58 protein-coding genes and 2 tRNA genes (2 of these 60 only partly in view) are annotated in these 56655 nt (G+C 60.0%); 45 read left to right on the top strand and 15 right to left on the bottom strand.

The features are described from left to right. From VOY09_RS15500 to VOY09_RS15415, 18 genes are all read left to right on the top strand, one after another. A protein-coding gene (locus tag VOY09_RS15500; RefSeq protein WP_322895182.1) for a Mu-like prophage major head subunit gpT family protein crosses the window boundary here: on the top strand, positions 1-358 show its 3' portion. 536 nt of this gene lie to the left of the window's left edge; the window shows 358 of its 894 coding nt (coding positions 537-894); the start codon falls outside the window, past its left edge; the stop codon is at positions 356-358. A gap of 86 nt (positions 359-444) precedes the next feature. Beyond that, positions 445-1092, top strand: a complete 648-nt coding sequence (locus VOY09_RS15495; protein WP_322895181.1) for a hypothetical protein — start codon at positions 445-447, stop codon at positions 1090-1092. Positions 1093-1152: 60 nt separating this feature from the next. Then, the gene (locus VOY09_RS15490) at positions 1153-1581 is read left to right on the top strand and encodes a DUF1320 domain-containing protein (protein WP_322895180.1); all 429 of its coding nucleotides are present in this window, start codon (positions 1153-1155) and stop codon (positions 1579-1581) included. Beyond that, positions 1581-2012: a hypothetical protein gene (locus VOY09_RS15485; RefSeq protein ID WP_322895179.1), complete on the top strand. Its 432-nt coding sequence runs from the start codon at positions 1581-1583 to the stop codon at positions 2010-2012. The genes VOY09_RS15490 and VOY09_RS15485 overlap by 1 nt, the downstream gene beginning before the upstream one ends. Then, positions 2009-2176 (top strand): hypothetical protein, encoded by a 168-nt coding sequence (locus VOY09_RS15480; protein ID WP_322895178.1) that lies wholly within the window; start codon positions 2009-2011, stop codon positions 2174-2176. The genes VOY09_RS15485 and VOY09_RS15480 overlap by 4 nt, the downstream gene beginning before the upstream one ends. After that, the gene (locus tag VOY09_RS15475) at positions 2177-3109 is read left to right on the top strand and encodes a hypothetical protein (RefSeq protein ID WP_322895177.1); all 933 of its coding nucleotides are present in this window, start codon (positions 2177-2179) and stop codon (positions 3107-3109) included. A 180-nt stretch (positions 3110-3289) separates the two neighbouring features. Further along, the gene (locus VOY09_RS15470) at positions 3290-3619 is read left to right on the top strand and encodes a hypothetical protein (RefSeq protein WP_322895176.1); all 330 of its coding nucleotides are present in this window, start codon (positions 3290-3292) and stop codon (positions 3617-3619) included. Next, positions 3616-3966, top strand: a complete 351-nt coding sequence (locus VOY09_RS15465) for a DUF1799 domain-containing protein (RefSeq protein ID WP_322895238.1) — start codon at positions 3616-3618, stop codon at positions 3964-3966. Before VOY09_RS15470 ends, VOY09_RS15465 begins: the two co-directional genes overlap by 4 nt. Continuing rightward, the gene (locus tag VOY09_RS15460; RefSeq protein ID WP_322895175.1) at positions 3963-6539 is read left to right on the top strand and encodes a phage tail length tape measure family protein; all 2577 of its coding nucleotides are present in this window, start codon (positions 3963-3965) and stop codon (positions 6537-6539) included. The genes VOY09_RS15465 and VOY09_RS15460 overlap by 4 nt, the downstream gene beginning before the upstream one ends. Then, entirely contained in the window at positions 6539-7195 is a 657-nt protein-coding gene (locus tag VOY09_RS15455; protein WP_322895174.1) for a hypothetical protein, read from the top strand. The genes VOY09_RS15460 and VOY09_RS15455 overlap by 1 nt, the downstream gene beginning before the upstream one ends. Further along, a complete protein-coding gene (locus VOY09_RS15450) occupies positions 7192-7779 on the top strand; it encodes a hypothetical protein (RefSeq protein WP_322895173.1) in 588 nt (195 codons plus the stop codon). The genes VOY09_RS15455 and VOY09_RS15450 overlap by 4 nt, the downstream gene beginning before the upstream one ends. Continuing rightward, positions 7776-8183, top strand: coding sequence for a DUF6950 family protein (locus VOY09_RS15445; RefSeq protein ID WP_416236763.1), 408 nt, complete (start codon positions 7776-7778; stop codon positions 8181-8183). The genes VOY09_RS15450 and VOY09_RS15445 overlap by 4 nt, the downstream gene beginning before the upstream one ends. Next, entirely contained in the window at positions 8173-10344 is a 2172-nt protein-coding gene (locus tag VOY09_RS15440) for a hypothetical protein (protein WP_322895171.1), read from the top strand. Before VOY09_RS15445 ends, VOY09_RS15440 begins: the two co-directional genes overlap by 11 nt. Before the next feature lie 9 nt (positions 10345-10353). Then, positions 10354-13146: a hypothetical protein gene (locus VOY09_RS15435; protein WP_322895170.1), complete on the top strand. Its 2793-nt coding sequence runs from the start codon at positions 10354-10356 to the stop codon at positions 13144-13146. 646 nt (positions 13147-13792) lie between these two features. Then, positions 13793-14296, top strand: coding sequence for a YbjN domain-containing protein (locus VOY09_RS15430; RefSeq protein WP_322895169.1), 504 nt, complete (start codon positions 13793-13795; stop codon positions 14294-14296). A gap of 75 nt (positions 14297-14371) precedes the next feature. Further along, positions 14372-15187 carry a pyrroline-5-carboxylate reductase gene (gene proC / locus VOY09_RS15425; protein ID WP_322895168.1) on the top strand — a complete coding sequence of 272 codons (816 nt, stop codon included), beginning with the start codon at positions 14372-14374 and terminating at the stop codon, positions 15185-15187. Beyond that, positions 15180-15518, top strand: a complete 339-nt coding sequence (locus VOY09_RS15420) for a tRNA-binding protein (RefSeq protein WP_322895167.1) — start codon at positions 15180-15182, stop codon at positions 15516-15518. Before proC ends, VOY09_RS15420 begins: the two co-directional genes overlap by 8 nt. After that, on the top strand, positions 15515-16468 hold the full coding sequence (locus VOY09_RS15415) for a D-glycerate dehydrogenase (protein WP_322895166.1): 954 nt from the start codon (positions 15515-15517) through the stop codon (positions 16466-16468). Before VOY09_RS15420 ends, VOY09_RS15415 begins: the two co-directional genes overlap by 4 nt. 132 nt (positions 16469-16600) lie before the next feature. On the opposite strand, the gene VOY09_RS15410 is transcribed toward VOY09_RS15415, so the two are convergent. Next, the gene (locus tag VOY09_RS15410) at positions 16601-17803 is read right to left on the bottom strand and encodes a pyridoxal phosphate-dependent aminotransferase (RefSeq protein ID WP_322895165.1); all 1203 of its coding nucleotides are present in this window, start codon (positions 17801-17803) and stop codon (positions 16601-16603) included. A gap of 80 nt (positions 17804-17883) precedes the next feature. Between VOY09_RS15410 and VOY09_RS15405 the strand changes: the two genes are divergently transcribed. From VOY09_RS15405 to VOY09_RS15395, 3 genes are all read left to right on the top strand, one after another. Further along, positions 17884-18279, top strand: a complete 396-nt coding sequence (locus VOY09_RS15405; protein ID WP_322895164.1) for a helix-turn-helix transcriptional regulator — start codon at positions 17884-17886, stop codon at positions 18277-18279. Further along, complete coding sequence (locus tag VOY09_RS15400) at positions 18276-18548, top strand: succinate dehydrogenase assembly factor 2 (RefSeq protein WP_322895163.1); 273 nt, start codon at positions 18276-18278, stop codon at positions 18546-18548. Before VOY09_RS15405 ends, VOY09_RS15400 begins: the two co-directional genes overlap by 4 nt. A gap of 67 nt (positions 18549-18615) precedes the next feature. Beyond that, positions 18616-19137 carry a MarR family winged helix-turn-helix transcriptional regulator gene (locus VOY09_RS15395; RefSeq protein ID WP_416236762.1) on the top strand — a complete coding sequence of 174 codons (522 nt, stop codon included), beginning with the start codon at positions 18616-18618 and terminating at the stop codon, positions 19135-19137. A gap of 18 nt (positions 19138-19155) precedes the next feature. On the opposite strand, the gene VOY09_RS15390 is transcribed toward VOY09_RS15395, so the two are convergent. The 4 genes from VOY09_RS15390 to glpX all read right to left on the bottom strand — a co-directional run bounded on the left by VOY09_RS15390 (position 19156) and on the right by glpX (position 22652). Next, positions 19156-19584 carry a VOC family protein gene (locus VOY09_RS15390; protein WP_322895162.1) on the bottom strand — a complete coding sequence of 143 codons (429 nt, stop codon included), beginning with the start codon at positions 19582-19584 and terminating at the stop codon, positions 19156-19158. Positions 19585-19684: 100 nt separating this feature from the next. Next, positions 19685-19759, bottom strand: a tRNA-Glu gene (locus VOY09_RS15385). A 75-nt stretch (positions 19760-19834) separates the two neighbouring features. Next, the gene (gene recJ / locus VOY09_RS15380) at positions 19835-21595 is read right to left on the bottom strand and encodes a single-stranded-DNA-specific exonuclease RecJ (RefSeq protein ID WP_322895161.1); all 1761 of its coding nucleotides are present in this window, start codon (positions 21593-21595) and stop codon (positions 19835-19837) included. 91 nt (positions 21596-21686) lie between these two features. Then, on the bottom strand, positions 21687-22652 hold the full coding sequence (glpX, locus tag VOY09_RS15375) for a class II fructose-bisphosphatase (RefSeq protein WP_322895160.1): 966 nt from the start codon (positions 22650-22652) through the stop codon (positions 21687-21689). 230 nt (positions 22653-22882) lie between these two features. On the opposite strand from glpX, the gene VOY09_RS15370 reads away from it, so the two are divergent. Next, on the top strand, positions 22883-23161 hold the full coding sequence (locus VOY09_RS15370) for an excalibur calcium-binding domain-containing protein (RefSeq protein WP_322895159.1): 279 nt from the start codon (positions 22883-22885) through the stop codon (positions 23159-23161). Between the two features lie 6 nt (positions 23162-23167). Here VOY09_RS15370 and VOY09_RS15365 read toward each other — a convergent pair whose 3' ends face one another. Further along, positions 23168-24454, bottom strand: coding sequence for a homoserine dehydrogenase (locus VOY09_RS15365; protein ID WP_322895158.1), 1287 nt, complete (start codon positions 24452-24454; stop codon positions 23168-23170). 54 nt (positions 24455-24508) lie between these two features. Further along, positions 24509-24790 carry a hypothetical protein gene (locus tag VOY09_RS15360; protein ID WP_322895157.1) on the bottom strand — a complete coding sequence of 94 codons (282 nt, stop codon included), beginning with the start codon at positions 24788-24790 and terminating at the stop codon, positions 24509-24511. A gap of 28 nt (positions 24791-24818) precedes the next feature. Here VOY09_RS15360 and VOY09_RS15355 point away from each other — a divergent pair, with 28 nt between their 5' ends. From VOY09_RS15355 to ribD, 12 genes are all read left to right on the top strand, one after another. Continuing rightward, complete coding sequence (locus VOY09_RS15355; RefSeq protein ID WP_322895156.1) at positions 24819-25406, top strand: TetR/AcrR family transcriptional regulator; 588 nt, start codon at positions 24819-24821, stop codon at positions 25404-25406. Between the two features lie 15 nt (positions 25407-25421). After that, complete coding sequence (locus tag VOY09_RS15350; RefSeq protein WP_322895155.1) at positions 25422-25907, top strand: hypothetical protein; 486 nt, start codon at positions 25422-25424, stop codon at positions 25905-25907. A gap of 163 nt (positions 25908-26070) precedes the next feature. Then, a complete protein-coding gene (locus VOY09_RS15345) occupies positions 26071-27510 on the top strand; it encodes a Glu/Leu/Phe/Val dehydrogenase (protein WP_322895154.1) in 1440 nt (479 codons plus the stop codon). Between the two features lie 67 nt (positions 27511-27577). Next, positions 27578-28831: a sarcosine oxidase subunit beta family protein gene (locus VOY09_RS15340; RefSeq protein ID WP_322895153.1), complete on the top strand. Its 1254-nt coding sequence runs from the start codon at positions 27578-27580 to the stop codon at positions 28829-28831. A gap of 45 nt (positions 28832-28876) precedes the next feature. Continuing rightward, on the top strand, positions 28877-29140 hold the full coding sequence (locus VOY09_RS15335; protein ID WP_322895152.1) for a sarcosine oxidase subunit delta: 264 nt from the start codon (positions 28877-28879) through the stop codon (positions 29138-29140). Next, positions 29137-32043 carry a sarcosine oxidase subunit alpha family protein gene (locus VOY09_RS15330; protein WP_322895151.1) on the top strand — a complete coding sequence of 969 codons (2907 nt, stop codon included), beginning with the start codon at positions 29137-29139 and terminating at the stop codon, positions 32041-32043. The genes VOY09_RS15335 and VOY09_RS15330 overlap by 4 nt, the downstream gene beginning before the upstream one ends. Further along, entirely contained in the window at positions 32036-32578 is a 543-nt protein-coding gene (locus VOY09_RS15325; RefSeq protein WP_322895150.1) for a sarcosine oxidase subunit gamma, read from the top strand. The genes VOY09_RS15330 and VOY09_RS15325 overlap by 8 nt, the downstream gene beginning before the upstream one ends. A 114-nt stretch (positions 32579-32692) precedes the next feature. Then, a complete protein-coding gene (gene dnaG / locus VOY09_RS15320) occupies positions 32693-34648 on the top strand; it encodes a DNA primase (RefSeq protein WP_322895149.1) in 1956 nt (651 codons plus the stop codon). 142 nt (positions 34649-34790) lie between these two features. After that, on the top strand, positions 34791-36770 hold the full coding sequence (gene rpoD / locus VOY09_RS15315; protein ID WP_322895148.1) for an RNA polymerase sigma factor RpoD: 1980 nt from the start codon (positions 34791-34793) through the stop codon (positions 36768-36770). After that, positions 36770-37273, top strand: coding sequence for a hypothetical protein (locus VOY09_RS15310; RefSeq protein WP_322895147.1), 504 nt, complete (start codon positions 36770-36772; stop codon positions 37271-37273). Before rpoD ends, VOY09_RS15310 begins: the two co-directional genes overlap by 1 nt. Before the next feature lie 108 nt (positions 37274-37381). Beyond that, on the top strand, positions 37382-37852 hold the full coding sequence (nrdR, locus tag VOY09_RS15305) for a transcriptional regulator NrdR (protein ID WP_322895146.1): 471 nt from the start codon (positions 37382-37384) through the stop codon (positions 37850-37852). After that, positions 37849-38931, top strand: coding sequence for a bifunctional diaminohydroxyphosphoribosylaminopyrimidine deaminase/5-amino-6-(5-phosphoribosylamino)uracil reductase RibD (gene ribD / locus VOY09_RS15300; protein WP_322895145.1), 1083 nt, complete (start codon positions 37849-37851; stop codon positions 38929-38931). The genes nrdR and ribD overlap by 4 nt, the downstream gene beginning before the upstream one ends. A gap of 125 nt (positions 38932-39056) precedes the next feature. On the opposite strand, the gene VOY09_RS15295 is transcribed toward ribD, so the two are convergent. Both VOY09_RS15295 and VOY09_RS15290 read right to left on the bottom strand, forming a co-directional pair. Further along, the gene (locus tag VOY09_RS15295; RefSeq protein WP_322895144.1) at positions 39057-41051 is read right to left on the bottom strand and encodes a capsular polysaccharide biosynthesis protein; all 1995 of its coding nucleotides are present in this window, start codon (positions 41049-41051) and stop codon (positions 39057-39059) included. 40 nt (positions 41052-41091) lie between these two features. After that, positions 41092-42366, bottom strand: a complete 1275-nt coding sequence (locus VOY09_RS15290) for a capsular biosynthesis protein (protein ID WP_322895143.1) — start codon at positions 42364-42366, stop codon at positions 41092-41094. Positions 42367-42515: 149 nt separating this feature from the next. Here VOY09_RS15290 and VOY09_RS15285 point away from each other — a divergent pair, with 149 nt between their 5' ends. The 7 genes from VOY09_RS15285 (at position 42516) to VOY09_RS15255 (ending at position 47054) form a co-directional block, all read left to right on the top strand. Next, the gene (locus tag VOY09_RS15285) at positions 42516-43112 is read left to right on the top strand and encodes a riboflavin synthase (protein ID WP_322895142.1); all 597 of its coding nucleotides are present in this window, start codon (positions 42516-42518) and stop codon (positions 43110-43112) included. Continuing rightward, the gene (locus VOY09_RS15280; protein WP_322895141.1) at positions 43112-43666 is read left to right on the top strand and encodes a hypothetical protein; all 555 of its coding nucleotides are present in this window, start codon (positions 43112-43114) and stop codon (positions 43664-43666) included. Before VOY09_RS15285 ends, VOY09_RS15280 begins: the two co-directional genes overlap by 1 nt. Positions 43667-43756: 90 nt before the next feature. Continuing rightward, positions 43757-44887, top strand: a complete 1131-nt coding sequence (gene ribB, locus VOY09_RS15275; protein WP_322895140.1) for a 3,4-dihydroxy-2-butanone-4-phosphate synthase — start codon at positions 43757-43759, stop codon at positions 44885-44887. After that, on the top strand, positions 44887-45414 hold the full coding sequence (locus VOY09_RS15270) for a 6,7-dimethyl-8-ribityllumazine synthase (RefSeq protein ID WP_322895139.1): 528 nt from the start codon (positions 44887-44889) through the stop codon (positions 45412-45414). The genes ribB and VOY09_RS15270 overlap by 1 nt, the downstream gene beginning before the upstream one ends. Beyond that, positions 45411-45878, top strand: coding sequence for a transcription antitermination factor NusB (gene nusB / locus VOY09_RS15265; protein ID WP_322895138.1), 468 nt, complete (start codon positions 45411-45413; stop codon positions 45876-45878). Before VOY09_RS15270 ends, nusB begins: the two co-directional genes overlap by 4 nt. 146 nt (positions 45879-46024) lie before the next feature. After that, positions 46025-46333: a hypothetical protein gene (locus tag VOY09_RS15260; protein ID WP_322895137.1), complete on the top strand. Its 309-nt coding sequence runs from the start codon at positions 46025-46027 to the stop codon at positions 46331-46333. Positions 46334-46601: 268 nt separating this feature from the next. After that, positions 46602-47054, top strand: a complete 453-nt coding sequence (locus VOY09_RS15255; protein WP_322895136.1) for an MmcB family DNA repair protein — start codon at positions 46602-46604, stop codon at positions 47052-47054. Here the strand turns inward: VOY09_RS15255 and VOY09_RS15250 are convergent. Then, on the bottom strand, positions 47041-47232 hold the full coding sequence (locus VOY09_RS15250) for a DUF6324 family protein (protein WP_322895135.1): 192 nt from the start codon (positions 47230-47232) through the stop codon (positions 47041-47043). The two genes, VOY09_RS15255 and VOY09_RS15250, sit on opposite strands and share 14 nt — an antisense overlap. A gap of 125 nt (positions 47233-47357) precedes the next feature. Between VOY09_RS15250 and VOY09_RS15245 the strand changes: the two genes are divergently transcribed. From VOY09_RS15245 to VOY09_RS15230, 4 genes are all read left to right on the top strand, one after another. Continuing rightward, positions 47358-47434 (top strand) — tRNA-His (locus tag VOY09_RS15245). A gap of 37 nt (positions 47435-47471) precedes the next feature. Further along, on the top strand, positions 47472-48503 hold the full coding sequence (locus tag VOY09_RS15240; protein WP_322895134.1) for an RluA family pseudouridine synthase: 1032 nt from the start codon (positions 47472-47474) through the stop codon (positions 48501-48503). Positions 48504-48663: 160 nt separating this feature from the next. After that, the gene (rpoH, locus tag VOY09_RS15235) at positions 48664-49560 is read left to right on the top strand and encodes an RNA polymerase sigma factor RpoH (RefSeq protein ID WP_322895133.1); all 897 of its coding nucleotides are present in this window, start codon (positions 48664-48666) and stop codon (positions 49558-49560) included. A 137-nt stretch (positions 49561-49697) separates the two neighbouring features. Beyond that, positions 49698-50669, top strand: coding sequence for a Gfo/Idh/MocA family oxidoreductase (locus VOY09_RS15230; RefSeq protein ID WP_322895132.1), 972 nt, complete (start codon positions 49698-49700; stop codon positions 50667-50669). An 82-nt stretch (positions 50670-50751) separates the two neighbouring features. On the opposite strand, the gene VOY09_RS15225 is transcribed toward VOY09_RS15230, so the two are convergent. The 5 genes from VOY09_RS15225 to VOY09_RS15205 all read right to left on the bottom strand — a co-directional run. Then, on the bottom strand, positions 50752-51225 hold the full coding sequence (locus VOY09_RS15225; protein WP_322895131.1) for a GNAT family N-acetyltransferase: 474 nt from the start codon (positions 51223-51225) through the stop codon (positions 50752-50754). Continuing rightward, entirely contained in the window at positions 51222-53033 is a 1812-nt protein-coding gene (locus VOY09_RS15220; protein ID WP_322895130.1) for a M3 family oligoendopeptidase, read from the bottom strand. Before VOY09_RS15220 ends, VOY09_RS15225 begins: the two co-directional genes overlap by 4 nt. A 63-nt stretch (positions 53034-53096) precedes the next feature. Beyond that, entirely contained in the window at positions 53097-54680 is a 1584-nt protein-coding gene (locus tag VOY09_RS15215) for an ATP-dependent DNA ligase (RefSeq protein ID WP_322895129.1), read from the bottom strand. Further along, a complete protein-coding gene (locus tag VOY09_RS15210) occupies positions 54677-55687 on the bottom strand; it encodes a ligase-associated DNA damage response exonuclease (RefSeq protein WP_322895128.1) in 1011 nt (336 codons plus the stop codon). Before VOY09_RS15210 ends, VOY09_RS15215 begins: the two co-directional genes overlap by 4 nt. Positions 55688-55788: 101 nt before the next feature. Beyond that, positions 55789-56655: the 3' portion of an alpha/beta hydrolase gene (locus VOY09_RS15205; RefSeq protein ID WP_322895127.1), read on the bottom strand. 72 nt of this gene lie beyond the right edge of the window; the window shows 867 of its 939 coding nt (coding positions 73-939); the start codon falls outside the window, past its right edge; the stop codon is at positions 55789-55791.

The following is a 56655-nucleotide window of genomic DNA, read 5'->3' as shown; positions in this document are numbered from 1 at the left end:
GCGGATGAAGACGACCTTCGTCTACAAGGACAAACCGGACGACGACAATGTCTTTAATAACAAAGAATATGTCTATGGCGCTGAATCCCGCCATGCTGTCGGTTACGCTTTCTGGCAGATGGCATATGGCTCCAAGCAAACGCTGAACGCTGCCAATTATGCCACGGCTCGCTCTGCACTCATGAGCATGAAGGCCGACTACGGCCGTGCCCTCGGCTTGATGCCAAACCTGTTGGTTGTGGGTCCGACGCAGGAAAGTGCTGCGCGCAAAATCCTGAACTCTGAATACGCCGCCGGTGGCGAGACCAACGAGTGGAAAGGCACTGCAGAACTGCTTGTCGTGCCGTGGCTGGCCTGACGCTGACCTGCCGTGAATGGCAAGGCTAATCGAGCGGTCCGGGGCGACCGGACCGCTTTCATCAGCCGATCCAGAGGAGACTGACCATGTCCAAACGTGAGACCCTGATTGCCCGCGCCAATGAACTCGAGCTGACGTTCGCCAAGAACATCAACAACAAAAACCTCGAAGCCCTGATTGCCACGGCCGAGGCCGACAAGAATACCAGTGCCGGTCCCTCCGGGGGCGAAGACAACGGTGGGGAGATCGGCGACCCTACCGGCGATGCCAATGATGGTGGGCCAGAAGGGCTGACACCGGCGTCGTTCGATGCTGCAGGCGAGACAACGGCCGTGCAGCAAGGCGCAGCACCTGACACCACGCAAGAGGCCGGTGCTGCGCCAGCAGATACCGCGGCAATGGAGACTGGGGTGCAGGATCCAACACCGACAGTGGCTGATATGGCAGGCGAAGCCCTACCGGCGGCGAACGGCGAAACGTTCACTATCCCTGCGACAGTCGTCGAAGTGCCGAAACCTGACATTGCCCAAGTTGAACTGACAGTGGTTGTGACCGGTCCCAAGAAGGGACGCCGTCGGGCTGGCTATCAGTTCGGGGCAGAGCCGGTGCGGATCCCGGCCGGGGAGCTGAGTTTGGAACAGGCCCAGGCGCTGGAAACTGATCCGACGCTCACCGTCGCCTATTACCTCGGCGACGAAAAGGTCGACGTTCCGCCCGTTCTGTCCACGCCTTGAAGTCGCCTGCAACCTGCCCATTCAAACCCCGTTTAATGCCCCTTTGAAAGTGACCCTGCCGTGAGCTACGCCACCCTCGATCAACTCTCCGAACGCTATGGCGCGCAGCTGCTGATCCAGTTGACTGACCGCGCGGCCGTGCCGACAGGCGTGGTCGACGTCAGCGTTGTTGAGCAGGCGCTCACCGACACGGATGCAGTGATCGATGGGTATCTGGAAGGTCGCTATGCACTGCCGGTCGTGGCTGTGCCGCAGCTGCTGTCGGATCTGGCCAAGGCGATCGCGTTTTACAAGCTCCATGTCTACGAGCCGAACCAGAAGATCACGGACGAATACAAAGAGGCGATGCGCATGTTGCGCGAAATCGCTGATGGCCGGATCACGCTGACGATCGCGGGCAAGGCTGCGTCTGGCACCGGTGGCAGCGGCGCGCGTATCACCGACCGCGAACGTCCGCTGACAGAAGCCAATATGAAAGGCTTCATCTGATGATCGAAGCCGTCATCACCCGCCTGAAAGCCGAAGTGCCATTCCTGCAGCAACGCGTCGATGGTGCGGCACAGTTCACCGAACTGGTTGCCAGCGGCAAGCTCGCACCGGTGACACCGGCCGCCCATGTCATCCCCGTGGGTCTGCGCGGTGGCAATCCTGATGTCGCCTCGGGTCTGTTTCGGCAGCTGTTCACCCAGACGGTCGCCGTCGCTTTGACCCTGCGCGGGCAGGATCCAAACGGCCGGCGCGCACTGCAGGGGCTTGATGCGCATCTGATGGAAATCATCACGGCGCTGGCGGGCTGGGCTCCGGATGACGAGGTCGGCGTGTTCCGGTTTGTCAGCGGCCGCGTGGCGCTGATCAGTCGTGGTGATTTTGTCTATGAGCTCACTTTCTCGATCGAAGACCAGCTGAGGATCCCGACATGACGACGCAACCCAATTCCAAGCTGCCCACCAAGGGCGGCAGCTTCATCCGTGAGGACGACGGCAGCCTGCGCAAGATCGCCGGTACCGCGCCTGCGGAACGCAAGAAACCCGCGCCGGCACGTGCCAAGCCCGCCAGCGCCAAATCCAAATCGGAGGAGAGCTAAATGGCTCAGAAGTGGCGCAACAAGATCGTTCTGGCGAAAATCGAAGCAGCCTATGGCGTCGATCCGGATCCGACAGGGGCGCTCAATGGCGTTCTGGCGACCGAAGTCGTGCTCAGCCCCATGGAAGGCTCTGATGTCAGCCGTGAGCTGGAAACCCCATATTTGGGCGCGCAAGGCACAATCGTGGCAGAGCTGCACCGCAAGTTGACCCTGAAAGTCGAACTGGTCGGGTCCGGTACTGCTGGTACGGCCCCCGCGTGGGGGCCTTTGTTGCGGGCCTGCGGTGTTGCAGAAACTATCGTGGCTGCGACGTCCGTAACCTACAACCCGGTCAGCGATGATCATGAAAGCATCACCATTTACGTTTGGATGGACAGCACGGTCTATATGCTCACCGGCACGCGCGGCACTGCCCGGTTGACGTTCACAGCCCAGGGTATTCCTTATCTGGAATTCGAATTCACCGGCCTGTTCAGCCCCGCAGCGGAAGAGGCGCGCGATACCCCGACCCTGACGGCGTTCCAAAAGCCCCAGCTGGTCACCGATCGCAACACGCCGACCTTCACCATGGCTGGCGAGGACTTCGTGATGCGCAGCTGCATGCTCGATCTGGCCAACCAAGTGGAAGCGCGGTTCCTGGTCAATTCTGAAGGCATCCTGATCACCGATCGGGCCGACATGATCCAGACCACCGTCGAGGCTGTGCCGCTGACCACCTTCGATCCCTACACTCTGGCCGAAAACCAAGGCACGGTTCCACTGGTACTAGGGCATGGCACATTGGCCGGCAAGATCGTGACGCTGAATGTGCCCAACGCCCAGATGCAGCGGACCCAAGGTCTCGAAAACGCGCAGAACATCATCGAATGGCCGCTGCGGTTGGTCCCTTTGCCGACGGCTGGTGATGATCAATGGACGTTGGTGCTGACGTAGCATGCCGCGCAAGAACCCCCGGCCGGCTGCGAAACAGCAGCTTGCAATCGCCAAGCACCGCCTTGCTGCAAAGCGCGCCGGCAATGGCAGGCAGAGAAAGACCAAGCCCACGACGGGCTTGGGTTTGCAGCTGGCACTGGCCGCGCTGCTGAAATTTGGATCACCCCGTTAGGAGCCACGATGTTCAAAGTCACACACAACCCTGAATTCACCCACGATGTGCCGGTCCAGGTGCCAGTCGATGGCGGCCATCTTGAGCAGAAGTTGCGCACGCGTTTCCGCATGATGGATCTGGATCAAATCGATGCGTTCGATCTGTCGACCAAAGAGGGCAACACCACGTTCCTGCAGCGCGTTGTTATCGGCTTCGAGGATCTGGTCGATGAAGACAATAACCGTTTGGAATGCACTGATGCCCTGCGCGACCGGATGTTGATGCAGCCGCATATCCGCATGGGGCTGACACAGGCCTATAACCGGGCCGTCTACAAGGCGCGGGTGGGAAACTGAAGGCCGTCGGGCGCGCTTGGGCAACCGGCAAGCTCGGCGGATCACGCAAGGATGACGAGGCCGCCTCGGATGCAAAACGCTGGAACATCGATCTCTCAGAGCAGGACATCAGCCCAGACCTTGAAATCTGGGCCACGCATCTTGACGCGCTCGATGCATTTCTGGCGGTCGCGTCGCAATGGCAACGGGTGTCCACGATGAGCGGTCTGGTAATCACAGGTCTCGATTATGCCGGTGCCGAGGCTGGTTTGCGCATGGCAGGCCTGACCATGTCACCTGAGACCTGGGCGGATGTGCGTCTGATTGAGGCCGGTGCGGTCGCCGCTGCGATGGAGGTTGGCCGGTGAGCGATTTTGTCGTCAGTGGTCGCATTACGGCGGATAGTACTGACGCGGAGCGTGCGCTCAAGGGTACTGGCGATGCCATGCGCCAGGCAGGGACTGAGACCAGCAAGCTTGGTCAGGAGGGGCGCAAGGCCGCAACCCAGACCGATACGCTTACCAGGGCAGAGCGACAGGCGTCACAGGCCGCCAATGCGCTGGCTGCCTCCAATACCAAGGCAGCGCTGACAGCCAGACAAGTCGGTGCGGCAAACGGCGTTGCCGCTGGATCGCTGTCAAACTTGACTGCGCAGTTTAACGATATCGGCGTAATGTTGGCAGCAGGCCAAAACCCCCTGCAGCTGGCTCTGCAGCAAGGTACGCAGATCAGCCAGGTAATCGGTCCAATGGGCGCGGCAGGTGCCGTCAAATCGTTGGGTGCTGCATTTCTGGGGATGCTCAACCCCGTCTCACTTGTGACGATCGGGACAATTGCCGGGGGTGCCGCGCTGTTCCAATACGCTCAGGGTGCTCTTGCGGCCGGACGTGACAGCCGGACTTTTGAAGAGATCCTCGACAGCCTCAGTGAAAGTGTCAGCACCTATACCGAATTGGTCGATCTGGCCGATACATCTACCGATGATTTAACCGAGCGGTTTGGTGCGGCGAGTGCCGCCGCGCGTGTCACGGCTGAATTTCTCGCAGAGTTGGCTCGGGTCGAAGCTATTCGCGATGTCGATGCTGCGGTCCAGGCCCTGACCGAGACGTTTGGTGGTTTGTCTCGCACGGATTTGGTGTCGACACGCGGCGGTGTGATGGCAGAAATCGGGCGCACGATGTTCGCGCTGCGCGATGAACTCGATCTTACCGATGATCAGGCTGCTGCGGTTGTCGTGTCACTCGAGCAGCTGGCAAATGCTGGATCAATGACTGAGAAGATCGAAGCTGCCAACGATTTGCAGGAGGCATTCCAGCGCGTTTTTGGCTCGGTCGAAAATATCCCCCCGGCATTAGCCAACGTTGCTCGCGAGGCCGGTCTTGTGGCGCTGCAGGCTGGTGAAATCGAAGGGGCTATCGCACCCGCGATCGACACGACGCAACGTCTGATTTCAACCTACCAGCAGTACGCCCGCACCCGTCAGATGGGTGCTAACGCAGAGCGCCAGGACGCGCTCGAGCTTTTGGCCACGATGCAGGCCCAGAATGATCTGCAGGCCGTGATCAACGATTTTGGCGCTGACAGTCTCGAAGTGGCCAAGCAGCGCGCCGAGGCTGAGCGTGACGCGTTTGAGGAGACACTGGCCGGCCGCGACATCTCCGAAGAGCTGAAGGACGAATTGCGCAATGCTTTCGACGCTGCTGTCAGTCTGTCTCAGGTCGATCTGACAAGCGGTCTGAGCGGCGCGGCAGGCGAGGCACGACAGATCGCGCGTGAACTGGGCATCTCTCTGGAGGCTGCACAACGGTTGCAGGGCTTCAACTCAGAGATCGACCGGCTTCAGTTTGAGACCAGTATTCAGGGGCTGTCTGAAGTTGATCGCCGGATCGCTACTGCGCAGCGGCAGATGGAGATCGACCCTGACAGTGACCAAGGTGGCCAACTGGCTGAACAGATCCGCGCGAATTATGCTGCTGAGCAGGCACGTCGTGACCGCGAAGCCGGATCACGCGGGAGATCGAGGACCAGGCGTCCAGAAGTCGATCCAACCGAAAAGCTGATCACAAACCTCGAGCAGGAACTCGCGATCCTGCGCGAACTGGATCCAGTGCAGCAGGAGATGCTGCGTCAGCGCGAAGCGCTTAACGGCGCGTCTGCGGCTCAGCGCGAGCAGATCGAAGGTCTGATCACCACGCGACTGCGCGAGGCCGACGCGATGGAGCTGGCCGAGGCCAACATTCAGACGCTGCGCGATGTTTCATATTCGGTGTTCGATGACTTAATTGACAGCGGCGGCGATCTTGAGAGCGTTTTGAACAACCTCTCAAATGCCCTTATTAAGATGATCCAGCAGGCGCTTTTGCTCGGTGAGGGGCCACTGGCAAGCATTCTCTCTCCCGGTGGGGGCGGTGGATTGATCGGAAGTGTGATCAATGCGGTTCTTCCTGGGCGCGGCGGCATTCCGGGCCGTGCCGATGGCGGTATGATCCCGGGCTATGCCGATGGCGGCGATCTGCAGGTTGGCGGCCGCGCGGCCGGGACCTTGTCAGGTGTCGGTGGGCCGCGCGAGGACAACATCCTTTTCTGGGGCTCTGACGGTGAGTTCATGGTCAACGCCCGGTCCACGGCCAAGTATCGCCACATCCTTGAGGCCATCAACCAGGACCGGATGCCCGCCTTTGCTGACGGTGGCAGGCTGGGTAGCACCAATTCCTCTCCGGCCGTTCTGACGCCTTTCGGCAGCGCCGACATGACCGCGCAGCGCGGCGACGGATCAGTGCCGCGTATCGAGCTTGTTGTGACGGCCGCTGACGGCGTCACGGTCGAGCAGGCGGGTGAGATCGCCGCCAGTGTCGCACTGACCATCCAGCAGGGCTCCGCCCGCGCGCAGCAAAAGGCCATGCCCGGTCAGCTCACCGCCAGCCAGTTGCGGAGAGGCTGATGGAGCGGCGCATCATCACCCTGCCGCCTCTGCTGGCCTCCGAGGTCGATTGGGACATCGACTGGCGTGAGCAATCGTCCGGCACCAATCTGGCCGGCCGCACAAATATCGAGATCACATCGATGCCGCGCTGGATCGGGACGCCAAAGCTCCAGATGCTTCGCGGTGAAATCAACGTCTGGCGCGCCCATCGCTGGGCCGCACGCGGGCAGACCGGGATTTTCCGGTTGCAGATGACCGACAGCGGCTCATTGTCTCAGCAGCCGACAGGGCAGGTGCCCTGGGATGGCGATGTGCTTTTCGAGGATGGCGCGGGCTTTGCCGATTTGCCTTTCGTGCGTTGCGTGGGCGGCGCGCCTGCTGGCGCAGAGGAGATCGTCATCGATGAGGTCACAGCACCGCACCCAGTGCGCGCGGGTGGCATGATGAGCTACGAGGAGCTGCCCTTTGGCATTGTATGGCGCTTGCCAGAAGGTGGCACGCTGGTGCGCCTGGGCATCGAGATGCCACTGCGCCGGCCGATCCCGGCCGACGGGCTGATCGACATGGCCGCATTTGGTCTGTTCGAGATGGTCGATCCGCGCACCGGCAACGCCGCCTATCGCTCCAGTCGGTTCTCGGAAACCGAATTCCAGCTGCGCGAGGTGCTGCGATGAGCGTCTTTGGTGCAGGCTTTGACCCACGCGATCAGATCCTTGGCTTTCTGGGCCTGATCGAGATCGACACGCCCGATGGGCCTGCCCGCTACATGGTCGCGGCAGAAGGCATCTTTCGGGATATCGACGGCCGCGCGTGGGTTGGATCGCAGTTGCTGCAGGGCACGGAACTGGAATGGTCGCGCGGCGGCGATGCCCCCGAGGGCGAACTCTCCATGTCCTACTTTCAGGATCCTGACGCTGCCGATCTGATCAGCAAGGTGCGCGCCCTTGGTGCGGGCTATCTGGAGGGTCGCAAGGTGCGCTATTACGTCCAGCCGATCCGCACGATGTCGGATTTCTACGCGCCGGGCCTGCCGATGATCCTCTATGCCACCCGCACTGCCGGCGTCGTGAAATACACATTCAATGGCGACATCTCGCGCCGCATCTCCCTGTCAGTTGAAAGCATTTTCGCCGGGCGTCGTGCGGCACGCTCGCGCTTCTACACTGTCGAGGACCACAGCCGCCTTGTGGGCAGCCCGAACCCCAGCCTCCAGTTCATGCCGCTCGAAAGCCGAGAAGAGGAGGCATTGTTCGGATGAGCCCGCTTTACGCCCGCCTTCACCTCTGGGCTATAACCCCCCATGAATGGGGCTTTAACGACTGTTTTATGACCCTCGCAGATTGGGTGCGCGATCAATCGGGGCGTGACCCCGGCGCTGATCTGCGCGGCACCTACGGCGATCCGGGTGTCTGTGCGATCGCACGGCCGTTGTTCCGTGATCCGGAGCCTGTGGTCACTGCCGCCTGCGCCAGGGCGGGGCTGACACTCACTACTGATCCCCAGCCCGGCGATGTTGGCGTGCTGCGCCAGACCGGCAATCGCTTCCTGGTCGGCGGCCTCTGCCTCGGTGACAACTGGGCCAGCAAGACGGCCGACAACGGCGTGCTGATTTTCCGCCCCCTTGAGATCATCAAAGCATGGGAGAGCGGCTATGCGAAGTAAGGCCGCACTCTTGCTTTGCACGACGGCGCTGACGCCTATCGCCTCGCCTGCCAAGGGTGAGCCGGTCACCTTGTTTTTCACAGGACTGACGGCCTCCATTGGCGCAAGTGCTGCGACGGCCGCCGTGGCATCGGCCATCGGTGGATCCACGTTGCTGGGGTTTCAGGTCGGCTCATTCCTGTTCGGGACGGCTCTCGGACAGGTCGTGCTGTCGCTGGGCCTGTCAGCTGTCGCAAACTCACTGCAACGACGCCCCCCGATCCCCCGGCCGAGTGAGCGGCTGGTGAATTTTGCGCAGCCGCTGTCGGCCATGGAATGGGCCTTCGGGCTTGTGCGCAAGGGCGGTCCATATGCGCTCACCAGTTTCCAGGGTGACCGGCGTCACTACGCGGTAATCCTGTGCGCGCATTCGATTTTGGGCGTCGAGCAATGGTATCTGGACCAAAGGCCTGTCGAGGTCGACGGCGACGGATCCGTGCTGACCGAGCCATATGGCACGGCGATCAGCGCGCTGCCGGGCGACAGCGCCATCAGTCTGCGTTTGCGCCGAGGGGAACCGGGGCAAGTCGCAGACCCTATCCTTGTCAGCCAGATCCCCGAATGGACGTCTGCCCATAACATGGCCGGGCTGGCCTATGTCGCGGCCTTTGCCCGCCGCGTCAAAGATGAAAACTTCGGGACAGTCTATGGCAATTCCCCCGGCACTGGCCCCGCCATTGCACCCGCAATCCGGGCCGCTGATACGATTTATGATCCCCGCACCGACAGCTTCGGCTGGAACGACAATGCAGCCCTGGTCTTTGCCTGGATCATCACCAATGTCCTGGGCGGCGAGGTGGATTGGGCCGAGATCGCTGAAGAGGCGGATCAGGCTGATGTGCTGGTTGCAAACCGTACAGGTGCGCTGCAGCGCAAGTGGACACTCAATGGTGTCTTTGATGAGCAGACGGATGTGGCCGAAATCATCAAACAGATCATCGCGGCCTGCGATGCCTATGTCTACGAGCGCCCTGATGGTTCGATCGGGTTTATGGTCGGCCGTTATATCGAACCCACCATCACCCTGACCGAGGATGATTTTGACTCGTTGCAGATCGCAGAGCGCGACTGGGGACCAAAGCCCGCAACCGAATGGGTGGGACGCTACGTCGAGCCAGGTTTCGACTGGAATGAGGCCGTTACCGGGGTGTGGGTCGAGGACGCGCAAGGGCGCGCCGTGCGCCGCGATCCGGGGCTGTATTTCGTGGATGACCACAATCAGGCAATCCGGGCCATCAAGCGGATCGCGCGGTCCGTGCGTGCGCAATATTCCGTGCAGGGCGCGATCCGGGCGATTGGCTATGAGCTGGTCAATGGCGCTGGCGGCCGGGCACATCGCTTTGTGCGCGTCCAGGCCTATGGGTTTGATTTTGTCATGGAGATCGGCCGCATCTCGCGCGGTGAGCAGCTCACCAGCCTGAGCATCGAGGGCACGTCTGTGACCCCCGAGGATTTCGGTTTCGTCGCGGCCGTCGAAGAGCCGGAACGGCCACCCCGTGAAAAGGTCTCCAACGATAACACGGTCGGCGCACCTGGTGGGCTGACCGGCGAGGCATTGCCGGGTGGGACGATCCGTTGGTCCTGGACAGCACAGCCCGGCAACCTGACCCAGCAGCTGCGCTGGCGCGAGATTGGTGCCCCCGAATGGCAACCTGCGATCGCCATCCCGAATGCCGAGACATCCGTTGTCATAGGGAACCTTAGTGACGGTGCGTTCTATGAGTCCGAGCTGAGCAACCTGACGGCCTCTAACCGCCGGTCAGGTTGGCATGGGCCCGTCACCGTCCAAGCCATCGTCAACCCCATCGCACCGGCCGCGCTCGATGCTTTCAGCGTCACAGGCGCGGGCAGTGATGTCGATATCGATTTTCAGACGCCCAACGATGCGAATTATGCCGCGACCCGGATCTACCGGGCGGGCTACCCAGTGGCCTATGGCGGCCCCTATGCCATCGGCGATGCCAGCCTGATCGCCACCATCTACGGCCCGCCCAACGCAGCCCAAGGTGCTGACAATACTGGCCTGCCAGACGGCAATTATGCGTACTGGGCCGCCCCCATCAACAGCAGCGGGATCCAAGGGCCAATCAGCGGCCCCGCGATCCTCGATATTCCAGTTTAGGAGTTTTCAATGGCTTTCCCGACACCCCGTGATGCGCTTCAGGGCAACCCGCCAACACCGGATTACCGGCCTCGCAAAGCCGATCTCGTCAGTGTTCTCGACCAGATGCAAACCATTGCTGCAGTCGAGATGCTCAAGGATTTTCATGCGTCTGTTGGTGATATGCCGGCGGTCGGCAATACGATTGGCGACAAGCGTGCTGTGCTGCAGCCTGCGGCCAACGGCGGTGGCGTGTATCGGTGGACAGGTTCACAGTGGGATCTGGTTGCGGCATTGCCGTTGTCGCTGACTGATAGCATTTCGGCGAAAGAGGCTGCTGCCAGTTTAGCGGCAACGATCCTTCAGGTCGGCATCGCGCGAAATCAGGCAGAAATTTCTGAGGCAGCTGCATCGACGGCAACTATGCAGGCCGGTGTATCAGCCAACCAAGCTGTCGTGGCCGCCGCGCGGGCTTCGGCGGCGCTGGCATCGCAGCAGGTTGCAGTCAGCGCTGCAATGGCTCAAGACCCGACTATATTGGTAGATTTGCCTGACCCGATCCCTGCTGACGGCACAACTGTCAAGCGGGTCGAGGATTTCGGCATCCGGTTTTATAGCGTCGAGGATGGATTGTGGGAGGCTGGGCCTTGGCTGTTAGGGCCGGAATTCGGATTTGAATACCAGTTGTTTGACAACACTGCATCCATACTCGGGCCAGATGGCACGGTCATTAAATATGGACCATATTTTTGTGTCGTTGACAGCACATTACCGGAGACCGAAGTACCGCATGCTGGGGGAGTTAAGCTGCGAGCACTTGAGAATTCCCGGGGCGAAATCGCCCTTGAAGCATTGGGAGTCCTTGTTGAAACCGTATCTGGCGGCGGTGGTGACAACACGGATGCATTATCGCGCGTGTCGCGCGTGCTTTCCGACTACCGTGGGACACTAACCTGTAGATCGGGTTACGTCCACACGCATGGGACGTTTGTTGTTCCCCGGCACGCATCATTGATTTGCAAAGATACGATATTTTGGTCGACTGGTAGCACAGGCGTGTTTGATAGTGCGGTCGTCTCAAAAGTCGGCGCCACCCCAACTCGTATCGCAAACCTCATCACCAGCGTCGTCGGCGCAGGCGACGGTGGCAATGACTACACTTTGGATTTTTCAGCGGATCACGGGTTAGCTATTGGTGACACTGTCCTGCTATATAATCCGACTGATTACAGCTATTCGGGGTACCGTCGGACATACCGTGAGGGAGAATTTGCCAAGGTAATGCGTGTTACTAGCACGACGTCTGTGGAGCTATCTAGCGTGCTTTATGGCAGTCACGACCATATCCAAACGCAAGTTTTCCATTGCTCTGATATGGCAACAGGCAAGATGGAAAACTTTACTGCTTTTGCCCCTGGCCCTGGTCTAAATGGCATTATCAAAGGGTGGGAGCTTAAATTCTGCGAGGGTGTTAAGCTTACCCGAAGCGCCTCCAGAAACAGCGATAACGCTAGCGCATCGGTGTTGCTGTCATATCGATGTGAGGGCGATTTTATGGATGAACAACAGTGGTCTATGTCACCGGGATTTGAGACGCAATACGGACTGAGCATTGCGAATAGTCAAGATTGCCGGTTTCAGGGTAAATTTGCTGGTTGGAGACATGGGGTTGCCACTGGTGGTGGTGACGATTTTTCCATCCCTTGTCGCGGCAATCATGTCCACGATTTTGAGGCGCGCAATCACCCAACCCAAAGCGCAATCGCCGCCGCTGACTGGCATGGTTGCACAGAGTTTTCGAGTTACCAAAATGGGTTTTGTTACGGCGGTGGACTAAATGTCGCCGGTGACCACAACATCGCAACCAACATTGAGATTATTGGTGGACCCGGCTGTTTGGGTGTTTTGGGGCGCGAGATATCCGGACTTACCCACACCTACAAAAATATCAGGGTTTTAACTGATCGGGTAGATCCGACCCGTGGTGTTGCATTTGATCTCGGTGGCAACAGTCTCGCACTCACGGAAAGCTGCAAGCGCGGCGGACACTTGACACTAGAAGGATGGAAAATCCGTGCCACAAAACAGGATCGGCAAGTGATTGCTATTCGCAATCGAGGCTACGTGCGGGGTAATGTTGGGGTGTGGAATGCCACCACTGGCGCTTTCCCGTCAACGCGCGGCGATGGATCACCTATTCAAGCTGGCGACCTTTTTCGGGTATCTGTCGAAGGCACTATTGACGGCGTTAGTTTTGTTGTGGCCGATTACCTGCGCGCGTTGGTGGCCTCGCCTAGCGTAGCGGTTTATGCGGCCAATTGGACTAAGGCAGAGCGGGATTGGTCTGTATCTGTGAGGGGTATACATGTCGATCAACCCAAGGGCTTGCCGGACTTTGCCGGTCTTGTGTCTCTAAGCACAGTTTCAGGTGACCCGCCTGCTCGGATCGAGGTCACAGGAGCGCAACAGGCAAACAGCGCGAATAACGCTGTTCTGGGATTTGGCGATTTGGACACGGCATCCAATGTGCTGGCACGGTTGGACCCATATACTTTCCGCACGACACTAACTCCCTCAACTGATGTGGTTTCTGTCGCTCCAGTAATAGCATTACCAATGAGGTTCCCAAAAATACCAGAGGCCAGCGCCTCCATTGTCGGCGCGGCACATAGCGGGGGGGGGCTGGATCGCATCGCAGCAAATATTTTAGCCGTCACTCGTAATAATGTCCGTCCACAGATTATCCGAATGGATGCGGTCAGCAATTTCGCGGGGTCAACGCCTGTGACCGTCAGTTGCACGGTTACTTTAGCAGAATTCTGATGGTGACTATAAGAGCAGCTTGATGTTCATGAAGTCTAAACATGCGGTTGATCCTGTGGTGGTTACGTTCAAATGGCGGTTAACAGGGTGTTTAAAGCATCCCAGAAAAAGGCAGATTAAAAGCTTTGGGTGTGATGCATGATTTGGCGACGCATTGATCAGTACACTGCAGAACTGAAGCTCGGAGCAACTAGGTTCATCATTTCACCAGGCGGGCTAGACCACTGGATCTTAACGCAGGATCCATATCTCGATGGAAAGTCTGAGGTCGTGGCTTGGTGCAAGACCGTTTCGCAGGCAAAGGAACGTGCGGCTTTAAACGCTTTTTTGCTGGATCCGGCACCCGGCCCGAACTAGGCCGCCCCAGAATCATCGACATTACCAACGCGTTGTAGCTGGTCGATTTCAGAAATTCATCTGCTGCAAACTTCACTGTTCGGCACTGCAAAAACTACTGTCGCGCTACATGGGCTGCGTGAATTTTTTGTGATGGCAAGGTTATCCCCAAGAAACTGCTTTACAGGTGTGCCGCTGTGACCCACGATATCTTGTAGGGGCATAACGACAACTCCACCGTCCCTAGAGCAGGCAGCTAGCGTTAGGGGCCACGCCATGGACCCTACGCCAACAAAGTGAGGCCGAGCATATGGCATTGTCCGAACATTACCTTGATGCTGACGATCTGCATCCGATCGATCTGGTCGAACATATTGCAGAACACCATGACTGGGAATTTGACCGCATCCATGACGACCAAATCGCCATGGCAGTCGAAGGCCAGTGGCGCAGCTATTCGATCACGCTGGCCTGGTCGGCCTATGACGAAACCCTGCGCCTGATCTGCACCTTCGAGATGGAACCACCCGCAGACCGCAAACCTGTGCTTTATGAAACGCTCAATGCGATCAACGACCGGCTTTGGGCCGGGTCGCTGACATGGTGGGATGAACAAAATCTGATGGTCTACCGCTATGGTCTGATGCTGGCGGGCGATCAGGTGGCAGGTCCCGATCAGATCGACACGATGATCAGTGCGGCGGTGAATGCCTGCGAACAATATTATCCCGCGATCCAGCTGGTGACCTGGGGCGATCAGACGCCGAAACAGGCGCTGCAAGTCGCGATTGCCGGCGCTTACGGGCGCGCCTGAAAATTTCGCCAGGACGGGTTTCCACTGGTTCTGGCGTGGCGTAACCTTTTGCAAAGACGACAAGAGGGACGCTGAATGACAATGAATGATGTGGCCGAACGTGGCCTTGTGTTGCTGGGCTGCGGCAAGATGGGGTCAGCCATGCTGGCGGGCTGGTTGCGCGGCGGGTTGCCGCCGACATCGGTCTATGTGATCGACCCGCATCCATCCGATTGGCTGCAACAGCAAGGCGTCCATATCGGCGCTGACCTGCCAGACAGCCCCGCCATCGTGGTCATCGCGGTCAAGCCGCAGATGATGCAGGCGGCCCTGCCTGATGTGAAGGCGCTCGGCACGGGCAAGACGCTGGTGATTTCCATCGCCGCAGGCACGCCGCTTGCCGCGTTCGAGGCTGCTTTTGGTCCCGCCACCCCCGTGATCCGCGCGATGCCAAATACACCCGCTGCCATCGGGCGTGGGATTACTGCAGTGATCGGCAATGCCAAGGCCACGACTGCCGATCTGGCATTGGCCGAGGTGCTGATGCAGGCCATCGGCCAGACCGTTCGGCTGGACGATGAATCGCAGATGGATGCCGTCACTGCCGTGTCGGGCTCCGGCCCCGCCTATGTCTTCCACATGATCGAGGCTTTGGCGGCTGCCGGTGTCGCCGCAGGTCTGCCTGCGCAGATGGCGATGGATCTGGCCAAGGCGACGGTCGGTGGCGCTGGGCAACTGGCCGAAACCGCCGATGAAGACCCGGCGCAATTGCGCAAAAACGTGACCTCCCCCAATGGCACCACGCAGGCGGGGTTGGAGGTTTTGATGGATGACGCCAATGGCCTGCCCGATCTGATGCGCCGCACCGTAGCGGCTGCGGCGGCGCGGTCAAAGGAACTGGCCAATGGCTGAAATTTCCTTTGACGATTTCCTGAAGGTCGACGTGCGCGTCGGCATCGTGACCCGCGCTGAACCCTATCCAGAGGCGCGCAAACCCGCGATCAAGCTCTGGATCGATTTCGGTGATGAGATCGGCGAGAAAAAGACATCGGCCCAAATCACCGTGCATTACGCGCCGGAAACGCTGGTCGGCAAACAGGTTTTGGCGGTGGTGAATTTCCCACCCCGCCAGATCGGCAAATTCATGTCCGAGGTACTGGTATTGGGCATGCCCGATGCAGACGGCGCTGTCGTGCTGGTCGGACCGGATCAAAATGTGCCTTTGGGGGGGCGGTTACATTGAAAAAACTTCTGATTACAAAAACTTTGCCGGATGCCACGCTGAATGCAGCACGCGCGCGGTTCGACGTGACCCTGCGCAGTGAAAACAAAGGGCTGACCGTGGAGGAGGCCGCCGCCGCCCTGCGTGACTATGATGCGATCCTGCCGACCTTGGGGGATGGGTTCACCGCCGATGCTTTCACGGGCGAAATTCGCTGCGGCGTGCTCGCCAATTTCGGTGTTGGCTATAATCATATCGACGTTGCAGCAGCGACCGCCGCCGGTGTCGCCGTGTCGAACACGCCCGATGCCGTGACCGATGCCACCGCCGATATCGGCCTGACGCTGATCCTCTCCGCCTGCCGCCGCGCGGGTGAGGGCGAACGCATCGTACGCGCGGGCACCTGGAAAGGCTGGCAACCTACCCAGATGCTGGGCACCCATGTCACTGGCAAAACAGTCGGGATCGTCGGCATGGGCCGGATTGGGCAGGCCGTCGCGCGGCGTTGCCATTACGGGTTCGAGATGCCGGTGCTCTATTTCAACCGCTCACCCAAGGCGGTCGACCTGCCCGCACAGCAGGTTGCGACATTGCATGATCTGATGGCGCAAGCCGATATCATCGTCGTCACCGTGCCGGGTGGCGGCAGCAATACCAAGCTGATTGATGCCGCCGCTTTGGCCGCGATGAAACCGACAGGCATTTTCGTCAATATTGCCCGTGGCGATGTGGTGGATGAAGAGGCGTTGATCACGGCCTTGCAAACCGGCCAGATCGCGGGGGCAGGGCTGGACGTTTATGCCAAGGAACCCTATGTACCCGAAACCCTGCGCGCCTTGGAAAACGTCGTGCTGCTGCCGCATCTGGGCACCGCCGCTTTGGAAGTACGCGAGGCGATGGGGCAGATGGCGCTCGACAATATCATTGCCTGGGATGAGGGTCGCCCGCTGCCGCAGGGCGTCCTGTCATAAGGTTCTGCCTCTCGCCGCGTATATCATGAATGGCAAAAACCTTCCCCGCGGGGAAGGTGCACTCGCTTTGTTTGAAATACTCCCGCCGGAGGCAGCTCAAGGCATCCTCCGGCACAAGACCCGCTTTACAGGTTAGCTTAAACCTTCACAAAACCGGATGATCCGCTGGCAGGCTTCAGTCAACGCCTCATCCGAGGTCGCATAGCTGACCCGGAAATTCGGCGACAGGCCAAAGGCCGCGCCAAACACCACCGCGACGCCGGTTTCTTCCAACAGCGCCGTGGCGAAGGTTTCGTCATTGTCGATCAGCACGCCACCGGCACTGGTTTTGCCGATGCAGTCCGCGATGGACGGATAGACATAGAACGCACCCTCGGGCGTTGGGCAGACCAATCCGGGTGCTTGGTTCAGCATCCCGACCACCAGATCGCGGCGGCGCTGGAACAGCGCGTTATTGGGTGCCAGAAAATCCTGCGGTCCGTTCAAAGCCTCGACCGCTGCATATTGGCTGACCGAACAGGGGTTCGATGTCGATTGCGACTGTACCTTGCGGATCGCCTTGATCAAATGCTCCGGCCCTGCGGCATAGCCGATCCGCCAGCCGGTCATCGCATAGGCTTTGGACACGCCATTCACCGTCAGCGTGCGGTCGTAAAGCTGCGGTTCTACCTGTGCCGGGGTGCAGAATTTGAAATCACCATAGGCCAGATGCTCATACATATCATCCGTCATCACCCAGACATGGGGATGGCGCAGCAGCACATCGGTCAGCGCCTTCAACTCATCCCAGGAATAGCCCGCACCTGTGGGGTTCGACGGAGAGTTGAACAGGAACCATTTGGTCTTGGGCGTGATCGCTGCCTCTAGCTGCGCGGCGGAAATCTTGAAACCCGATTCCAGTGTCGCTGAAACCGTCACCGGGGTGCCACCGGCCAGAAGCACCATATCAGGATAGCTGACCCAATAGGGGGCGGGGATGATCACCTCATCACCGGGGTTCAGCGTTGCCATAAAGGCGTTATAGAGTACCTGTTTGCCGCCCGTTCCGACGGTGACCTGTGCAGGCACATAGGTCAGGTCGTTGTCGCGCTGAAACTTGGCGCAGATCGCCTGTTTCAGCTCGGGGATACCATCGACAGCGGTGTATTTCGTCTTGCCCTCGGCAATCGCGCGGACGGCGGCGGCCTTGATATTGTCGGGCGTGTCGAAATCCGGCTCGCCCGCGCCAAGGCCGATGATATCGCGGCCTTCTGCCTTTAGCTCTGCCGCTTTGTTGGTCACGGTGACAGTGGGGGATGGTTTCACGCGATCAAGAGTCGCAGACAGAAAAGTCATGGGGATGTCCGGTGGTCAGAGTGCAATCAACGTGACATAAGATCAACCAAGCCGTCATAGCAAGAACCAAGGAGCATGATGTGACTGAAACAGACACAGATTGGTATAGCGCCGAGGCCGCGACCTTTGGCGACCGGCTGGCTGGCGCACGCGAGGCGGCGGGGCTGAGCCAGAAGGATCTGGCGAAATCGCTGGGCGTGAAACTCTCGACCTTGGCCTCTTGGGAAAATGACACGGGCGAGCCGCGCGCCAATCGGTTGCAGATGCTGGCAGGCATGTTGGGTGTCTCTCTGGGCTGGCTGATGACAGGGCAGGGTGATGGCTTGGCCGCGCCCGACGATGCCGTCGAAATGCCCGCTGATGTCGCCGCCCTGATGCAGGAATTGCGCAAATTGCGCGCGCAGATGGGCCAGACGCTCGACCGGATGGGGCAAGTGGAAAAACAACTTCAGACAGCATTGCGCAGGGTAGTATGACGGAACTCATCGAACATAAACGCAAGCGGCTGCATATGCGGTCGATGCGGCGCGGGATCAAGGAAATGGACCTGATCCTGTCGGCCTTTGCCGCCGAATATCTGGCCGCGATGGATGCCGATGAACTGACACTTTACGATGCGCTGTTGTCCGAGAATGATCATGATCTTTACGGCTGGGTCGGCGGGCAATTCGCCGTCCCTGATATCTATGCCGATCTGATCGCGCGGATTGCCGAAGGCGCGCAGGGGGTCACGCGGCCTGTGTGAGCGTCTTAACCGAATGTTGGTCTTTCTGCCTTAGACAGGTGGCAAGACAGCAGACGGAGCTTTCGCAATGACCATCCACACCGACCTTGGCGGCCGCGACACAGCGGGCCTGTCCGCGGCGCGTAATGCATCCTTTATGGCCTCATATCTTGAGGTGCTGACGCTGGTCGAACGGCTGCATCGGCTGATGCTGGATGTGATCAAGGATGAGTTTGAACGGCTGGGCCTGCTCGATATCAATGCGGTGCAGGCCTTGCTTTTGTTCAACGTCGGCGAGAATGAGGTGACAGCGGGCGAGCTGAAAACCCGCGGCTATTACCAAGGATCGAACGTATCCTATAATCTGAAAAAACTGGTCGATCTGGGCTATATGCATCACGAACGCAGCGAGATTGACCGCCGGTCCGTGCGGGTGCGGCTGACCGCGAAAGGCCGCAATGTCCGGCAGATCATGACTGAGCTTTTCGCCACCCATGCCGATGGGCTGGTCGACCGGCAGGTACTGACACATGCCGGTCTGGAAGATATCACCGCCGCCCTGCGCCGGGTCGAAAGATACTGGACCGAGCAGATCCGCTATATCTACTGACGCGAGGCACGCGATGGTTTACCAATGGCCGGTGTTTTCCATGCTGGCCCAAGGCTCTGCCTTTGGCAGGGCGTCGCCTTCCTGCAGCAATTCGATGGAGATATTATCGGGCGAGCGCACGAAAGCCATATGCCCGTCGCGGGGCGGGCGGTTGATGGTCACGCCATTATCCATCAGATGCTGGCAAACCTCATAGATATTGCCAACGCGGTAAGCCAGATGGCCAAAGTGACGGCTATCCGAGGGCAGACCATCATCGCCATCCCAATTATAGGTCAGCTCAACCGGGCATTCCTCTTGCCCTTCGGGCGCCATGAAGACGAGCGAGAAGCGGCCTTGTTCATTGTCGATCCGTTTGGTTTCGCGCAGACCGAGCAGTTCATAGAAAGCCATTGATTTTTCAAGGTCTTTCACACGCACCATGGTATGGAGATATTTCAATGTCATCAGGATATCCTTTGCAGTTCCGTGCAAAGCCTAACCTGCGGAACGGCGATATGAAACGGCAAAACCGTCAAGTTATCGCGATGAATGCGGGGGAAACCAATGGCAGTCCCTAGGGGAATCGAACCCCTCTTTCCAGGTTGAAAACCTGGCGTCCTAACCGATAGACGAAGGGACCGCAGTTGGTGTCGCGCTTTTAGGCAAAGCCCGCAGCGCGCGCAAGGGGTTAATTACGCTTTTTGCAGACTTCTTTTCAATGCGCGGGGGCGGCGTCTTCCAGACGCAATTGCACCGATTGACGGCCTTGCCAGACATTGACCTCTAACCGCCCGGCCAGATGGAATCGCGCGCCGTTATGGTGCAGCAGGGCAGGGCCAAGGGGCCCATCCATCGCGCCGAAACTGATCGCATCGATCCGCGCGCCCAACCCGTCGCCAAAGGTGATCTTGACGTGATTGTCCCCGACCTGTTTGGCAAAAAGAATCTGGCAATCGGGAAAGGCGAAACGTGGTGCAGGCGCGCCCGCACCAAAAGGGCCAGCATCATCGAGCAATGTGACCAGATCGACGTTGGCAGCCCCCGGCATCAGCATGCCATCCAGCCGCAGATCGGCAGGCCCCAAAGCGCCCGCGCCTTGTTTGTCCAGCAATTCCGCCAGCCGCGCCATGGCGGGTTCCAGATTGTCCTGTGTCACGCTCAACCCGGCGGCCATCTTATGACCACCGCCTTTGATCAGCAGCCCCTCACTGGCCAGCCGCTGGATCGCCGCGCCCAGATCGATTCCGGAGACTGACCTGCCCGAGCCTTTGCCGATGCCATCCTCAAACCCGATCACCACGGCGGGGCGGTTGGTGGCTTCCTTCAGCCGTGCGGCAACGATTCCCACCACGCCGGGATGCCAGCCCTCACCGGCAGCCCAGACCAACGGGCCATCGGTGCCGCGCGCCTCGGCCTGGGCGATGGCGATATCGCGCACCGCCTGTTCCACGGCCCGCCGTTCGGTGTTGAGCTGATCCAGCATATCCGCCAGATCGCGCGCCTCTGACGGATCATCGGTAGCAAGCAGGCGCGCGCCCAGATCGGCCTTGCCGATCCGGCCCCCGGCATTGACGCGCGGCCCCAGCAGAAACCCCAGATGATGCGATGTGGGGGCCGCATCGAGCCCGGCCACATCGGCCAGTGCGGTCAGGCCGGGACGCTGGCGGCGCGCCATCACTGTCAGCCCTTGGCGCACAAAGGCGCGGTTCACCCCGATCAGCGGGGCGACATCGGCCACCGTGGCCAAAGCCACCAGATCGAGCAATCCGATCAGATCCGGCCCCTTTTGGCCCGCAACACGCCATTGCCTGTTCGCCTCGACCAGCATCAAAAACACGACACCGGCGGCACAAAGATGCGCCAGATCGCCGGTTTCATCCTGCCGGTTCGGGTTCACCACGGCCACAGCATCGGGCAGGGTTTCCCCGCCAAGGTGATGGTCCAGCACGATCACATCCGCGCCTACGGCAGCAGCAATCGGGCCATGTGACAAGGTGCCACAATCGACGCAGATGATCATATCATGGGCGGCGGCCAGCATCGCCATAGCGTCATCATTGGGGCCGTAACCTTCGTCGATCCGGTCGGGGATATACAGCGTCGCCTGCATCCCGATCTGGCGCAGCCAGACCAGCAGCAAAGCTGCCGAGGCACCGCCATCGACATCGTAATCGGCAAAAACCGCGATCCGCTGGCGCTGCGCCACCGCCAGCAAGAACCGCGCGGCGGCCTTTTCCATATCGCGCAGAACGCGCGGATCCGGCAATAGGGCGCGCAGAGTCGGTGCCAGAAACAGATCTGCCGTTTGCGACGTCACACCGCGCTTGGCCAATATCCGGCACAAAGGTGCTGGCAGGTTGGTCGCCTGCGCCAAAGCCTCTGCCGCGCGACTTTCCTGCACCGAAGGCCCGACCCAGCGGCGGCCCGTCAAAGACGCAGTGACGCCCAAAAACCCATGATCTTGTGGTATATTCATACCCGCATACTACCAGCGGCGCGGCCCCAGCGCCACGCCCGTCTTCTTTTTTCCAAAAATACTCCCGCGCGGCAGGCGGCGCGGCAGCGGCTTACTTGGTGGGATTGCGGTAGATCATCCGCCGGACCGACCCGGTCTTGGACCGCATCAGGATGGTTTCGGCAGTCACGAAGCCGACTTCGCGCTTGATGCCGGGCACAAGTGAACCGTCGGTCACCCCGGTCGCGGCAAAGATCACGTCGCCGGTGACCATGTCATCGCGGGTGTAGACGCGGTCAAAATTGGTGATCCCTGCCGCCTTGGCGCGGCCCCGTTCGTCATCATTCCGGAACAGAAGCCGGCCATAGATCTGGCCGCCCATGCATTTCAGCGCGGCAGCAGCAAGCACACCTTCCGGCGCGCCGCCCGATCCCATATACATATCGATCCCGGTCAGATCGGGTTCGGCGCAATGCATGACACCCGCAACATCGCCATCCGTGATCAGCCGGATCGCGGCCCCGGTGGCGCGCAACTCGTCGATCATCGCCTCGTGCCGGGGGCGTTCGAGGACGCAGACAGTGATGTCGTTGGTGGAGCAACCCTTGGCGGCGGCCAATGCCGACACACGTTCTGCAGGCGACATATCGAGCGTCACGACACCAACACGAAAACCGGGCCCAATCGCCAGTTTGTCCATGTAGACATCGGGCGCATGCAGCATCGACCCGCGTGGCCCCATTGCGATGACGGCCAGCGCATTGGGCATGTCCTTGGCGGTCAACGTCGTGCCTTCCAGCGGGTCCAGTGCGATATCCACGCCCGGCCCGTTGCCGGTGCCGACCTCTTCCCCGATATAAAGCATCGGAGCTTCGTCGCGTTCACCTTCGCCGATCACCACGACACCTGCGATATCAAGCTTGTTGAGCTGGGTGCGCATCGCATCGACCGCCGCCTGATCGGCAGCTTTTTCGTCGCCACGCCCGATCAGGGGCGCGCAGGCAATGGCAGCAGCCTCCGACACGCGGGCCAATCCCAGTGACAGGTTGCGGTCGTTGAAATCAAGAGGCGTCGGCATAAGGATATTCCTTTGGTATGTTCACGCTCCCGTAAAGCGTGTCCATGTGACGCCCGCAAGACTGTTTGCGCTAAACCAAGGCCCGGAGTGTGGTCGGGCGTCTGGCTTTACCCTTTGCCGCGGATGCGAAGAAAGTCTGCACGGCGCAGAACTATTGCTCGCGTCAAATGCATTCTGGTCATAACATCAATCGTATTTGATCTACCATTTTTCAATCGAGGCATTTTATCATGACAAGAGTCTTATTGGCGGTTCCGTTTTTGCTGTTTTCTGCACCTTTTGCTGTGGCCCATGGTGGCGGTCTTGATGCGAGCGGCTGCCATACCCAGCGCAGCACCGGGCAATATCATTGCCACAGGGCACAAGCACCACAACCGCCGTCCAATGGTTTTTCATTCCGCAATTGCACCGAGGCTCGCGCCGCCGGCTACAGCAATATCCGTGCGGGCACCTATGGCTATGGTTTGCACCTTGATCGGGACCGGGATGGTGTTGGTTGCGAAAGTTAAGACCGGCTAAACCGCCTCGATCCGGATCGCGACAGGGTCGCCGTAGACCACGCCTGTCTCTTTAAACGCTGCCAAAGCCTCGTCCAGCGCTGTGCGTGTCGTTTTATGCGTCACGATCAGCACTGGGGCTGCGGTATCGGCATGGTCGTATTGGCGCATCCGGTCGATGGAAATCCCCGCATCGCCCAAGGCGCGGGCGACTTTTGCCAAGGCACCCGGTTTGTCGAGCAGTTTCATCCGCAGGTAATAGGGCGCTGGAACGGCCGCCTGCGCCGCCCGTGCGCGCCGCAATGTCGTCGCTGGCTGTCCAAAGGTCGCGATGCGGATGCCGCGCGCGATATCCATCACATCGCCCATCACCGCGCTGGCGGTCGGGCCTTCACCGGCACCGGCCCCGCGCAGCACGATCTGGCCGACATAATCGCCTTCCAGCACGATCATATTGGTGCCGCCCTGCAATTGTCCCAAAGGTGATGTATCTGGCACCAGACAGGGCGACATGCGCTGTTCCAGCCCGCGCCCGGTCATCTGCGCGACACCCAACAGCTTGATCTTGAACCCCATATCGGCGGCATGGTGGATGTCGTCGATGCTGACAGCGCCGATTCCTTCCAATTGCACCGCGTCAAAATCGACCTGCGTGCCAAAGGCGATCGAGGCGAGCAGCGCCAGTTTATGGCCCGCATCAATCCCGCCCACATCGAGTTCGGGGTCCGCTTCGAGATAGCCAAGCGCGTTGGCCTCATCAAAAACTTCCTGATAGCTGAGGCCCGCATTTTCCATCCGGGTCAGGATGTAATTGCAGCTGCCGTTCATGACGCCCATGATCCGGTGGATGTCATTGCCAGCCAGACCTTCGGTCAGGGCTTTCACCACGGGAATGCCGCCCGCCACGGCCGCCTCGAACCGGATCACACGGCCTGCGGCCTCTGCTGCCAGTGCCAAGGCGTGCCCATGCACGGCCAAAAGCGCCTTGTTGGCGCTGACCACATCCTTGCCTGCCGCAATCGCCGCTTCGGTGGAGTCTTTGGCCGCACCATTATGACCGCCCATCACCTCGACAAACACATCCACATCATCACGCTGGGCCAAGGTCACCGGATCATCTTCCCAGACATAGCCGGACAGGTCGACGCCGCGGTCCTTGTCACGGCTGCGTGCGGAAACGGCGCTGATCGTGATCGCACGGCCAGATCTTGCGGCCAGCAGATCCGCATGTTTCTGGATCATCCGCACGACACCCACGCCAACGGTGCCCAGTCCTGCAATGCCGAGGCGTAAAGGTTGTGTCATGCTGTCAAATCCATCTGTGTCGGGTTTCCCGCGCGGTGTAGCGAATAGGCAGGGCTACTGCAACGCGCCGGGATCGATCTGGCGCAGGGCATCGGCCCTTTGTTGCAAGGCCGCTAATCTGGCATCGATTGCGCTATCCTCTGCCGCAACCGGCGCGGGCGGATCAGTCAGCGGCAACAGCCGCGGATAAGGCGCGGCGCGGGCGGCATCAGACAGGCTGCCGTCCAGTGCCGGAATATCCGCACAGGCCGTCAGGGCAAACAGGAAGGGCAGGGCATAGCGCATGTGGCAGACAATAGACACGCGCGGGATATCGCGGCAAGTCGGGCTTTTCATTTGAACATCCGTTCAGTTAGATGCGGTCATGGCGCGTAAACAAGGTTCTCATTCCGATATCACCGGCCCGAGGGTGCAGCAAACTGCGCTGCGCCTGATCGCGCGGTATGGCTATGCTGCCGTATCGATGCGCCAGATCGCGGCAGAGGTGGGTGTGCAGGCTGGTGCGCTGTACAACTATACGACCGATAAACAAAGCCTGCTGTTCGATCTGATGCGTGCGCATATGGACGATGTGCTGGGCGCGCTTGCCGCCGCGAAGATCGAAGGTGATCCGCGAAAGCGGCTTGACGGGTTCACCCGGTTTCATATCCGGTTTCACCTGCCCCGGTCGGATGAGGTTTTTGTCTCTTACATGGAATTGCGCAATCTTGACCCGGAAAATTTCGCCACGCTTGAAGCGATGCGCCGCGAATATGAAACCGCCTTGGAAAATATCCTGCGCGACGGCGTCGCAGAAGGTATCTTTGCCGTCCCCGATACCCGCGTGGCAACCATGGCGATTATCGCGATGCTGACCGGGCTGAGCCATTGGTATCGCGAAGGTGGGCGGCTGCGCATGGATGCGATCGAAGATATTTATTGCGACCTCGTGCGCAAATCCGTCAGTTGCTGACGCGAAAGGATGTCCATGTTCCAGCCTGACCAGAATGGTGTCATCGCCATCGTCCATGCCTCGCAGCCGCGCCGGTATTTCGCTTGTGCGGTGATGTTCGTGCTGGGGGCGACCCTGATCTATACCGCGCTGGCGCAGCCGCCCGCGCTGCCTTGGTTGCTGTTCCTGCTGACCTTTGGCGGCGCGGCGCTGTGGCTGGGCGAAAGGCTGTGGCGCGCGACCCAATGGGGCATTGTGCTGACCGAAACCGAATTGCGCGACACATCGGGTACTTTGCTGGCGCGGCTGGATGAGGTCAGCCATGTGGACAGGGGGGCGCTGGCGATGAAGCCTGCCAATGGCTTTACCCTTGTGCTGACCGCAAGACATGGGCGCGGCTGGGCCCCCGGCCTGTGGTGGCGGGTCGGCAAAAGGGTCGGCGTCGGCGGTGTGACGGCTGCGGGTGAAACAAAATTCATGGCCGAACAGATCGCCCAGCGCCTGAAAGGGCGAGATCGCTGATGGCGCGCAGAGCGCAGGGCATTTGCCTGCGCAACCGGCGCTTTCTGGTCCAAAGGGTCGATTTTCGCGGATTGCCTGATTTTTCAACATCTCTTTGAAAAACCTTCCTATGCTGGTGTCATGGCCGTTTCGGCCCGCCTTTTGGTGCAAGCAAGGATATGACATGACCCAGAATGATCTGATCCAGGAACCCAGTTTCCGCGAATCCGTCGATATGATGTTCAACCGCGCGGTCGCGCTGATGGACCTCAGCCCCGGGCTTGAGGAAAAGATCAGGGTCTGCAACGCGACCTATACGGTGCGTTTCGGTGTCCGCCTGCGGGGGGCTTTGCATACGTTCACCGGCTATCGGTCCGTGCATTCCGAACATATGGAACCGGTCAAGGGCGGCATCCGTTTCGCCCCCAATGTCCATCAGGATGAGGTCGAGGCGCTGGCGGCCCTGATGACCTATAAATGCGCGCTGGTCGAGGCGCCCTTTGGCGGCTCGAAAGGTGGGTTGCGGATCAATCCGGCGGATTGGAACGAACATGAGTTGGAATTGATCACCCGCCGTTTCGCCTATGAGCTGATCAAACGCGACCTGATTCATCCGGCTCAGAACGTGCCTGCCCCCGACATGGGCACGGGCGAGCGGGAAATGGCGTGGATTGCTGATCAGTATCGCCGGATGAACACGACCGATATCAACGCTGCCGCCTGCGTGACCGGCAAGCCGACCAATGCGGGTGGTATCGCAGGCCGGGTCGAGGCGACAGGGCGCGGCGTGCAATATGCCTTGCGCGAATTTTTCCGCTATCCCGAAGATATCGCGAAGGCCAATCTGACCGGCAGCTTGCAGGGCAAGCGCATCATTGTGCAGGGTCTGGGCAATGTCGGCTATCACGCGGCGAAATTCCTGTCCGAGGAAGACGGCGCGCTGATTACCGGCATCATCGAACGTGACGGAGCTTTGCATGATGAAAAGGGTCTGAACGTCGAAGCGGTGCGCGCATGGATCGTCAAACATGGCGGGATCGCGGGCTATCCCGGTGCTGCTCATCAAGCCGATGGTGCCAAACTGCTGGAGGCTGATTGCGATATCCTGATCCCTGCCGCATTGGAGGCGGTGATCAACCTGTCCAATGCCGCGCGGATCAAGGCCCCACTGATCATCGAGGCGGCGAATGGTCCGATCACGGCAGGTGCCGATGACATCCTGCGTGAAAAGGGCTGCGTCATTATTCCCGATATGTATGCCAATGCTGGCGGTGTGACGGTGTCTTATTTCGAATGGGTCAAGAACCTGTCGCATATCCGCTTTGGCCGGATGCAGCGCCGACAGGAAGAATCGCGCCACCAATTGGTGGTGGATGAATTGGAGCGACTGTCATCGGACAAGGGGCTTGGCTGGACCCTGTCGCCGGATTTCAAAGAAAAATACCTGCGCGGGGCGGATGAGTTGGAATTGGTGCGCTCTGGCCTCGATGACACGATGCGTGCCGCTTATCAGGCGATGCGCGCGGTCTGGCATGGGCGCGATGACGTGCATGATCTGCGCACGGCGGCCTATCTGGTGTCAATCCGCAAGGTCGCGGACAGCTATCGCGCCAAGGGGCTGTAGCGCGGATTTTGCACTTTCGGTCCGCTGCCAATAGGCTAGATATTGCGGATCAAGCAAAGGGCGGGTCATGGGCTATTCGGGGTTTGGGATCATCAAAGAAGGGGTGTTTGGCCAGAAAGGCTGGAAACCCCTTTGGCGTGATCCGGCCCCCAAAACCCGCTACGACGCGATCATCATCGGCGGTGGCGGGCACGGTCTGGCCACGGCCTATTATCTTGCGCGCGAACATGGGCTGACCAATATCGCTGTGCTGGAAAAGGGCCAGATCGGCAGCGGCAATATCGGGCGCAACACGACCATCGTGCGCGCCAATTACTTTCTGCCCGGCAATCAGGAATTCTATTCCCATTCGCTCAAGCTTTGGGAAGGTCTGTCGCAAAAGCTGAATTACAACGTGATGCTGTCGCAGCGCGGGGTGATCAGCCTGTTTCATTCGGACGGCCAGCGAGACGCTTTTGTGCGCCGTGGCAATGCGATGATCAACCACGGCGATGACGCGATCCTGCTGGATCGTGAGGGGGTGCGGGCGCATCTGCCCTATCTTGATTTCGATAACGCACGGTTCCCGATCACTGGCGGTTTGTTCCATCCGCGCGGCGGCACCGCCCGGCATGATGCCGTCGCCTGGGGCTATGCCCGTGCGGCTGACCAGCGCGGTGTCGATCTGATCCAGAATTGCGAAGTTACCGGGATTGATATCGAAAACGGCGCGGTCACCGGGGTGCAAACCACGCGCGGCGCGATCAAGGCGCGCAAGGTTGCCATCGTCACCTCTGGCCGGTCAGGGCAGGTCGCCGCCCTTGCCGGGATGCGCTTGCCAGTGGAAAGCCATGTCTTGCAGGCTTTTGTGACTGAAGGCCTCAAGCCCGTGATCGACCATGTCGTCAGTTTCGGCATGGGTCATTTCTATATCAGCCAGTCGGACAAGGGCGGTCTCGTCTTCGGGGGTGATCTGGATTTCTATGCCTCTTACGCCGCGCGGGGCAATCTGCCGATGGCCGAGCATGTGATGGAGGCCGCGATGACCCTGATGCCGATGATCGGCAAGGCGCGTGTGCTGCGGTCATGGGGCGGGATCATGGATATGACGCCGGACGGTAGCCCGATCATCGACACCACCGATACGAAGGGTTTGTTTCTGGATTGCGGCTGGTGTTACGGCGGGTTCAAGGCGGTGCCAGCTTCGGGTTTTGCCCTTGCCCATCTGATGGCGACCGGCCAGCCGCATCCGACAGCGGCGCGGTTCCGGCTGGACCGTTTCCGCACTGGCGTGGGCTTGATGGATGAAGAAGGTACCGGCGCGCAGCATAACCTGCATTGAGCGCTGGATTTGAGTATTTGAAAGAAATGAGAATGAAGGCGGATCATGCGGATTAACTGCCCCTATTGCGGCGAACGGGACCGGCGCGAATTTTACTACGCAGGCGATGCTGTGGCGCTTGATCGGCCTGCTGTGGCTGCAGGGGCAAATCTGTGGGATGATTACCTGCACAATCGCGACAACCCCGCGGGCCCGACCCGCGATCTGTGGTATCACGAAGGCGGTTGCGGTGCCTGGATCGTCGTGTCGCGCGACACGGTGAGCCATGCGGTGCAGGGCGCGGTGCTGGCGGCCAAGGTCGCGTCATGAGGGTGAAGGTCCCGCAAGAATTGGTGACATTCACCTTTGACGGCAAGCGGGTGCAGGGCGTGCCGGGCGAACCTGTCGCCGCTGCTTTGTTGGCGAACGGGATCAAACTGGTCGGCCGGTCGTTCAAATACCACCGCCCGCGTGGTGTGCTGACGGCTGGGTCTGAGGAACCCAATGCGCTGGTGACGGTCGGGCGCGGTGCGTCGCAGGACCCCAATATCCGCGCCACGATGCTGGAGGTTAGCGAAGGCTTGGAGGTGTTCAGCCAGAACGCATGGCCCAGTCTGCGCCATGACGCTTTGGCGGTGAATGACCTGTGCGCGCCGTTTCTGGGGGCGGGGTTTTATTACAAGACCTTCATGTGGCCCCGTAGTTTTTGGGAAAAACTTTATGAACCGATGATCCGGCGGGCGGCGGGGTTGGGGCGGTTGAGCGGGCAGGCGAATGCCGACCGATATGAAAAGGCATTCGCGTTCTGTGACGTGCTGGTGATCGGCGCTGGGCCTGCGGGCTTGATGGCTGCGTTGACCGCAGCGCAGGCCGGGGCCGATGTGATCCTCGTCGATGAAGACAGCGCGATGGGTGGTCGCCTGCTGCGCGAAGTGGAGGAGGTGGATGGTAAGCCTGCCGCCGAGTGGGTCGCCGATGTCCTGGGGCAGCTTGGTGCGATGCGGAATGTGCGGCTGATGACCCGCACCACCGTCACCGGCGCATATGACCAATGCACCTATGGCGCGTTGGAGCGGATTATCGGCCCAGCCAACCCGGACCGTCCCTTGGAATGTTTCTGGCGGATCGTGGCAAAACGCGCGGTGCTGTGTGCCGGTGCCTTGGAGCGGCCCATCGCCTTTGCAAACAATGACCGCCCCGGCATCATGCTCGCTGGCGCTGTGCGGTCCTATGTGAACCGCTGGGGTGTTGCACCGGGCAAATCGGTGACCGTGTTTGGCAATAATGACGACGCCCATCGCACAGCGCGGGATCTGCATGCGGCTGGGGTGAAAATTACCGGGCTGATCGACAGTCGCGCCGATGTGCAGATCAGCGGGGATTATCCGGTCTTTATGGGTGGTAAAATCACCGCCACCACGGGCCGTCTTGGCCTGACGAGCATCACGGTGACCCACCAAGGCGGCACTCGGGTGATTCCGACCGATTGCCTTGCGGTATCGGGTGGCTGGAACCCGTCCGTGCATCTGACTTGCCATATGAATGGCCGCCCCACTTGGCGCGAGGATATAGCGGCCTTCGTCCCGACACCGGATGCGATCCCCGGCATGGTCGCAGCGGGCGCGTGTAACGGCGTGTTTGATACGCAGGGCTGCCTGCGCGAAGGGGCAGAGCTTGGCGCAAAGGCCGCCCGTGACCTTGGGTTTGAACCCAAGGTCACGCTGCCAGACGCCGAGGCGCGTGCCTATGCGATTGCGCCGCTGTGGGAACTGCCCGGCAAGGGCCGCAAATGGGTGGATTTGCAAAATGACGTCACAACCAGGGATATAGTTATATCGGCGCAGGAAAACCTGCGCGCGGTCGAACATATGAAACGCTATACCACCCAAGGCATGGCACCAGATCAGGGGAAATCCTCCAACGTGCTGGCGCTGGCCGTGCTGGCCGATCTGACCGGGCGCGGTATTCCTGAGACGGGAACGACGACCTTCCGTCCGCCCTTTGTGCCGGTGTCCATCGCTGCGATGGGGGCGGGCGGGCAGGGCAAAGGCTTTGCGCCCACCCGCCTGAGCAGTGCGCATCAGGCTTCGGTCGCGGCCCGTGCACCGATGGTAGAGGCGGGGCTGTGGTATCGCCCCAGCTATTTCCCGCTGGAGGGCGAGGTCAGCTGGCGACATTCCTGCGACCGCGAGGTTGGGTATGTCCGCAATGCCGTGGGGGTCTGCGATGTCTCGACCTTGGGCAAGATTGATGTGCAGGGGCCGGATGCAGCGGCGCTGCTGGATTTCGTCTACGCGAACAGGATGTCGACGCTCAAGGTAGGCCGCGTCCGTTACGGCCTGATGCTGCGCGAGGATGGGTTTGTCATGGATGACGGCACAGTCGCGCGGCTGGGGGATCAGCATTTTGTCATCAGCACGACGACCGCTGCCGCAGGTCTGGTGATGCGCCATCTGGAATTTGCAGCGCAGGTTTTACGCCCCGATCTGGATGCGCGGATCACGTCAGTCACGGATCATTGGGCGCAATTTGCGCTGGCGGGACCAAAGGCACTGGTACTGCTCAATACCATGCTGGATGACCAGATCAGCCCTGCGGATTGGCCCTTCATGGCTTGCGGTGCCGTGGGGATCGGCGGTGTCGCTGGGCGGATGTTCCGCATCTCCTTTTCGGGCGAGACCGCCTTCGAGATTGCCGTCCCTGCGCGCTATGGCGAAAGCCTGTTTCGCCAGTTGATCGGTCAGGCCCGTACGCTTGGCGGTGGGCCTTACGGGGTGGAGGCGCTGAATGTGCTGCGGATCGAGAAAGGGTTTCTGACTCATGCCGAAATGCACGGGCGGACCACGGCCTATGATCTGGGGCTGGCCGGGATGATTGACGCGAGCAAGGATTGCATCGGGCGGGCCGCAGCGCGCCGTCAGGGTCTGGTCGATTCGGCCCGCGAAAGGCTGATCGGTCTGCGCGCAGTCGAAGAGGGGCGGCGTCTGACGGCTGGCGCGCATCTCTTTGCGAAAGAGGCCAAGGCGATCAGCGCCAATGACGAAGGCTATGTCACCTCTGCCTGTTATTCGCCGACATTGGATTGCTATCTGGGGCTCGCGTTTCTTAGACATGGTCCTGACCGCTATGGCGAGGTGATCCGTATGGTCGATCACTTACGCGGTGTGGACACATTGGCGGAAGTTTGCGCGCCGGTTTTCTTTGACCCCGATGGAGGACGCGCCCGTGGCTAGATTGATCGCCCTCGGTCCCTTTGCGGATCTCTTGCCTGTGCAGATCGGATCAGTGACCTGTACCGACGTGACCCGTGACGTGCTGTGGTCCGTGGCGCCCTATCGCGGCCAGCAAGACGCCGTGTCCACACAGATGCAGGCGCAGATTGGTGTGGGCCTGCCCGATGTGAACCGCCGCAGTATTGTGGGTGATGTCATGTGCCAATGGATCGCGCATGATCAATGGCTGGTCACGGCACCTGTGGCGCTGGATGGTCTGGCCGCTGTCACAGATCAATCAGACGGCTGGGCTGAATTGGAGATAGCGGGCGATCAGGTCGCGGCTGTGCTGGCGCGTTTAGTGCCGCTGGATCTGCGTACGCATGTGTTTGCCGTCAATCATACTGCGCGTAGCTTGCTGGGGCAGATGCCGGTCAGTATCACCCGCACGGGCGCGCAGGCCTTTGAGATCATGGTAATGCGGTCTATGGCGGCATCCTTGGTCGACGCTTTGACGTCGGCGATGTCAGGGGTGGCAGCGCGGGATGCGCCCTGACGCTGCGCGACAGGGCGCGCCTCCGGCGGGGATATTTTTGCTCGGAAGATGGATTGGCCTTTATATGCCAAAGCAGACCTTGGAAGTTGAGGCCAAAACGCGGATACTGGGCGGATGAGTTTGCCACCCGGATTTCTGGATGAATTGCGCAACCGGCTGTCGTTAGGGCAGGTCGTCGGGCGCAAAGTCATGTGGGATAGCCGCAAGTCCAATCCGGGCAAGGGCGATCTGTGGGCACCTTGTCCTTTCCATCAGGAGAAAAGTGCCAGCTTTCACGTCGACGATAGGAAAGGCTTTTATTATTGTTTTGGCTGTCATGCCAAGGGCGATGCGATTTCCTTTGTCCGCGAGACCGAGAATGTCGATTTCATGGAAGCGGTCAAGATTCTAGCTGGTGAAGCGGGCATGCCGATGCCCGAACGCGACCCCGAAGCGCAGCAAAAGGCCGATACCCGCAACCTGCTGGTCGATGTCATGGAGCAGGTGGTCAAATGGCACCGGCTGCAATTGCAGACCGGTGCGGCGGTTGAGGCGCGCGACTATCTGGCACGTCGTGGCCTGAGCCCGGCAGCGCAGGCGCGGTGGGAGATCGGCTTTGCCCCCGCGAATGGCGGTGCCTTTGGGCATCTGACCGGGCAGGGCGTTGATCCCAAGCTGATCATCGCGGCGGGCATTGCCGCCGAAAGCGACCGGGGCACAGCACCTTACGACAGGTTCCGGGGGCGGATCATCTTTCCGATCCGCGATGCGCGGGGCCGCGCGATTGCCATGGGTGGCCGGGCGATGGACCCGAACCATCCGGCGAAATATTACAATTCGCCCGAGACGCCATTGTTCGACAAGGGCCGCAGCCTCTATAACCACGGTCCCGCGCGGGAGGCGGCGGGCAAGGGTAAGCCTTTGATCGTGGCCGAAGGCTATATGGATGTGATCGCGCTGTCAGAGGCGGGGTTTAGCGCGACGGTTGCGCCCTTGGGTACAGCGATTACCGAAGATCAGCTGCGTCTGCTCTGGCGGATTGCACCCGAACCGATCATCGCGCTGGATGGTGACACTGCCGGTCTGCGCGCGGCGATGCGGTTGATTGATATCGCGCTGCCCTTGCTGGAGGCGGGGCAATCTTTGCGTTTCGCGCTGATGCCGCCGGGGCTGGACCCTGATGATGTGATCAAGGCGCAGGGGCCGGGGGCGATGCAAAAGCTGCTCGATGATGCGATCCCGATGGTGCAATTGCTGTGGCAGCGCGAAACCGAAGGCAAGAATTTCGACAGCCCGGAACGCAAGGCGGCATTGGACAAGGCCCTGCGCGAGAAAATAAAGCTGATCGCCGATCCGTCGATTCGCACGCATTATGGCGAGGCGATCAAGGAAATGCGCTGGGCCTTGTTCAGCACTCGCCGTCCGGCGGTGGCGCGCAAGGCGCAGGGTGTGGCATGGTCGCGCAATAGCGATCCTTGGAAACGTACCATCAGCCCGGTCGCCTCCTCGAAAACCTCGGTGCTGGGGGCGGGGGCCACGACGCAGGAACATCTGCGCGAGGCGGTCATTCTGGCGACGATGATCGTCGCACCCGGCGTTGCCGTGGAATTTGCCGATGCTTTGGAACGGATCGATTGCCACGATCCCGCCCATCGCGATCTGCAAGTGGCGATTCTGCGACATCTTGGGGTGCGCGATCTGAAAGCAGCTATTTCTGCTGATCTTGGCCCCGATCCCCTTGAAAAGCTGTTGTCGCAAAGCCATGTCGCTATCAGCCCTGCGGTGCGGCGCGAAGGCGAGCCGGACATTGCCCGTCTTTGTCTGGCGGAAGAATTCGCCAAACTGACCGCGCGCCGGGGTCATGCCCGCGAGATTGAAGACGCGGTTGAAGATCTGGGCGGGCTGGCCGATGAAGGGCTGACATGGCGGTTGGCGCAGGCCAGCGCCGCGGTCGACAAGGCTGGGCGCGGAGACAACGAAGACCGCGCCGAATATGCGGTTGGTGCCAATGGGGCGCGGATGAAAAAGGACGAGCTGAATGCATTGGATCAATTGCTCGACCAGATCGATTTTGCCAAGAAACGGGACTGAACTAGGTCCTGCACTGGCAACAGAACTGAAAAACACGTAGTCACCTGCTTGCGGTCCCTGCCGATGCAGGGTTGATTCGATGGATACCGAATCGGCCGAATCACTTTGGCTACGGAACGACGACTTGGAAAGGTCCCTTTGAATGGCTGCGAAAGACACTGATGATCGCAAGGACAATGACCAGGATGGCGATATCTCCCTTGATATGAGCCAGGCCGCGGTCAAGAAGATGATCGCAGATGCGCGCGAGAGGGGCTACATCACCTATGATCAGCTGAACGCCGTTCTGCCGCCGGAACAGGTGTCGTCGGATCAGATCGAAGATGTGATGTCGATGTTGTCCGAAATGGGCATTCAGGTCACCGAAGAAGAAGAATCCGAAGAAAGCGATGAAAACGCGGGGGGCACTGATATTGCCACCGTGTCCGGCTCGCGTGATGTGACGATTGGCGGGGCCGAGGCTGAAAAGCTCGACCGCACCGATGACCCTGTGCGGATGTATCTGCGCGAGATGGGGTCTGTGGAACTGCTCTCCCGCGAAGGCGAAATCGCCATCGCCAAGCGGATCGAGGCGGGTCGCAACACGATGATCCTTGGGCTGTGTGAAAGCCCGCTGACCTTTCAGGCGATCACCATCTGGCGCGACGAATTGCTGTCCGAGGACATCCTGCTGCGCGATGTGATCGATCTGGAAACCACCTTCGGCAATCAGCTTGGCGAAGATGGTGAGGTTGAGGCCGTCGTCGATACCGCCGCTGTGACCGAGGATAAATCCGACGGCGGCACCGAATTGGACGCCGATGGCAATCCGATCAGCCGTGACGATGATGATGAGGATGACGATCAGGCCAATATGTCGCTGGCCGCGATGGAAGCCGCGCTGAAACCACGCGTGCTGGAAACGCTGGAAATCATCGCGCGCGGCTTTGCCGGTCTGTCTGACATGCAAGATGCCCGCATGTCGGCGACCCTGAACGAGGATTCGTCGTTCTCCAAAAAAGACGAAGAGAAATATCAGACGTTGCGGTCCGAAATCGTCGTGCTGGTGAATTCGCTACACCTGCATAACAACCGGATCGAGGCGCTGATCGATCAGCTTTATGGCATCAACCGCCGGATCATGTCGATTGACAGCTCCATGGTAAAGCTGGCGGATCAGGCCCGGATCAACCGGCGTGAATTCATCGATGAATATCGTGGCCGCGAACTCGACCCGAACTGGCTGGAAGAAATGGCCGAAAAATCGGGCCGTGGCTGGCAGGCGCTGGTCGAAAAATCCACCGACAAGATCGAAGAATTGCGCAATGATATGGCGCAGGTCGGGCAATATGTCGGTGTCGATATCACCGAATTCCGCCGCATCGTCCAGCAGGTCCAGAAGGGCGAAAAAGAAGCGCGGCAGGCGAAAAAGGAAATGGTCGAGGCGAACCTGCGTCTGGTCATCTCGATTGCGAAGAAATACACCAACCGTGGGTTGCAATTCCTTGATCTTATTCAGGAAGGTAACATCGGTCTGATGAAGGCCGTCGATAAATTCGAATATCGTCGGGGCTATAAATTCAGCACCTATGCGACTTGGTGGATCCGTCAGGCGATCACCCGGTCTATCGCGGATCAGGCGCGCACGATCCGGATTCCGGTGCATATGATCGAGACGATCAACAAACTGGTCCGCACCGGGCGTCAGATGCTGCATGAAATCGGCCGCGAACCGACTCCAGAGGAATTGGCAGAAAAGCTGCAAATGCCGCTGGAAAAGGTCCGCAAGGTGATGAAAATCGCCAAAGAGCCGATTTCGCTGGAGACACCGATTGGCGATGAAGAAGACAGCCAGTTGGGCGATTTCATCGAAGACAAGAATGCGATCCTGCCGCTGGATTCCGCCATTCAGGAAAACCTGAAAGAAACTACAACCCGCGTGCTGGCCTCGCTCACCCCGCGTGAAGAACGTGTGCTGCGGATGCGTTTTGGCATCGGGATGAACACGGATCATACGCTGGAAGAAGTCGGGCAACAATTCAGCGTGACCCGCGAACGCATCCGCCAGATCGAGGCGAAGGCGTTGCGGAAGCTCAAACACCCCAGCCGCAGCCGCAAATTGCGGTCCTTCTTGGATCAGTGATGCGGTTTGCCGTCGCCCTGTCGGTTCTGATCGGCGGGGCGGGGGCTGCGCAGGCGGATTGTCTGCCGGGTGAGCAGACTTTCATGGCCTGTCAGATTGAGGACAGTGGCAAATCGCTGCGTGTCTGTTTTGACAATGACACCGTCAACTACCGTTTTGGTCCCGCAGGTCAGCCGCCGGAACTCGCGCTATCCGCAACCATCACAGACGTTGACTACACCCCATGGCCCGGCGTTGGGCGGGCCATATGGGAAAATGTCCGTTTTACGAGTTCAGGTTACATTTACGAAGTCTACGCGGGTTTTGACCGCATGTCCGAGGATGACCACGCCAGTTTCGGCGGTGTCCGGGTCAGCTTTGGCGAAAAGAACGTGGCCGAACTGACCTGTGCGCCCGACGGTTTGGATTTCACCTGGGGTGAGGGCCTCTTTGCCGCCAAAGAAGCCGCAGGCATGGCCTATGATCGGGAAGGCCAGCGATGGATCACGCGACAGGACGAATAACTGTATCTTGCGGTGTGAATTCCCCTCTACCCAAAACCCGGGCGGGTTCTTATAGTGGCTGTGGATAAGCGGGGTCTGCCCCCCCACACATAGACCAAAGGACCCCTCATGCGTTGCCCTTTTTGCGGAAATGCCGACACTCAGGTCAAAGATTCCCGCCCCGCCGAAGATCATGTCGCGATCCGGCGCAGGCGGTTCTGCCCGGCCTGTGGCGGGCGGTTTACCACCTATGAACGGGTGCAATTGCGCGATCTGGTGGTGATCAAATCCAACGGACGGCGCGAGGATTTCGACCGTCAGAAACTGGAACGCTCGATCCGCATCGCTTTGCAGAAACGGCCCGTAGAACCCGAACGCATGGATCAGATGATCAGCGGCATCGTGCGGCGGCTGGAAAGCCTGGGCGATACCGATATTCCCTCCGGCACGATTGGTGAGATTGTGATGGAAAGCCTCGCGCGGATCGATACCGTCGCTTACGTCCGTTTTGCCAGCGTTTACAAGAACTTCCAGGCTGCGGATGATTTCGATAAATTCGTCAGCGAATTGCGCCCTATCGGTGCCAAAGAAGACGAGTGAGCGATCGCCGCTACATGGCGCTCGCCCTGCAATTGGGGCGGCGCGGGATGGGGCGTGTCTGGCCCAATCCGGCGGTCGGTTGCGTGATTGTCAAAGACGGGCGGATCGTCGGGCGTGGCTGGACGCAGGATGGCGGGCGGCCGCATGCAGAAGTGGTGGCGCTGGCGCAGGCTGGGGATGCGGCGCGCGACGCGACGGTTTACGTCACGCTGGAACCTTGCGCGCATCACGGCAAGACCCCGCCTTGTGCGCAGGCGCTGATTGCCGCCGGTGTTGCCCGTGTTGTGGTGGCCTTGGGCGATCCTGACCCACGTGTCGCCGGGCGCGGCCTTGCGATGCTGGAGCAGGCGGGGATCGCGGTCGAGACAGGTCTGCTGGCCGATCAGGCGCGCGCTGATCATGCGGGTTTTTTGTCGCGGGTCACGCAGAACCGGCCTTTTGTGACCTTGAAACTGGCAGGCACGCTGGATGGGCGCATCGCCACGGCCAGCGGTGAAAGCCAATGGATCACCGGCCCGCTTGCACGGCGCGTGGTGCATATGATGCGCGCGCGCCATGATGCGGTGATGGTCGGGGCAGGGACCGTGCGGGCCGATGATCCGGCGCTGACGGTGCGTGGGCTGGGGATCACGCGACAGCCGGTCCGCATCGTCGTTTCGCGTGCGATGAAACTCCCGGTCACCAGCCAGCTTGCGCAAAGCGCGCGCGACGTGCCGGTCTGGCTTTGCCATGGGCCAGAGGCCGATGTGTCGGCCTGGGTTGCGCAAGGCGCGGTCAGCTTGCCTTGTGCTGTGCGGGCAGGCCAAGTGGACTTGGACGCTGCCATGCGCGCGCTGGCCGGTGCCGGTATCACGCGGGTCTTTTGCGAAGGTGGCGGCATGCTGGCGGCGTCCTTGCTGGGCGCAGGTCTGGTCGATGATCTGGTGGTGATGACCGCAGGTTGCGCGATTGGGGCGGAAGGCACGCCTTCGCTTGCCGCGATGGGGATCGGGCGGCTAGTCGATGCGCCGCGCTTTGGTCTGCATGATCTGGCGCGTCTGGGTGATGATGTGATGACACATTGGCGACGGCAGCCATGACCGTTCTCATCGTCCGAGTATAAATATCCCCGTCGGAGACTGCGGCGGAGCCGCATCAGGGGCGCTGCCCCTCGCCCCGGAGCAAGTCCGGGGCTCACCCCGGAGTATTTCTTGAAATAAGAAGATCAACGCCAAAGCGGCGCGGCACTTGCGAACAGCCCCTGGAGCTTGGCCAGCGCGCGGTTGAATTTCGGCGCGGGCGGGATATCGCCATTCTCCAGCCGGTCCACCACCACCTCGACCGGGCAGGGCAGGCGGGTCATGGGGTCGAAATAGCGCGGATAAGCGATCAGGGTCGCATGGACGAGTGCGATCAGATCAACATTGGCTTGTCGGCGCGCCACAGGCATCGCGCGGTCGTCGGTCAGACCCCAACCGGCATAGAAGGGCGTACCGAGACAGGTGACAGGGCGGTCGTGGAGCAGCGCCTCAAATCCCAAGAGCGATGTCATGGTCCAGACCGCATCGCAGGCCTTGATTGCGGCGATAGGATCGGCATTGTCCAGCACCAGATCGGCCCAATCGCCCGCGTTCGGGACATGGCCGGGGCGCAGGCCCGCGCACACATCGGGGTGGGGTTTATAGATGATCACGGCGGCAGGGTTGGCCGCCCGTACCGCGGCCAACAACCCCGCATTGCTGCGGATATCGCCCGCGCCCAGCCGGATCGAGGCATCGTCTTCGACCTGACCGGGCACCAGAATGCGCCGTCCTTTGGGCAGGGTCGGCAGATCTGCGCCACGCAGATTGTATTTCGATAATCCCGCAGCTTTGATCCGCTCTGACAAGGCCTGTGCGCGGTCGCGCGCGGCTGGATCGAGCTTGTCCGACTGGTTGATCAGCGCCTCCAACCGGCTGGGACGGGTGGCGTCGTAATAGATCCCCAGATCATCCAGCACGAGGCTGAGCGGCGCAACAAGATCAGCGCCCAGTCCGCGCGAGCGCAAAAAACCATCCTCGACCAGTACCGCGTCATCGCCGCCTTTGCTGGCCCAGCGCATCACCCGACGGCCCGTCGCTGTCGCTTTGGCGGCGGCTTGCGGCCCTTGCGCAAAGATCACGCGTTTCTGCTGGCCAAAGATCTGTTGCAATGGTGCGCGTTTCCACAGCCGCATGTCGGCCGCGACCCAGCCGCGATGATCGTCGCGCCAGGCACGGGTCAGGGCGGCAAGGCTGGCTGCGGCCTCTTCAAAGCTGCACAGCCGGTCGTGATAGGGGTCATAATATGTCGGATAGAGGATCATCGCAGCGGCGCATAATTGCGCCCGCGTCAGGCGGCGCTGGCGGCGTGGCAGAGGCTTGCGATCGTCGGTCAGCCCCCAGCCGGCATAGAAGGGCTGACCAAAGACGACAGGTTTGTGGCGTGCCAGAATCGCCTCGAACCCCAGTTGCGATGTCACCGTATAGACCGCCACGGCCCCCGACATGAGCGCCCAAGGCGAGAGGGGGTCGTCGCAAAGGCTGATCCGATCCGTGCAATCGGCTGCGCTGAAATAGCCCTGTTTGTCGCCCGAGGCTGTTTCGGGATGAGTCTTGATCACGATGCGCTGGCCCGGGTGTTCGGTCTGCGCGCAAGACAGCATTTCGCGGAAGGTGTGACTGTCGGCGCCGCTGGCCGTGATGGACGCATCTTTGCGGGTCTGATCGATGACCAGCACATAGCCGGGCGCAGGGACCTCTGCATCGGGATCAAAGCCGGTGTATTTCGACAGATGCCACGATTGCATCATCGCAATCCCGGATTTGGCCCGGTTCAACAGCACCATGTCATCCAGCGGATGGTTTGCCAGGATCATTTCCAGATCAGAGGGTGTGGCGGGGTCAAAATGCACACCGCGCGTATCGATGTTCAGCCCGATGGGCAGATCGCCCGCGCGGCCCGGACGGACCGAGCGCAGGAAAGCATCTTCGATCCGCACAAGGCCCGCGCCTTTGTGGCGGGCCACAGCCTCGCCCCTCGGGGCGGTGCGGCTTTGCCCCCAGACGCCGATCAGATCGGCAGGGCCGGGTGCGCCCAGCCGGATGTCATAGCCCGCAAGGCTCAGGATGCGCCGGATCCGCGGCTGGGTCAGAAAACCGCCCGAATAGACATAAAGATTTCTGCGCGCAGCGTTGGTCATGCGGAGAGATTATGCCAGCGGCCGGATTGTGGCCAGCACCCTAGCTGACCATGCGCAAAGGCACCGTTTCGGTCATCGCGAGCCGTGCGGAATAGGGATCGGCTTCTGCCAGCATCAGCGCGACCAATTGGCGTTTGAGCTGACGCCGCCCTTTGGCGGAATAATAGCCGCCCGGCACCTGACTGGTTTCCAGCAGGAACTGCCGGTAATCGCGATAGGCTGCCGCATCGGGTTTGCGCGGATCGGCGAAGAAAGCAGACAGCGGCTGGTTTGAGACGAATTCGGGTTTGCTGTAGACCGATGTGCCGAAAATCCGCAGCGGAATACCGCGCCATAAAACCTGCTGTCCCGCTGTTGAATTCACCGTCACGGCACTGCGCGCACCGTCCAGCAGGCGCGCGAGTTTGCCACCACGCACATAATGCACCCGGTCCGACAGGCCGTGTTCCTTGGCGATCTGCCGGATGACGTGGCGCAGCTTGTGCCGACCGTTTTCCAGCGGATGCGCCTTGAACACCAGATGATCGCCGGGCTGCGCGCCACGCCCGAAACCGGCAGTCACCACCTCGATAAAATCGCGCATGTCTTTGAACGGAGAATGGGACTGAAAGCTCGAATCATGTTCAAGCTGCAACAGCGCAAGATGATAGGGATGCCCCCGCATCCTGATCCGCGCAGTGGCATAGGCCCGGCTGAGCGCGTGAAATGGCAACATCAGCAGCCGCAAGGAATATAGCTGTGCCTCGCGCAGGATGGGCAGCGCGCGATGCGGCTGGAATTGTGGATAGCGCCAGTTCATGAACATCACAAACCAATGGTAAAGTGCGCCGTAGAAAATATGTTGCCGCATATCGCCCCAATGGGCGGGCGGGGTCGGCAGATCATCGCCGGGCTGTGTCAGGCAATCCTGCATCAGCGGCACGGATAAATCCATCAATTGGGAATTGCCGTTGCTGCCGCCGCGTTCGTAGGTCACCCAATAGGGGCGCAGATAGCCTTCTTCGAAGACATGAATCCGCAGACCGGCAGCGCGGGCCTGGCGGATCGCCTCTGCATGAATCGGGCGGGTGTCGCCATAAAGCACCAGATCGGTGATTTGCTTGTCCTGCAGAATATTCGCCAAAGCTGCGGGCCAATCTGCAGGCCCGTCTCGAAATGGCAAATATCCCCGGTCAAACCACCAGAAGGCCGCATCGCCTGCGTTGAATCCGACGCGCCAGACATCACAACCCGCGTGGCGTAACATGCCAGCCAGCTGGTGGAAAAACGGGCCATGTGGCCCCTGCAGGAACAAAAAGCGGCGCTGGTTACTCATAACACCTACTAACAAACAAACATTGATAAACCACTACACTGAAAAGCTTCTACACTCTGATTTTGGCCGGAATGAGGCAGACCAGCACGCAGACGCTTGTCTGGTGAATGGCAAGGGGTTAGGTCAACATTGTGTTGAAAGGAAAACCCATGTTCACAGGAATTATCACTGATATCGGCCATGTGCTGGAGCTGGAACAGCGCGGCGATCTGCGTGCGCGGATCGGCACCGGCTATGATGTGGCGGGGATTGATATTGGTGCCTCTATCGCCTGCAACGGGGTTTGCCTGACTGTGATCGCGCTGGGCCGCGAGCCGCAGAACTGGTTTGACGTGCAGATTTCGGCAGAAACCGTGGGCGCGACCAATGTCGGCGGCTGGGACGTTGGCAAGCGCATGAACCTTGAACGTGCGTTGAAGGTCGGTGATGAGCTTGGTGGACATATCGTGTCCGGCCATGTCGATGGCGTTGCCGAAGTGGTCGCGATGCGCGACGAAGGCGACAGCACGCGCGTGACCTTCCGCGCGCCGGAGGCATTGGCGCGGTTCATTGCACCCAAAGGGTCGGTCGCGCTGGATGGCACGTCACTGACCGTCAATGAGGTATCGGGGCGTGATTTCGGAATCAATTTCATCCCCCATACCAAGACCGCGACGACGTGGGGCGCGGTGGCCGTTGGCGATCTGATCAATATCGAGATCGATACGATGGCCCGCTATGTCGCGCGGCTGCGCGAGTATGAGTGATGGCGGGCATCGGGCATAATTCTGGGCGGTCGCCAGAGCCGGGCCACAGCTGGCGCGTCCATGCATGGACGAAAGCGCGGCGCGATCTGCTGCCTGTCTTGCCGATTGAAGTCGTGCGCCTGCGGGTCAAACGCGCGGCGGAACTGGGTCTGCCCTACAAGACCTATGCCGGGATCAGGGCCAGCAACGGCCATGATCTGATCGGGTTCTTGTTTTCCAACAATGCCTTGCGGGTGCTACGTGACGTGCAGGACATGCCGGCAGAGCGCAAGGCGCGGCTGGACGGCTTGGTAAAAACCGCGCGACATGCGCTGGCGCACAGGCCGGTGACGCCGACGCATCTGGCTGCACAGCCGTCGATTGACCGGGCCTTTGCCGCGCCACGCTTTACCGACAGTTGGTCCGCCATGCGCGCAGAATTGCAGGAGATCACTTCGAACCTAAGGCAGCCCGGTGACCGTTTCGTGCTGGTCGGGGATACCGATTTCGAACGCGAATGGGTCGCAGCCGCCCGGCTTGCGGGCTATGTCAGCGCCGAGGCGTTCTTTTCTTAACGCAGATCGGGATCGACCTGACCGGATGCAGCCCTTTTCAAACCGGAGAGGCTGGGCTATCTGCCAGTCAAGCAAACTGCGGGGTCGCTGATGTCATCTACTTTTGAAACGCCGGGTCCGGTGGAACGCGATTGGTCCGATGCGATCAGCAAGATCGAAGATATCATCGATGATGCCCGCAACGGGCGGATGTTCATACTCGTCGATCACGAAGACCGCGAGAATGAGGGCGATCTGGTGATCCCCGCGCAGATGGCCACACCCGATGCGATCAATTTCATGGCCAAACATGGGCGCGGATTGATCTGCTTGTCGCTGCCCGGCAGCCGGATTGACGCTTTGGGCCTGCCTTTGATGGCGTCGAATAATTCATCGCGCCATGAGACCGCCTTTACCGTCAGCATCGAGGCGCGTGAAGGTGTCAGCACCGGCATTTCCGCTGCCGACCGGGCGCGCACTGTCTCGGTCGCGATTGATGCTGCCAAAGGTGCTGCCGATATCGCGACACCCGGCCATGTCTTTCCACTGCGCGCACGGGAGGGCGGCGTGCTGGTCCGCGCAGGTCATACTGAGGCAGCCGTCGATATCAGCCGCCTTGCCGGGCTGAACCCGTCCGGTGTGATCTGTGAGATCATGAAGGAAGACGGCGAAATGGCCCGTCTGCCCGATCTGATTGCCTTCGCGCAATTGCACGGGCTGAAGATCGGCACGATCAGCGATCTGATCGCCTATCGGCGCCGCCATGACAATCTGGTGGTGGAACGCAGCGCGACAACAATCACCTCTGAATTCGGTGGTGAGTGGGAGATGCATATTTTCGTTGATGAAACCCAAGGTGCCGAACATATCGCCTTGGTCAAAGGCGATATCACCACACCAGAGCCTGTGCTGGTGCGGATGCATGCGCTGGACCCGATGCTGGATGTCGTCGGTGTCGGCCCCAAAGGGCGGCGCAATGAATTCGGCGATGCGATGAATTTGATTGCCGAGGAAGGGCGCGGCGCGCTGGTCCTGCTGCGCGATCTGCATATGACGCTGCATGCATCTGAAGAGGCGAGCCCGCAGACCCTGCGCCAGTATGGCTTGGGCGCGCAGATTCTGTCGGCGCTGGGCCTGCATGAAATCACCTTGCTGACCAATTCACCCAAGCCCAAAGTCGTGGGCCTTGATGCTTACGGCCTTGAAATCGTCGGCACCCGCAAAATATCGGAGATTGGCTGATGGCCGGACCCTCGCACCATATCCTGCCACTGCCGGAATTTGATAAACCTGTCAAAATTCTGATCGTGGCCTCGCCTTATTACAAGGATATCAGCGATCACCAGATCGCCGGTGCCTTGGCCGAGATTGAAAAGGCCGGGGCGACGCATGAAATCGTCCATGTCCCCGGCGCGCTGGAAATTCCCACAGCAATCGGCATCGCGGCAAGGATGAGCGATTTTGACGGCTATGTCGCCCTTGGCTGCGTGATCCGGGGTGAGACGACGCATTATGACACGGTCTGCAATGACAGCAGCCGCGCGTTGCAGCTTCTGGGCTTGCAGGGGCTGTGCATCGGCAACGGCATCCTGACTGTGGAAAACCACGGGCAGGCGGCGGTCCGCGCTGATCCGGCGCAGATGAATAAAGGTGGCGGGGCTGCGGCTGCGGCCTTGCATCTGGTGGCCTTGTCGCGCAAATGGGGCCGGGCGGAAAAAGGCATGGGCTTTACCCGCGATATCCTGATGGCAAGTGATACGACAGCATGACAATTTCCAACAACCAGCGGCGCAAGATGAAATCCGCGGCGCGTTTCTTTGCCGTGCAGGCTTTGTTCCAGATGGAGGCGACGGGCCAGACCGTCGATGCCATCACGCGTGAATTCGAAGATCATCGCTTTGGCGAGATCATCGACGATGTGGAGATGGCCGAAGGCGATGTCGATACATTCCGCCGCCTGATGGATCGCGCTGTCGATCTGCAGGCCCCGATCGACCAGATGACCGACCGCGCGCTTGTTGCGAAATGGCCGATTGCGCGGATCGATTCGACATGGCGGGCGCTGTTTCGGGCTGCCGGGGCAGAGCTTTTGGATAAGGACACGCCACCCAAGGTTGTGATCAGCGAATTTGTCGCCGTCGCAGAGGCGTTTTCGCATGACGGCAAGGAACCAAAATTCGTGAACGCCGTTCTGGATCATATGGCACGCGAGGCGCGGCCAGAGGCGTTCTGATAATTTTATGCCTCCGGCGGGGTATGTAGTTGAATGCGCGCATCGCGCGATTTCAACGGCTCGGAAGATGATCAGCAAAATGCGCGGCGTTTTGCGCATTGTATTCCGGCGCAGGCGGCATAGGTTTGTTTGGTGGGGGTGCCAGAATGACACAGAATAATGAACCGAACCTGATGCAGCTTTACCTGCGCCATTGCGCTGTCGGTTTTCTGGCGGCGGCGGTCTTTGTCGCGATGTTGCTGTTTTACGATATCGCGCAGCTGGGCAGCTTGGTGATGAATTCTGACATCGGCTGGCTTGCGGTGCTTTTGCTGTGGTTTTTTCACGGCACGATTTTCGGCGCGGTGCAATTCGCCGTCTCTATCATGCTGGATGCACAGGATGACGATAACGACGATTATCGCGGCGGGCGTATGATCCCGATCCGCGTGCCGGCGCAGTCGCGCCGGAGGTGACGCGCTCATGCAAGTGACGGGCACCACCTCTGCCGTAGCGGTAGCTAATCCCGAGGACCTGTTTTTACAGGTGGGCACCAGATAGACTGACCAGGGTCAGAACAGAGCCAGCTCCCTCGGAGTTGCTTAAGGCCACTGGATTTGTACCGATGGTATACGAGCAGCGCAGAAGTCCCGTCACCATTTGAGATAGGCGCGTGCAGGGCAAAGGACAAGTGGCCCCGTCGCAGGGATTGCAATTTGTTCATCTTTTGTTCATGGTCACGTCATGCAATTGCCAGACATACCTCTGCAACCCGGCCATTTATTGGCGCGTGGAATCTGCCGCCATCTGCGCGGCCATGATTTTGTGTCGGTGGTCGAATTGGTGCCCGCGCGCGGGCTGCGCGTCGATGTTATGGCTTTGGGGCCAAAGGGCCAGATCTGGATCGTGGAATGCAAATCCAGCCGCGCCGATTTCATGACTGATCACAAATGGCAGCATTATCTGGATTGGTGCGATCAGTTTTTCTGGGCGGTGGACAGTAATTTCCCGACCGAATTGCTGCCCGATGAAACCGGGTTTATCCTCGCCGATGGCTATGATGCCGAAATCATCCGCCATGGTCCTGAAAGCCGCCTGCCACCGGCCCGGCGCAAGGCGATCACCCAGAAATTCGCGCGCCATGCCGCGATCCGCGCGCAGATTGCGCGCGATCCGGGCTTTGTTACCGCTTTTTGACGGCGCGCGCGGCCATGGCAGCGGCGCGGATCTCATCGGCGATTTCTTCGGCTTCTTCGGGTTCGAAATCCATCGGGATTTCGGTGCTGCCGGCTTCGACAAAAATACGGACCATGCCCAGTTCGGTCGGGCCGATCTGCATATTGGCTTCGATATCGCGTTCGTTGTTGATACCCATGATGTTCTTCCTTGCTGATCTGATCCTGCCTACAGCTTGCAGCAATCGCTTGGCAAGGGCATCTGCGGAAAAGCCCCGCCAAGGCCTTGCAATCATCCACCCATGCGGCTAAATCCCCCGACAGTGCCGCCTTAGCTCAGTTGGTTAGAGCGCTTGATTGTGGATCAAGAGGTCGCTGGTTCGAGACCAGCAGGTGGTACCACCCCCTTTTCAGGCCGCAGATGTTGACGGAGACGCAGATGGGGCCGACCCAAATTACCTTTACCATCGGTGCAAACCCGCCCCCCCGGCTGGACAAGGCGCTTGGGCGCGATGTGCCAGAGGATGCGGCGCTGAGCCGTTCACGTCTGGCGCGGCTGATCGCGGATGGCGCAGTGATGGTGGATGGCGCTGTCATCACCGACCCGCGCTTTCGGATTGCCGAAGGGGCAGAGGTAGAGGTGACTGTCGAGGTCGCTGTCGAGAGCCATATCGGTGCCGAAGATATCGCACTGGAAATTGTCTATGAAGATGACGATCTGGTCGTGATCAACAAACCTGCGGGCATGGTCGTGCATCCCGCACCCGGCACGCCGGGCGGGACCTTGGTCAATGCGCTGATCCATCATTGCGGGGACAGCCTGTCCGGTGTCGGCGGGCTGAAACGCCCCGGCATTGTGCATCGGATCGACAAAGACACATCCGGCCTGCTGGTTGTCGCCAAATCCGACCGCGCCCATCATCATCTGGCTGATCAATTTGCCGCCCATACAGTGGCGCGCCGCTATGTCGCCGTTTGCTACGGTGTGCCGGATGCCAATGACCCGCGCCTGCATGGCATCAAAGGCACATCGTTCGAGCCCGGCAATATCCTGAAAATCCAGACCCTGCTGGGCCGCCACCGCACCGACAGGCAGCGGCAGGCGGTGACTTTTACCGCAGGCCGCCATGCCGTGACACGGGCGCGGATTTTGGCACCGCTCGGCACGCCACCTGTCGCGGCTTTCATCGAATGCTGGTTGGAAACCGGACGCACGCATCAGATCCGGGTGCATCTGGCGCATTGCGGTCATGCGTTGATCGGCGATCCGACCTATGGCGGGCGGCGCAAGATGTCACCCAAGGCAATCGGCGAGGCGGGTGTGACCGCCGTGGCGGAATTCCCCCGGCAGGCGTTGCATGCGGCGTCTTTGGGCTTTGAACATCCCGTCACCGGCGATTTTCTGGAATTTGAGGCACCTTTGCCCGCCGATATGCGTCATTTATTAACCGCTCTGGGTGTTACAATCTGAGGCTGCGGATCGCATGTGCGTGAACGCACCAAAAGTTCACTCGTCAAACTGAACCGAATGGTTCAATCTGTGTTTACCACTGAAGGCCATATGACTTGACAGATGCGGCACGACGCCCATATCCATGTTAAGCCTTTATACATAACGGAGGGCAACAGCAGTGAGCGACTATAAGAATTTACCAGCCCCATCGCCAGAAGGCGGGCTGAACCGCTATATGCAGGAAATCCGCAAGTTCCCGATGCTGGAACCGGAAGAAGAATATATGCTGGCCAAACGCTGGGTGGACCATGAGGACACCGAAGCCGCGCATAAAATGGTGACATCACACCTGCGACTGGCGGCCAAGATCGCCATGGGTTACCGCGGCTACGGCCTGCCGCAGGCGGAAGTGATTTCAGAGGCCAATGTCGGCCTGATGCAGGCGGTCAAACGCTTTGATCCTGAAAAAGGCTTCCGGCTGGCGACCTATGCAATGTGGTGGATCCGCGCCTCGATCCAGGAATATATCCTGCGGTCATGGTCGCTGGTCAAAATGGGCACGACATCGGCGCAGAAGAAACTGTTCTTCAACCTGCGCAAGGCGAAAAACCGCATCGGCGCTTTGGAAGAGGGCGATCTGCGCCCCGAAAACGTCAAACAGATCGCCACTGATCTGGGCGTGACTGAGGATGAAGTCATCTCGATGAACCGCCGCATGTCGGGGGGTGATGCGTCACTGAATGCACAGATCGGGTCGGATGGCGAAGGGTCGATGCAATGGCAGGATTGGCTGGAAGACGACAGCGCCAATACCGCCGCCGATTATGAAGAGCATGACGAGCTTGACGCCCGCCGCGCACTTCTGGCTGAGGCGATGAGCGTGCTGAACGACCGCGAGCGTGACATTCTGGTCCAGCGCCGTCTGGCCGATGAAACCATCACGCTGGAAGAGCTGAGCGCGCAATATAACGTCAGCCGTGAACGGATCCGGCAGATTGAAGTGCGCGCGTTCGAGAAGCTGCAGGAGCGGATGCAGGAATTGGCGCGCGAAAAGGGCATGCTGGAAACCGCCTGAGTTTTTCCACTGATCGCAGTGCAATTTATCCCCGTCGGAGCCTCCGGCGGGGATATTTTTTGCTCTGACGATGGGAAAGAGGCGTGGCTTTGCAGTGCAGATAGCGCTAACATTCCCAAAATTATGGGAGAGAGACAATGACACCGATCCGTTGGGGTATTCTGGGCGCGGCAGATTTTGCGCGCCGCCATATGGCTCCGGCTATTCATGCCGCGAAAGGGGCGGAGCTTTACGCGCTGGCCACGTCCAGCCCGGAAAAGGCCGAAGGCTTTGCGGAGTTTGCGCCGGGGATCAAAGTGCATGACAGCTATGATGCCCTGCTGGCCGATCCCGCGATTGATGCGATCTATATCCCGCTGCCTAATCATCTGCATGTGGAATGGTCGCTCAAGGCGCTTGCCGCAGGCAAACCGGTGCTGTGTGAAAAACCAATGGGTCTGGATGTCGCTGATTATGACAAGCTGATCAAGGCACGCGATAAATCCGGCCTGCTCGCGGCCGAGGCTTTCATGATCGTGCATCACCCGCAATTCATCCGCGCCCGCGACTTGGTGCAGGGCGGGGCGATCGGCAAGCTGATGCATGTGGATGCGGTTTTCAGCTTCAACAATGGCGGCGATGCCAGCAATATCCGCAACCGCCCCGAAACCGCAGGCGGTGCTTTGCGCGATATCGGCGTCTATGTCATGGGGGCCGCGCGATTTGTGACGGGGCAGGAGCCCGAGGCAGTGCCTTTCGCCAATCTGCGGCTGGAAAATGATGTCGATGTTTTCGCGCAGATCGCCGCGCAATTTGCCGGTTTCACCTATTCCGCCGTCGTGTCGATGCGGATGCAGCCGCGCCAGCAGATCACCTTTCACGGTGACAAAGGCGTGCTGACACTGACCTGCCCGTTCAACGCCAATGTCTTTGATCTGGCGCAGCTGACGCTCGATACCGGTGGGCCGATCACGATTGAACGCTGGCCGGGGGTGAATCACTATATTCTGCAGGTCGAAAACTTCGGCAAGGCGATCCGGGGCGAGGCTGATTATCCCTGTCCGCTCGAATCCTCACGCGGCACGCAGATCATGATGGATATGGTCTTTGCGAAAGGGGCAGAAAGCTAGCCCCTCGCGCCTCTGGCGTCTTCTTATTTCTGCAAATACTCCCCCGCCGGAGGCGTCCTTTGGCTGCCCCCGGCGCAGGTCTCTAAAGCGGCAGCTTCAGAATATGCTGCGGCCCAAAACCGCCATCCATATATTGCGCGCCGGTATCGATGAAACCGCCCGCCAAATAGACTTTGCGCGCGCCGGGGTTCAGCAGATTGACGGTCAGCATGATCGCCTCTGCCGCAGGATAACGTGCGGACAGATAACGGTGTAACTGACCGCAACATTCCCGCGCAATGCCGCGGCCTTGCAGGCGATGATCCACCAGAAAAGTGCGCAACCCATAGGTCGTGCTGGCCGCAAACCGATGATGCAGGTGAAACCCGCGATCAATGCGGAACATCCCCGCGACCTGATCGCCATAATGGATCACATGAATATCGATCAGCGGTTCATCCAGATCGATCACTTCGGTCGGTTGGCCCGAGAAATTGACCTGCTCTGGTGTCACACTGATCTCCCGCAACGCGTTTTGCGTTGCGGGTGTCATCGGCGCGATGGTGACGTTCGTCATTCTTCCATGGCTTCCAATTCGTCGATCATGCTTTCGATCAGTGCGAGACCCTTGTCCCAGAAGGCCGGGTCGGATGCATCCAACCCGAAAGGCGCCAAAAGCTCCTTGTGGTGCTTGGACCCGCCCGCGCGCAGCATAGCGAAATATTTGTCGCGGAAATCGGCATCGCCTTCTTCAAACACCGCGTAAAGCGCATTCACCAGACCATCGCCAAAAGCATAGGCATAGACATAAAACGGCGAATGCACGAAGTGCGGGATATAGGCCCAGAAGGTTTCATAGCCATCGGCGAAATCGAAAATAGGCCCAAGGCTTTCGGCCTGCACCGACATCCAGAGCGCGTTGATATCATCGGGCGTCAGCTCACCCTCGGCCCGCGCGGCATGGAGTTTGCATTCAAAATCATAAAACGCGATCTGGCGCACGACCGTATTGATCATATCCTCGACTTTGCCGGCCAGCAGCACCTTGCGGTCCTGCTTTGTCTTGGCATTGTCGAGCAATTGCCGGAAGGTCAGCATTTCGCCGAAGACGGAGGCTGTTTCGGCCAGCGTCAGCGGCGTAGATGACAGCAATTCGCCCTGTTCCGCGGCCAGCACCTGATGCACGCCATGGCCCAGTTCATGCGCCAATGTCATCACATCGCGCGGTTTGCCAAGGTAGTTGAGCATCACATAGGGATGCACCGGGGTGACTGTCGGATGCGCGAAAGCGCCGGGTGCCTTGCCCGGTTTGGTCGCAGCATCGATCCAGCCTTTGTCGAAAAACCGCCCCGCAATTTCCGCCATGTGCGGATCGAACCCGGCATAGGCGGTCAGGACTGTCTCGCGCGCCTCGTCCCAGCCCACGACGCGCGTCTGGTCCATCGGCAAAGGCGCATTGCGGTCCCAGACCTGCATCCGTTCCAGCCCCAGCCATTTCGCCTTCAGCGCGTAATAGCGGTGCGACAGGCGAGGATAGGCTTTGACGACAGCATCGCGCAGGGCTTCGACCACTTCGGGTTCGACATGGTTGGCCAGATGCCGCGCGGTTTGCGGGGTGGGCATTTTGCGCCAGCGATCCTCGATCTCTTTTTCCTTGGTCAGCGTGTTATGCACGCGGGCGAAAATCTTGATCGTGTCGCGGAACACATCGGCGAGCGCATGGGTCGCCGCCTCGCGCTTGTCGCGGTCCTGATCGGTGAGCAGGTTCAGCGTGCTTTCAAGGTTCAGCAGATCGCCATCGACGTAAAACTCCAACCCCGCCATGGTTTCGTCAAAGAGCCTGTTCCATGCGGCAGCACCCACGGTCGATGCATCATGCAGGAATTTTTCCAGCTCATCAGACAGCTGATGCGGCTTCATCGCGCGCATCCGGTCAAAGACGGGTTTGTAACGCGCCAGATCGGCATTGGCGGCGAGCAGGCCGGACAGATGCGCATCCTCCAGCCGGTTGAATTCCAGCCCGTAAAACACCAAAGGTGTCGTAAAATTGGTGATCTTGTCCTGACAATCAGCCATGAATTTCGCGCGGTGGCTGTCGGTGGTCATCTGGTAATAGCGCAGCCCGGCAAAGGACATGATCCGCCCGGCGATGACGTCGATCTGTTCATAGCGCTGCACGGCACCCAGCAGGCCAGCGGCATCGAGATCCGCCAGCTTGCCTTCGTAATCCTGCGCGAAGGCGCTGCATTCTTTTTCAAGCCACGCCAGATCGCGCTTGATTTCGGCACTGTCCTCGGACGGATAAAGATCCGTCAGGTCCCATTCGGGCAGGTTACCGAAATCGGCTTTGCCAGTGGACGTGTGATCATAGCAGGGGGTTTTCATGGCGCGTCTTTCTCTCTGATTTCACATGCAATCTAAGCCGCCCTGCGCCCGCATGAAACCCTGTCAGCCGTAAAGCCGCAGCATTTCTTGCAGATCAGCCAGGGTATTGGCCTCGGCCACGGGTTTGTCCTGCCGCCAGCGCAGCATCCGGGGAAAGCGCAGGGCGACGCCGGATTTATGGCGCGGGCTTTGGTTGATGCCTTCAAAGGCGATCTCGAACACATGCACGGGCGGGACCTGCCGCACGGGGCCAAATTTTTGCAAGGTGTTCTTACGCACCCAAGCGGTGATTTCGCGGAATTCGGCATCGGTCAGTCCGGAATAGGCTTTGGTGAAAGGCACCAAAGAGTCACCATCGCGGACAGCAAAGGTGTAATCGGTGAACAGATTCGCGCGTCGCCCGCTGCCGGATTGCGCATAGATCATCACCGCGTCGATGGTCAGCGGATCGACCTTCCATTTCCACCAATCGCCTTTTTTGCGGCCTGACAGATAGGGGCTGTCGTGGCGCTTCAGCATCAACCCTTCGGCACCGATATCGCGCGATGTGGCGCGGATGGCGGTCAGGTCGTCCCAATTGGCGAAGGTCAGTTGTGGCGACAGCCGTAAGGTACCGTTGGACCCCCGTGCTACCTCTGCCAGATGCTGGCGGCGGTCGGCAAAGGGCAGGTCGCGGATGTCCTGCCCCTGATGTTCCAGCAGGTCATAGGCCATCAGCACCACAGGGGCTTCGGCCAGCAATTTGCGCGGCACGGTTTTGCGGCCGATCCGCTTTTGGAGAGCAGAAAAGGGCAAAGGTGCGGCATTTGCAAAGGCCAGCACTTCGCCATCGATCACGGTGCCATCGGGCAGAAAATCGCACAATTGCGCAAGTTCTGGGAATCGGTCAGTCATCAGGTCTTCGCCGCGCGACCATAGGTAATGGGTGCCGCCGCGCAGGATAAACTGGCCACGGATGCCATCCCATTTATGCTCTGCGCTCCAATCTCCGGGCGGGCCAAGGGCTGTGAGGTCTTCGAGTTGATAGGCCAGATAAAACGGATAGGGGCGCGATTCGTCGCTGGTCGGGTCATCGGCCACGATCAGACTGTCCCAAGATACATTGTCCGGCGTCCAGTTGCCCATCAGCTTATGGGTAAGTTCCGGTTCCGACTGACCCGTCGCCAGCGCCAAGGCGCGGGTCATCAGTTTGGCGCTGATCCCGATGCGGAAACCACCTGTCAGGAGTTTCGTGAACAGGAACCGTTCGGCATGGGGCAGGCTGTCCCAAGCGGCGAGGATACCGGCCTTGCGGGCGTCTTCATCCTGCGTCCCCAATTCACGCAAACGCATGATCCAATGCGTCAGGCTTTGGTCGCTGGTCTGGCTGGGCGGCGGCAGGACCAGCGCAATGGTTTCGGCCAGATCGCCTGCGATACTGTAGCTTTCCTCGAACAGCCAATCGGGCAGGCCAGCGCGTTCCGCCGCCCAAAGCCGCAATTTGGTGGCGGTGATCACCCGTTTCGGCCTGCGCCCGGTGAACAGGGCGGCGGTCCAGAGTTTGTCATCATCAGGGGCGTTGCGGAAATAATCGGCCAGGGCCGCGACTTTGACGCTGGTTTTCGTGCTTTCGTCGAGCCCGGCGAATAGGGCGGCAAAGGCTTTCATGCCGCATCCTCGGTGCTGTCAAAGCCCTCACCCTGATAATCGGTGCTGACGATATGCGCGTCATAGCCTTGATCACGCAGCCAGTGCTGAAAGGCCGATGTATAGCCATGGGTGACAAAGATTTTCTCGGCCCCTGTCGCCTTGATCGCTGCATTCAGCCCGGCCCAATCGGCATGGTCAGAGACGATAAACCCCCGATCCGCTGCCCGCCTGCGCCGCACGCCGCGCAGGGCCATCCAGCCGCTGGCAAAGGCGGTCGAGGCAGGGCCGAAGCGTTTCGCCCAAGTCGTGCCAAGCGCGCTGGGTGTCGCCAGCACCAAAGCGCCGGGATGGGTTTTGGCGGTCACGCTGGCATCGACGCGGATCGTGTCGGGCAGGGCGATGCCGATGGCGCGCAACACCTCATTGGTGTTTTCCACTGCGCCATGGGTCAGGATCGGGCCGATATCGGGGTCCACCAGACGCAACAGCCGTTGCGCCTTGCCCAGAGCATAGGCACCAAGGATCGCGGTCTGCCCGTTGGCGGCGCAATCCGCCCACCAGCGGTTGATCTGGTCGCGCAGGATACCCTGTGGCGTCCAGTTGAAAATCGGCAGGCCAAAGGTGCTTTCGCTGATGAAAGCGTGGCATTTGACCGGTGCGAAAGGTTCCGACAGCCCGTCATCGACGGTTTTATAATCGCCCGAGGCGACCCAGACCTGGCCTTTCACCGCGACCTTGATCTGCGCCGATCCGGGCACATGGCCTGCGGGGTGGAAGGACACGGTCGCATCGCCGATCTGTTGCTCGGCCCCATAAGCGATGGTCTGCACATTGATATCGCCCAGGCGGTGGCGCATCACAGCCGCCGTGCCGGGGGTGGCGAGATAGCTTTCCATCCCCCAGCGCGCGTGATCGCTATGGGCATGGGTGATCAGGGCACGCGGCACCGGTCGCCAAGGATCGATATAGAAATCGCCTGCGGGGCAATAGATCCCGTGATCGGTGAAGGTGAGGACATCAGCCATTCATGTCAGATAGGGGCTGAAATGGTCCTGCCAATAGGGAGCGCCTTCGGCGCGCCTCCGGCGGGAGTATTTTTAGAAAAAAGAAGACAGGGCGCTTGGGGTCAGCGATGCGCGTTGAAATGCGCCAAGGTCTTGGCCATGACCATGCCGCGCATCTCGGCTGTGTCCATCAGCATTTCATGTTTGCCGCCTTTGATCTCGTGCAACACGCCATTCGGCCATCTGGCCATGCGGCTGCGGATCGCGGCGGGATCTACAATAGCTTCCTTGCTGCCCAGAAAGGTGATGCAGGGGGCTTTGGGTGCGGGCAGGCGGGACAGGGCTCGCATTTCCTGCAAGGATTGCCGCAGCCAGCGCAGGGATGGCCCGCCGAGCCCAAGCTCGGGATGGGCGCTGACCTGCTGGCGCAGAGCCGCATAGATTTCGGCATCATTGGTCAGTGCATTGCCTGCGAAGGGCTGATGCAGAAGATAGCTGGCAGGCATCTGGCCCGGCACGATCTTTTCATCGAATTTCAGCGATTGGCTGAGACCGGACAGGCCCCAGGCGAAAGAATGCACCGCGCGCGACATGCCGATGCCCCACATCGGGGCGGAAAACATCACGGCGTTGATATCAAGACCTGTGGTCAGCGACCGCAGCCCGATGCAGCCACCCATCGAATGGGCGATCATGAAATAGGGGCGGGGCAGGTTGGCGGCCTGCGCATGATCCAGCACGGCCTGCACATCCAGTTGATAGTCGGCAAAATCCCCGACATGGCCCAAGGCGGGATCATCGATCAGCCGGTCGGACAGGCCTTGCCCGCGCCAGTCAATCGCCAGAGTGGTGTAGCCAGCGGCAGTCAGCGCGCGCGCGGTCATCCCGTATTTTTCGATAAATTCCGTGCGACCGGGAAAGATCAGCACGGTGCCTTTGGCCTGTTCCGCGGGCCAGAGGCCGACACGGATCCGCCTGTTGTCGCTGGT

Source organism: Yoonia sp. 67-2 (assembly GCF_035117555.1).
In the GTDB taxonomy this organism is placed as follows: Bacteria; Pseudomonadota; Alphaproteobacteria; order Rhodobacterales; family Rhodobacteraceae; genus Yoonia.
This window is presented reverse-complemented; position numbering and strand designations above follow the sequence as displayed.

Coding starts and splice junctions, on each gene's coding strand:
- VOY09_RS15440 (WP_322895171.1), top strand. CDS start 8,173: ATGCGAAGTAAGGCCGCACTCTTGCTTTGCACGACGGCGCTGACGCCT.
- VOY09_RS15410 (WP_322895165.1), bottom strand. CDS start 17,803: ATGACTTTTCTGTCTGCGACTCTTGATCGCGTGAAACCATCCCCCACT.
- VOY09_RS15345 (WP_322895154.1), top strand. CDS start 26,071: ATGACCCAGAATGATCTGATCCAGGAACCCAGTTTCCGCGAATCCGTC.
- VOY09_RS15430 (WP_322895169.1), top strand. CDS start 13,793: ATGGCATTGTCCGAACATTACCTTGATGCTGACGATCTGCATCCGATC.
- VOY09_RS15340 (WP_322895153.1), top strand. CDS start 27,578: ATGGGCTATTCGGGGTTTGGGATCATCAAAGAAGGGGTGTTTGGCCAG.
- VOY09_RS15225 (WP_322895131.1), bottom strand. CDS start 51,225: ATGACGAACGTCACCATCGCGCCGATGACACCCGCAACGCAAAACGCG.
- VOY09_RS15365 (WP_322895158.1), bottom strand. CDS start 24,454: ATGACACAACCTTTACGCCTCGGCATTGCAGGACTGGGCACCGTTGGC.
- VOY09_RS15475 (WP_322895177.1), top strand. CDS start 2,177: ATGGCTCAGAAGTGGCGCAACAAGATCGTTCTGGCGAAAATCGAAGCA.
- VOY09_RS15400 (WP_322895163.1), top strand. CDS start 18,276: ATGACGGAACTCATCGAACATAAACGCAAGCGGCTGCATATGCGGTCG.
- VOY09_RS15260 (WP_322895137.1), top strand. CDS start 46,025: ATGACACAGAATAATGAACCGAACCTGATGCAGCTTTACCTGCGCCAT.
- VOY09_RS15355 (WP_322895156.1), top strand. CDS start 24,819: ATGGCGCGTAAACAAGGTTCTCATTCCGATATCACCGGCCCGAGGGTG.
- VOY09_RS15370 (WP_322895159.1), top strand. CDS start 22,883: ATGACAAGAGTCTTATTGGCGGTTCCGTTTTTGCTGTTTTCTGCACCT.
- VOY09_RS15390 (WP_322895162.1), bottom strand. CDS start 19,584: ATGACATTGAAATATCTCCATACCATGGTGCGTGTGAAAGACCTTGAA.
- VOY09_RS15455 (WP_322895174.1), top strand. CDS start 6,539: ATGGAGCGGCGCATCATCACCCTGCCGCCTCTGCTGGCCTCCGAGGTC.
- nusB (WP_322895138.1), top strand. CDS start 45,411: ATGACAATTTCCAACAACCAGCGGCGCAAGATGAAATCCGCGGCGCGT.
- VOY09_RS15350 (WP_322895155.1), top strand. CDS start 25,422: ATGTTCCAGCCTGACCAGAATGGTGTCATCGCCATCGTCCATGCCTCG.
- VOY09_RS15335 (WP_322895152.1), top strand. CDS start 28,877: ATGCGGATTAACTGCCCCTATTGCGGCGAACGGGACCGGCGCGAATTT.
- VOY09_RS15250 (WP_322895135.1), bottom strand. CDS start 47,232: ATGGGTATCAACAACGAACGCGATATCGAAGCCAATATGCAGATCGGC.
- VOY09_RS15240 (WP_322895134.1), top strand. CDS start 47,472: ATGGGGCCGACCCAAATTACCTTTACCATCGGTGCAAACCCGCCCCCC.
- VOY09_RS15330 (WP_322895151.1), top strand. CDS start 29,137: ATGAGGGTGAAGGTCCCGCAAGAATTGGTGACATTCACCTTTGACGGC.
- VOY09_RS15270 (WP_322895139.1), top strand. CDS start 44,887: ATGGCCGGACCCTCGCACCATATCCTGCCACTGCCGGAATTTGATAAA.
- VOY09_RS15290 (WP_322895143.1), bottom strand. CDS start 42,366: ATGAGTAACCAGCGCCGCTTTTTGTTCCTGCAGGGGCCACATGGCCCG.
- VOY09_RS15435 (WP_322895170.1), top strand. CDS start 10,354: ATGGCTTTCCCGACACCCCGTGATGCGCTTCAGGGCAACCCGCCAACA.
- VOY09_RS15255 (WP_322895136.1), top strand. CDS start 46,602: ATGCAATTGCCAGACATACCTCTGCAACCCGGCCATTTATTGGCGCGT.
- VOY09_RS15285 (WP_322895142.1), top strand. CDS start 42,516: ATGTTCACAGGAATTATCACTGATATCGGCCATGTGCTGGAGCTGGAA.
- proC (WP_322895168.1), top strand. CDS start 14,372: ATGACAATGAATGATGTGGCCGAACGTGGCCTTGTGTTGCTGGGCTGC.
- glpX (WP_322895160.1), bottom strand. CDS start 22,652: ATGCCGACGCCTCTTGATTTCAACGACCGCAACCTGTCACTGGGATTG.
- nrdR (WP_322895146.1), top strand. CDS start 37,382: ATGCGTTGCCCTTTTTGCGGAAATGCCGACACTCAGGTCAAAGATTCC.
- VOY09_RS15360 (WP_322895157.1), bottom strand. CDS start 24,790: ATGAAAAGCCCGACTTGCCGCGATATCCCGCGCGTGTCTATTGTCTGC.
- VOY09_RS15420 (WP_322895167.1), top strand. CDS start 15,180: ATGGCTGAAATTTCCTTTGACGATTTCCTGAAGGTCGACGTGCGCGTC.
- VOY09_RS15310 (WP_322895147.1), top strand. CDS start 36,770: ATGCGGTTTGCCGTCGCCCTGTCGGTTCTGATCGGCGGGGCGGGGGCT.
- VOY09_RS15470 (WP_322895176.1), top strand. CDS start 3,290: ATGTTCAAAGTCACACACAACCCTGAATTCACCCACGATGTGCCGGTC.
- VOY09_RS15495 (WP_322895181.1), top strand. CDS start 445: ATGTCCAAACGTGAGACCCTGATTGCCCGCGCCAATGAACTCGAGCTG.
- rpoD (WP_322895148.1), top strand. CDS start 34,791: ATGGCTGCGAAAGACACTGATGATCGCAAGGACAATGACCAGGATGGC.
- VOY09_RS15395 (WP_416236762.1), top strand. CDS start 18,616: ATGACCATCCACACCGACCTTGGCGGCCGCGACACAGCGGGCCTGTCC.
- VOY09_RS15295 (WP_322895144.1), bottom strand. CDS start 41,051: ATGACCAACGCTGCGCGCAGAAATCTTTATGTCTATTCGGGCGGTTTT.
- VOY09_RS15485 (WP_322895179.1), top strand. CDS start 1,581: ATGATCGAAGCCGTCATCACCCGCCTGAAAGCCGAAGTGCCATTCCTG.
- VOY09_RS15220 (WP_322895130.1), bottom strand. CDS start 53,033: ATGAAAACCCCCTGCTATGATCACACGTCCACTGGCAAAGCCGATTTC.
- VOY09_RS15445 (WP_416236763.1), top strand. CDS start 7,776: ATGAGCCCGCTTTACGCCCGCCTTCACCTCTGGGCTATAACCCCCCAT.
- VOY09_RS15480 (WP_322895178.1), top strand. CDS start 2,009: ATGACGACGCAACCCAATTCCAAGCTGCCCACCAAGGGCGGCAGCTTC.
- ribB (WP_322895140.1), top strand. CDS start 43,757: ATGTCATCTACTTTTGAAACGCCGGGTCCGGTGGAACGCGATTGGTCC.
- dnaG (WP_322895149.1), top strand. CDS start 32,693: ATGAGTTTGCCACCCGGATTTCTGGATGAATTGCGCAACCGGCTGTCG.
- VOY09_RS15215 (WP_322895129.1), bottom strand. CDS start 54,680: ATGAAAGCCTTTGCCGCCCTATTCGCCGGGCTCGACGAAAGCACGAAA.
- recJ (WP_322895161.1), bottom strand. CDS start 21,595: ATGAATATACCACAAGATCATGGGTTTTTGGGCGTCACTGCGTCTTTG.
- VOY09_RS15210 (WP_322895128.1), bottom strand. CDS start 55,687: ATGGCTGATGTCCTCACCTTCACCGATCACGGGATCTATTGCCCCGCA.
- VOY09_RS15280 (WP_322895141.1), top strand. CDS start 43,112: ATGGCGGGCATCGGGCATAATTCTGGGCGGTCGCCAGAGCCGGGCCAC.
- VOY09_RS15230 (WP_322895132.1), top strand. CDS start 49,698: ATGACACCGATCCGTTGGGGTATTCTGGGCGCGGCAGATTTTGCGCGC.
- VOY09_RS15450 (WP_322895173.1), top strand. CDS start 7,192: ATGAGCGTCTTTGGTGCAGGCTTTGACCCACGCGATCAGATCCTTGGC.